42 protein-coding genes, 5 tRNA genes and 1 riboswitch (1 of these 48 running past the window's edge) are annotated in these 57,671 nt (G+C 70.3%); of the genes, 23 read left to right on the forward strand and 24 right to left on the reverse strand.

Annotated features, from left to right (window positions below):
• Nucleotides 1-60: 60 nt before the first annotated feature.
• Nucleotides 61-1,824, reverse strand: a complete 1,764-nt coding sequence (locus ABZ956_RS24460; protein WP_361897508.1) for a SpoIIE family protein phosphatase — start codon at nt 1,822-1,824, stop codon at nt 61-63.
• A gap of 265 nt (nt 1,825-2,089) precedes the next feature.
• A complete protein-coding gene (locus tag ABZ956_RS24465; protein WP_361897735.1) occupies nt 2,090-3,385 on the reverse strand; it encodes an FAD-dependent oxidoreductase in 1,296 nt (431 codons plus the stop codon).
• 638 nt (nt 3,386-4,023) lie between these two features.
• Between ABZ956_RS24465 and ABZ956_RS24470 the strand changes: the two genes are divergently transcribed.
• The gene (locus tag ABZ956_RS24470; protein WP_361897511.1) at nt 4,024-4,785 is read left to right on the forward strand and encodes a helix-turn-helix domain-containing protein; all 762 of its coding nucleotides are present in this window, start codon (nt 4,024-4,026) and stop codon (nt 4,783-4,785) included.
• A gap of 210 nt (nt 4,786-4,995) precedes the next feature.
• Nucleotides 4,996-7,212 (forward strand): sigma-70 family RNA polymerase sigma factor, encoded by a 2,217-nt coding sequence (locus ABZ956_RS24475; RefSeq protein WP_361897514.1) that lies wholly within the window; start codon nt 4,996-4,998, stop codon nt 7,210-7,212.
• Nucleotides 7,213-7,294: 82 nt separating this feature from the next.
• Here the strand turns inward: ABZ956_RS24475 and ABZ956_RS24480 are convergent, their stop codons facing one another.
• Nucleotides 7,295-9,568 carry an asparagine synthase-related protein gene (locus tag ABZ956_RS24480; RefSeq protein WP_361897517.1) on the reverse strand — a complete coding sequence of 758 codons (2,274 nt, stop codon included), beginning with the start codon at nt 9,566-9,568 and terminating at the stop codon, nt 7,295-7,297.
• A 713-nt stretch (nt 9,569-10,281) separates the two neighbouring features.
• Here ABZ956_RS24480 and ABZ956_RS24485 point away from each other — a divergent pair.
• Nucleotides 10,282-11,847, forward strand: coding sequence for an MFS transporter (locus tag ABZ956_RS24485; protein ID WP_361897519.1), 1,566 nt, complete (start codon nt 10,282-10,284; stop codon nt 11,845-11,847).
• A gap of 145 nt (nt 11,848-11,992) precedes the next feature.
• Nucleotides 11,993-13,201, forward strand: coding sequence for an L-2-hydroxyglutarate oxidase (gene lhgO, locus ABZ956_RS24490; protein ID WP_361897522.1), 1,209 nt, complete (start codon nt 11,993-11,995; stop codon nt 13,199-13,201).
• A gap of 73 nt (nt 13,202-13,274) precedes the next feature.
• Here the strand turns inward: lhgO and ABZ956_RS24495 are convergent, their stop codons facing one another.
• Complete coding sequence (locus tag ABZ956_RS24495) at nt 13,275-14,150, reverse strand: glycoside hydrolase family 16 protein (protein WP_361897525.1); 876 nt, start codon at nt 14,148-14,150, stop codon at nt 13,275-13,277.
• Nucleotides 14,151-14,478: 328 nt separating this feature from the next.
• On the opposite strand from ABZ956_RS24495, the gene trmB reads away from it, so the two are divergent.
• Nucleotides 14,479-15,303, forward strand: a complete 825-nt coding sequence (gene trmB, locus ABZ956_RS24500) for a tRNA (guanosine(46)-N7)-methyltransferase TrmB (RefSeq protein ID WP_361897528.1) — start codon at nt 14,479-14,481, stop codon at nt 15,301-15,303.
• A gap of 93 nt (nt 15,304-15,396) precedes the next feature.
• Entirely contained in the window at nt 15,397-16,755 is a 1,359-nt protein-coding gene (locus ABZ956_RS24505) for a PrsW family intramembrane metalloprotease (RefSeq protein WP_361897531.1), read from the forward strand.
• Between the two features lie 59 nt (nt 16,756-16,814).
• On the opposite strand, the gene dcm is transcribed toward ABZ956_RS24505, so the two are convergent.
• Nucleotides 16,815-17,993 carry a DNA (cytosine-5-)-methyltransferase gene (gene dcm, locus ABZ956_RS24510; RefSeq protein WP_361897533.1) on the reverse strand — a complete coding sequence of 393 codons (1,179 nt, stop codon included), beginning with the start codon at nt 17,991-17,993 and terminating at the stop codon, nt 16,815-16,817.
• Nucleotides 17,994-18,173: 180 nt separating this feature from the next.
• Between dcm and ABZ956_RS24515 the strand changes: the two genes are divergently transcribed.
• The 6 genes from ABZ956_RS24515 (at nt 18,174) to ABZ956_RS24540 (ending at nt 26,567) form a co-directional block, all read left to right on the forward strand.
• Nucleotides 18,174-18,560 (forward strand): very short patch repair endonuclease, encoded by a 387-nt coding sequence (locus tag ABZ956_RS24515; RefSeq protein WP_361897738.1) that lies wholly within the window; start codon nt 18,174-18,176, stop codon nt 18,558-18,560.
• Nucleotides 18,561-18,704: 144 nt separating this feature from the next.
• Nucleotides 18,705-20,243, forward strand: coding sequence for an ATP-binding protein (locus tag ABZ956_RS24520; protein WP_361897536.1), 1,539 nt, complete (start codon nt 18,705-18,707; stop codon nt 20,241-20,243).
• The gene (locus ABZ956_RS24525; RefSeq protein ID WP_361897539.1) at nt 20,233-21,210 is read left to right on the forward strand and encodes a PD-(D/E)XK motif protein; all 978 of its coding nucleotides are present in this window, start codon (nt 20,233-20,235) and stop codon (nt 21,208-21,210) included. The genes ABZ956_RS24520 and ABZ956_RS24525 overlap by 11 nt, the downstream gene beginning before the upstream one ends.
• 46 nt (nt 21,211-21,256) lie before the next feature.
• On the forward strand, nt 21,257-24,229 hold the full coding sequence (locus ABZ956_RS24530) for a Z1 domain-containing protein (protein ID WP_361897542.1): 2,973 nt from the start codon (nt 21,257-21,259) through the stop codon (nt 24,227-24,229).
• Nucleotides 24,230-24,279: 50 nt separating this feature from the next.
• Nucleotides 24,280-25,287: a DNA cytosine methyltransferase gene (locus ABZ956_RS24535; RefSeq protein ID WP_361897545.1), complete on the forward strand. Its 1,008-nt coding sequence runs from the start codon at nt 24,280-24,282 to the stop codon at nt 25,285-25,287.
• Between the two features lie 71 nt (nt 25,288-25,358).
• The gene (locus ABZ956_RS24540) at nt 25,359-26,567 is read left to right on the forward strand and encodes a DNA cytosine methyltransferase (protein ID WP_361897548.1); all 1,209 of its coding nucleotides are present in this window, start codon (nt 25,359-25,361) and stop codon (nt 26,565-26,567) included.
• Here the strand turns inward: ABZ956_RS24540 and ABZ956_RS24545 are convergent.
• The 3 genes from ABZ956_RS24545 to ABZ956_RS24555 are packed head-to-tail and all read right to left on the reverse strand — an operon-like array spanning nt 26,557 to nt 30,535.
• Nucleotides 26,557-27,495 (reverse strand): DUF6339 family protein, encoded by a 939-nt coding sequence (locus tag ABZ956_RS24545; protein WP_361897551.1) that lies wholly within the window; start codon nt 27,493-27,495, stop codon nt 26,557-26,559. The genes ABZ956_RS24540 and ABZ956_RS24545 overlap by 11 nt on opposite strands.
• The gene (locus ABZ956_RS24550) at nt 27,492-28,463 is read right to left on the reverse strand and encodes a hypothetical protein (protein ID WP_361897553.1); all 972 of its coding nucleotides are present in this window, start codon (nt 28,461-28,463) and stop codon (nt 27,492-27,494) included. The genes ABZ956_RS24545 and ABZ956_RS24550 overlap by 4 nt, the downstream gene beginning before the upstream one ends.
• Nucleotides 28,460-30,535, reverse strand: a complete 2,076-nt coding sequence (locus ABZ956_RS24555) for a helix-turn-helix transcriptional regulator (protein WP_361897556.1) — start codon at nt 30,533-30,535, stop codon at nt 28,460-28,462. Before ABZ956_RS24555 ends, ABZ956_RS24550 begins: the two co-directional genes overlap by 4 nt.
• A gap of 356 nt (nt 30,536-30,891) precedes the next feature.
• Between ABZ956_RS24555 and ABZ956_RS24560 the strand changes: the two genes are divergently transcribed.
• Nucleotides 30,892-31,056, forward strand: coding sequence for a hypothetical protein (locus ABZ956_RS24560; RefSeq protein WP_361897559.1), 165 nt, complete (start codon nt 30,892-30,894; stop codon nt 31,054-31,056).
• Between the two features lie 632 nt (nt 31,057-31,688).
• On the opposite strand, the gene ABZ956_RS24565 is transcribed toward ABZ956_RS24560, so the two are convergent.
• Nucleotides 31,689-32,744, reverse strand: a complete 1,056-nt coding sequence (locus ABZ956_RS24565) for a methyltransferase (protein ID WP_361897562.1) — start codon at nt 32,742-32,744, stop codon at nt 31,689-31,691.
• A gap of 168 nt (nt 32,745-32,912) precedes the next feature.
• Between ABZ956_RS24565 and ABZ956_RS24570 the strand changes: the two genes are divergently transcribed.
• Nucleotides 32,913-33,224: a hypothetical protein gene (locus tag ABZ956_RS24570; protein WP_361897565.1), complete on the forward strand. Its 312-nt coding sequence runs from the start codon at nt 32,913-32,915 to the stop codon at nt 33,222-33,224.
• A 20-nt stretch (nt 33,225-33,244) separates the two neighbouring features.
• Here the strand turns inward: ABZ956_RS24570 and ABZ956_RS24575 are convergent, their stop codons facing one another.
• The 7 genes from ABZ956_RS24575 to ABZ956_RS24605 all read right to left on the reverse strand — a co-directional run bounded on the left by ABZ956_RS24575 (nt 33,245) and on the right by ABZ956_RS24605 (nt 41,972).
• Nucleotides 33,245-34,189, reverse strand: a complete 945-nt coding sequence (locus tag ABZ956_RS24575; protein ID WP_361897567.1) for an aldo/keto reductase — start codon at nt 34,187-34,189, stop codon at nt 33,245-33,247.
• Nucleotides 34,190-34,218: 29 nt separating this feature from the next.
• Nucleotides 34,219-35,700 carry an MFS transporter gene (locus ABZ956_RS24580; protein WP_361897570.1) on the reverse strand — a complete coding sequence of 494 codons (1,482 nt, stop codon included), beginning with the start codon at nt 35,698-35,700 and terminating at the stop codon, nt 34,219-34,221.
• 129 nt (nt 35,701-35,829) lie between these two features.
• Entirely contained in the window at nt 35,830-36,999 is a 1,170-nt protein-coding gene (locus tag ABZ956_RS24585) for a M23 family metallopeptidase (RefSeq protein WP_361897573.1), read from the reverse strand.
• A 122-nt stretch (nt 37,000-37,121) separates the two neighbouring features.
• Nucleotides 37,122-37,259: riboswitch (cyclic di-AMP (ydaO/yuaA leader) on the reverse strand.
• 139 nt (nt 37,260-37,398) lie between these two features.
• Nucleotides 37,399-38,601 (reverse strand): PP2C family protein-serine/threonine phosphatase, encoded by a 1,203-nt coding sequence (locus ABZ956_RS24590; protein ID WP_361897741.1) that lies wholly within the window; start codon nt 38,599-38,601, stop codon nt 37,399-37,401.
• Nucleotides 38,602-38,819: 218 nt separating this feature from the next.
• Nucleotides 38,820-40,511: a DEAD/DEAH box helicase gene (locus ABZ956_RS24595; protein ID WP_361897576.1), complete on the reverse strand. Its 1,692-nt coding sequence runs from the start codon at nt 40,509-40,511 to the stop codon at nt 38,820-38,822.
• Nucleotides 40,512-40,708: 197 nt separating this feature from the next.
• A complete protein-coding gene (locus tag ABZ956_RS24600; RefSeq protein WP_361897579.1) occupies nt 40,709-40,912 on the reverse strand; it encodes a cold-shock protein in 204 nt (67 codons plus the stop codon).
• A gap of 223 nt (nt 40,913-41,135) precedes the next feature.
• Entirely contained in the window at nt 41,136-41,972 is an 837-nt protein-coding gene (locus ABZ956_RS24605) for a DUF6227 family protein (RefSeq protein ID WP_361897582.1), read from the reverse strand.
• 179 nt (nt 41,973-42,151) lie between these two features.
• On the opposite strand from ABZ956_RS24605, the gene ABZ956_RS24610 reads away from it, so the two are divergent.
• On the forward strand, nt 42,152-42,874 hold the full coding sequence (locus tag ABZ956_RS24610; RefSeq protein WP_361897584.1) for an SDR family oxidoreductase: 723 nt from the start codon (nt 42,152-42,154) through the stop codon (nt 42,872-42,874).
• A gap of 105 nt (nt 42,875-42,979) precedes the next feature.
• Here the strand turns inward: ABZ956_RS24610 and ABZ956_RS24615 are convergent.
• The 4 genes from ABZ956_RS24615 to ABZ956_RS24630 form a co-directional block, all read right to left on the reverse strand.
• Nucleotides 42,980-43,052: transfer RNA gene (locus ABZ956_RS24615), tRNA-Lys, on the reverse strand.
• Nucleotides 43,053-43,183: 131 nt separating this feature from the next.
• Nucleotides 43,184-45,424, reverse strand: coding sequence for a DEAD/DEAH box helicase (locus ABZ956_RS24620; RefSeq protein ID WP_361897587.1), 2,241 nt, complete (start codon nt 45,422-45,424; stop codon nt 43,184-43,186).
• Nucleotides 45,425-45,706: 282 nt separating this feature from the next.
• On the reverse strand, nt 45,707-46,159 hold the full coding sequence (locus tag ABZ956_RS24625) for a hypothetical protein (RefSeq protein WP_361897590.1): 453 nt from the start codon (nt 46,157-46,159) through the stop codon (nt 45,707-45,709).
• Nucleotides 46,160-46,445: 286 nt separating this feature from the next.
• Nucleotides 46,446-46,796, reverse strand: a complete 351-nt coding sequence (locus ABZ956_RS24630) for a metallopeptidase family protein (RefSeq protein ID WP_361897593.1) — start codon at nt 46,794-46,796, stop codon at nt 46,446-46,448.
• 184 nt (nt 46,797-46,980) lie between these two features.
• On the opposite strand from ABZ956_RS24630, the gene ABZ956_RS24635 reads away from it, so the two are divergent.
• The 6 genes from ABZ956_RS24635 to ABZ956_RS24660 all read left to right on the forward strand — a co-directional run bounded on the left by ABZ956_RS24635 (nt 46,981) and on the right by ABZ956_RS24660 (nt 51,856).
• Nucleotides 46,981-47,053 (forward strand) — tRNA-Glu (locus ABZ956_RS24635).
• A gap of 39 nt (nt 47,054-47,092) precedes the next feature.
• Nucleotides 47,093-47,167: transfer RNA gene (locus ABZ956_RS24640), tRNA-Asp, on the forward strand.
• Nucleotides 47,168-47,190: 23 nt separating this feature from the next.
• A tRNA-Phe gene (locus ABZ956_RS24645) sits at nt 47,191-47,264 on the forward strand.
• A gap of 124 nt (nt 47,265-47,388) precedes the next feature.
• On the forward strand, nt 47,389-51,339 hold the full coding sequence (hrpA, locus tag ABZ956_RS24650) for an ATP-dependent RNA helicase HrpA (protein WP_361897596.1): 3,951 nt from the start codon (nt 47,389-47,391) through the stop codon (nt 51,337-51,339).
• A gap of 113 nt (nt 51,340-51,452) precedes the next feature.
• Nucleotides 51,453-51,527, forward strand: a tRNA-Asp gene (locus tag ABZ956_RS24655).
• A gap of 107 nt (nt 51,528-51,634) precedes the next feature.
• Nucleotides 51,635-51,856, forward strand: a complete 222-nt coding sequence (locus ABZ956_RS24660; protein ID WP_361897598.1) for a DUF6274 family protein — start codon at nt 51,635-51,637, stop codon at nt 51,854-51,856.
• Nucleotides 51,857-52,330: 474 nt separating this feature from the next.
• Here the strand turns inward: ABZ956_RS24660 and bldC are convergent, their stop codons facing one another.
• Together bldC and ABZ956_RS24670 are read right to left on the reverse strand one after the other, a co-directional pair.
• Entirely contained in the window at nt 52,331-52,537 is a 207-nt protein-coding gene (gene bldC, locus ABZ956_RS24665; protein WP_003949541.1) for a developmental transcriptional regulator BldC, read from the reverse strand.
• Nucleotides 52,538-53,018: 481 nt separating this feature from the next.
• On the reverse strand, nt 53,019-53,873 hold the full coding sequence (locus ABZ956_RS24670) for a hypothetical protein (RefSeq protein WP_361897601.1): 855 nt from the start codon (nt 53,871-53,873) through the stop codon (nt 53,019-53,021).
• A gap of 206 nt (nt 53,874-54,079) precedes the next feature.
• Between ABZ956_RS24670 and ABZ956_RS24675 the strand changes: the two genes are divergently transcribed.
• Together ABZ956_RS24675 and ABZ956_RS24680 are read left to right on the forward strand one after the other, a co-directional pair.
• Entirely contained in the window at nt 54,080-55,201 is a 1,122-nt protein-coding gene (locus ABZ956_RS24675) for a Glu/Leu/Phe/Val dehydrogenase dimerization domain-containing protein (protein WP_361897604.1), read from the forward strand.
• Between the two features lie 411 nt (nt 55,202-55,612).
• A complete protein-coding gene (locus tag ABZ956_RS24680; RefSeq protein WP_071965792.1) occupies nt 55,613-55,876 on the forward strand; it encodes a DUF3073 domain-containing protein in 264 nt (87 codons plus the stop codon).
• Between the two features lie 104 nt (nt 55,877-55,980).
• Here ABZ956_RS24680 and purM read toward each other — a convergent pair whose 3' ends face one another.
• Both purM and purF read right to left on the reverse strand, forming a co-directional pair.
• The gene (gene purM / locus ABZ956_RS24685) at nt 55,981-57,048 is read right to left on the reverse strand and encodes a phosphoribosylformylglycinamidine cyclo-ligase (protein WP_361897607.1); all 1,068 of its coding nucleotides are present in this window, start codon (nt 57,046-57,048) and stop codon (nt 55,981-55,983) included.
• A 40-nt stretch (nt 57,049-57,088) separates the two neighbouring features.
• Nucleotides 57,089-57,671, reverse strand: partial view of an amidophosphoribosyltransferase gene (purF, locus tag ABZ956_RS24690; RefSeq protein WP_361897610.1) — the 3' end only. It continues 935 nt past the right edge of the window; only the last 583 of its 1,518 coding nucleotides appear in the window; the start codon falls outside the window, past its right edge; its stop codon occupies nt 57,089-57,091.

Here is a 57,671-nt window from a genome sequence, read left to right on the forward strand (position 1 = left end):
GGCTCGGGGCGGAAGTGGTGACTTCCGCCCCGAGCCCCTACTCCTTTTTCTCTGGGTGTCCTATCCGTGCGCTGCCGGGAGGGCGAATTCGCACCACACCGCCTTGCCGCCGCCGGGTGTGCGGCGCGAGCCCCAGGACGAGGCGATGGTGGCGATGATCGAGATGCCGCGGCCGGCCTCGTCGGCCAGTTCGGCGCGGCGGCGGCGCGGGAGGTGGTCGTCGCCGTCGGTGACCTCGATGATCAGGCGCCGGTCGGTGCGGCGCAGGCGCAGGCGCATGGGTGGTGTGCCGTGCTGCAGGGAATTGGCGACCAGCTCGCTCGTGGCCAGGACGCCCAGGTCGCGGAGTTCGGTGGGGAAGCGCCAGCTGGCGAGGACGCCCGAGGCGAAGGCGCGGGCGCGCGGTGCTGCTTCGATTCCGCCGAGGAGCTCGAGTGCGGCGTTGTGGAAGAGCTCGGCGTCGTGGCCGGTGCGGGCGGGGTGCTGGAGGACGAGGAGGGCGACGTCGTCGTCGTGTTCCTGGGTGACGCCGAGGGCGCGGATGAGGCGGTCGCACATGACCTGGGGGGAGCCGGTCGCGCCGGCGAAGGCCCGTTCGAGTGCGGCGACGCCTTCGTCGATGTCCTCGTCGCGCCGCTCGACCAGGCCGTCCGTATAGAGGACGGCGCTGGAGCCGGGGACGAGGGGCATGGTGCCGGAGGTGTGCAGCCAGCCGCCGGTGCCGAGCGGGGGGCCGGTGGGTTCGGCGGCGCGGCGGACGGTGCCGTCGGGGTCGCGGACGAGGATGGGCAGGTGGCCGGCCGAGGCGTAGACGAGGCGGCCTTCGTTGGGGTCGTGGACGGCGTAGACGCAGGTGGCGATCTGGGTGGCGTCGATTTCGGCGGCGAGGCCGTCGAGGAGTTGCAGGACTTCGTGGGGCGGCAGGTCGAGGCGGGCGTAGGCCCGTACGGCTGTGCGCAGCTGGCCCATGACGGCGGCGGCGCGGACGCCGCGGCCCATGACGTCGCCGATGACGAGGGCGGTGCGGCCGGCGCCGAGGGTGATGACGTCGTACCAGTCGCCGCCGACGGCGGTGTCCTTGCCGCCGGGTTGGTAGGTGGCGGCGACGCGTAGGTCGTCGGGTTGCTCCAGCTCTTGGGGGAGGAGGCTGCGCTGCAGGGTGACGGCGGCTTCGCGCTGGCGGCGTTCGCTGGCGCGCAGTCGCTCGGCGGCTTCGACCTGGTCGGTGACGTCGGCGGCGAAGACGAGGACGCCGCGCTGGGCTCCGGTGTTCTCGCCGACGTCGATCGGGGAGCAGGTGAAGGTGTAGTAGCCGTGCCGGCCGTGGTCGGTGGTGGGGACGGGGACGCGGCGGGACTTGACCGTGCGGGGTTTGCCGCTGCGCAGGACCTGGTCCATCAGCGGGAGGAGGCCGAGGGCTTCGAGCTCGGGGAGGGCCTCGCGGGCGGGGGCGCCGGGGGGCCGGGGGCCGAAGAGGGCGGCGTAGGCGTCGTTGACGTAGGCGATGCGGTGTTCGGGCCCGTAGACGACGGCGGCGAGTGCCGGGATCTTGCCGAGGACGTCATGGGCGGAGAGCCCGTCGAGGCTGGGGACGGGCGCGGGCTCGGCGTCGGGGGGCGGGGGGCTCTCGGCGCGGGCGGCGGGCACGGATCCGAGGCCCGGGGCGGCTCCGATGCCCGGGCCGGCTCCGGCGCTCGCACCGGCGCTTGTGCCGTCGGGGGTGGTGGGCTGGGGTGGTGGGGTTGTGGGGGAGGTGCGGCCGGCGCGCGCCGCTGCTCGGCGCTGTGTGCCGGGGAGCCGGGCGCTCCAGCGGGTGAAGTTCACTGAGGATTACCTCGCGGAGTCGTTCCGGATCAGCTCGGCGATGTGGGGTGGCTGAGCCGTGCGCCCTGCAGCGGGGCGCGATGGGCGGTGTGGGGGCCGGCCCCCGGGAGAATGCAGCAAACGTCCGAATCCTCATGATTGTTACTCTTCGCAGATACCAGCCCACTCATGGTCACACGACCAGTGTGGCCGACCGGACTGACATCCGTCAGACGCCGTGTCCGATGCGGGTGTCCCCGGCCCCGATCCGGGCCCGCGACCTGCCTCAACTCGCTTCCGGGTGACGTCCCGTACCGGCGGCGAGTTCGAATTCGGCCCGGGGGTTTTCCAGCGAGCCGAGCGAGACGATCTCGCGTTTGAACAGCCCCGCGAGGGTCCATTCGGCGAGGACGCGGGCCTTGCGGTTGAAGGTCGGCACCCGGCTGAGGTGGTAGGCGCGGTGCATGAACCATGCGGGGTAGCCCTTGAGCTTCTTGCCGTACACGTGTGCGACACCTTGGTGGAAGCCGAGCGAGGCGACCGAGCCGACGTACTTGTGCCGGTAGTCCTGCAGGGCGTGGCCGCGGAGGGAGGCGATGAGGTTCCGGGCGAGGACCTTGGCCTGGCGGACGGCGTGCTGGGCGTTGGGGGCGCATGTCGTGCCCTCTTCGCCGGCGGTGACGTCGGGGACGGCCGCGGCGTCCCCGGCCGCCCATGCGTGCTCGACGCCGTCCACGCGCAGCGCTGCCGTGCAGATGAGCCGGCCGCGCTCGTCGAGGGGCAGGTCGGTGGCGGCGAGGACGGGGTGCGGTTTGACGCCGGCTGTCCATACGAGCGTACGGGTGGGGAAGCGCGAGCCGTCGCTGAGCACGGCGACGCGGTTCTCGCAGGAGTCCAGCCGGGTGTCGAGGCGTACGTCGATGTTGCGGCCGCGCAGCTCGCGGATCGCGTACTGGCCCATTTCCTCGCCCACTTCGGGGAGGATGCGGCCGGTGGCCTCGACCAGGATGAACTTCAGATCGTCGGGCTCGATGTTGTGGTAGTAGCGGGAGGCGTAGCGGGCCATGTCCTCCAGCTCCGCGAGTGCTTCGACGCCCGCGTAGCCGCCGCCGACGAAGACGAAGGTGAGGGCGGCGTCGCGGACTTCGGGGTCGCGGGTGGAGGAGGCGATGTCCATCTGTTCGAGGACGTGGTTGCGCAGGCCGATGGCCTCCTCGACCGTCTTGAAGCCGATGCCGTAGTCGGCGAGACCGGGGACGGGGAGGGTGCGGGAGACGGAGCCGGGTGCGAGCACCAACTCGTCGTAGTGCACCTCGATGGGGCCGGCGCCCTCTTCCTCGGTGGCGAGGGTCTTCACCCTGGCGGTGCGTTTCGTGTGGTCGATGGAGGTGACTTCGCCGGTGACGACCTGGCACTCGTCCAGGGTGCGGCGCAGCGGGACGACGACGTGCCGGGGGGAGATGGAGCCGGCGGCGGCCTCGGGGAGGAAGGGCTGGTAGGTCATGTAGGGCTCGGGGGCGACGATCAGGATGTCGGCCTCGCCTCGCTTGAGCTTCCGCTGGAGGTGGAGGGCGGTGTACATCCCGACGTAGCCGCCGCCGACGATGAGGATGCGGGTGGGGGTGGGAGTGGGCTTGGGGGTGGTTTGGGGGGTGGGCGTGGGGGTGGGTTTGGGGGCGGGGTTGGGGCCGGGGGTGGGGCCGGTGCGCTCTGTGTTGCTCGGCCGCTCCTCGGCGTCCTTGCGCGGCTCGTGACCCGTGTGTTGCTCGCGATCCCCTTGTTGCTCGCGACCCTCCCGCGCCTTCTGTTCCTCCCGCCCTTCCCGCTCCGGTCGGTTCACCAAAGCCCTTTCCTCCTCGCTGTTGTCCGCGCGTCGTCCTCGCGTTGTGGCACAGCTCCTTCCCATGACGCATCGCCATCAATGGTTTGTCCACAGGCCGAGCGAAATGTATGACCGGTCGCGGAGCTGATCCGTCCGCGCTGAAGACGACCTTCCGGAGGGAAGGCGCGCAGGTCAGGCGGGATGCGCAGGGGTAGTGAGGTGGTGCAGAATCAAGGGGGATCAGGCCTGTACTCCAATCGGGGGTGGCCTGTGCGGAGCTACCCCCTTCTTTCTTGACCTGGGCTCAACTATGTTCGTACTCCGTCGGGGTGTCGAGACACGCCCCGGCAGTCAGGGCGGGGAGTCTCCGGGGGGAGACGTCATAACCGGGGGAACGTATGCACATTCAGGGCTCTCATTGGTCTGCCGCTGTCGCGACGACGTCTGACGGCGCTGGTAGCCGTAATACGCCGTTGCGCGTGGACGCTCAGCGCAATCTGGAACATGTGCTGCGGGCGGCTCGCGAAGTCTTCGGCGAGCTGGGGTACGGGGCGCCGATGGAGGATGTGGCGCGCCGGGCCCGGGTGGGTGTGGGGACGGTCTACCGCCGCTTCCCCAGCAAGGACGTGCTGGTCCGGCGGATAGCCGAGGAGGAGACGGCACGGCTGACCGAGCAGGCGCGGACGGCGCTGGGGCAGGAGGACGAGCCGTGGTCGGCGCTGTCCCGGTTCCTGCGCACGTCGGTCGCCTCGGGTGCGGGCCGGCTGCTGCCGCCCCAGGTGCTGCGCGTCGGCGTCGAGGGTGAGTCCGAGGAGCGCCGGGTCCAGGCCCAGGTGCCGGACCGGGCGCGGGTGCCGCAGCAGCGGCAGCCGGGTGCCGCCGGTGGTCAGCTGCACGAGCTGCGGCTGGTCGAACAGCGGCCGACGGCTGTCGAGGAGCGGGACGACGCGGGCGCGGCGGCCCTGCTGGAGGTCGTGGGCCGGCTGGTGGACCGGGCACGGTCCGCGGGCCAGCTGCGGGCGGACGTGACGGTCGCGGATGTGCTGCTGGTGATAGCGACGGCGGCGCCGTCGCTGCCCGACGCGGCGCAGCAGGCGGCGGCTTCCTCCCGGCTGCTCGACATCCTGCTGGAAGGTCTTCGCTCACGCCCGGTGGAGTAGGCCGCCCTGAAGGAAAAGGAACCGGACTGCGGCTGACCCGGAAGGGGGCGGGCGTTCGGTAAGTCTCATCCGTTCGGGTGACCACCCGAGCTCCAGCCTGCGAACGGAACCCGGACGAGTGGTTGCGGTTCGTGGAGTGATCCTGGCGCATTCCTGTGTGCGACGCTGGCCAGTATTCGAGTGTGCCGGCGTGTACGGGGAGCCTGCGCTATGGGTGTTGACGGGCGGGAAGAACCGCGCGGGAGCGATGAGACGGACGAACCTCCGCCGCTGCACAGGGTGCCCGGCCAGGGAGGACCATCCGGTGTTCCCGCCGCCGGCTCGTCGGCGGGGGCAGCGGCAGGAGGAGCGGGCGGTTCTTCTGACCCCTTCGAGTCCTTCGATTCCTTCGAGTCCGACCCGCTGGAGCTTTGGAGCGGCGCCTTCGACACGGAGGTGCCGCAACAGCGGGACGGTGGGCGGGCGGGCGGCCCGGGTACTGCGGAATCCGGCGTTCCGGGCGGCTCCGACCCCTGGACCGGTGCGGGTGAGGCGATTGATGATGCCGATGTGCAGGACGACCCGGACGCGCCGCCTTCCGACCTCGAGCTGGTCACCCGGCTGCGCGGGGGCGAGAGCAGTGAGGCGTACGAGGAGCTGTACCGGCGGCATGCCGACGCCGTGCGTCGGTACGCCCGTACGTGCTGCCGTGACGACCACACCGCCGAGGACCTGACCAACGAGGTCTTCACCAGCACCCTGCAAGCGGTACGCCGAGGCGCGGGGCCGGACTCGGCGGTACGGGCGTATCTGCTGACCACCGTGCGGCGGGTCGCGGCGGCCTGGGGCAAGACGGCCAGGCGTGAACAGCTGGTCGAGGACTTCGCGGTCTTCGCCACGTCCGCGGCGGCTTCTTCCCTGTCGGCGGATGACGACACGCTCGGCTTGGGCGCGGACGTGCGGGCGATGCAGGAGGCCGAGGAGTCACTGGCGGTGCAGGCGTTCCGGAGCCTGCCCGAGCGGTGGCAGACGGTTCTGTGGCACACGACAGTGGAGGAGGAGTCACCGAGCGAGGTCGCACCACTGCTCGGGCTGAGCGCCAATGCCACCGCGGTACTGGCGCACCGGGCGCGGGAAGGGCTGAAGCAGGCCTATCTGCAGGCGCATGTCAGCAGCTCGCTGACGTCCGGCGGGGACTGCGCGCGGTACGCGGACCGGCTGGGCGCCTACGCGCGCGGCAGGCTGCGCACGCGGGCCGAGCGCGGGATGCGCAAGCACCTGGAGACATGCGCGAGGTGCCGGTCGGCGGCGCTCGAGGTCGCCGACGTCAACGAGCGGCTGCGCGCGCTGCTGCCGGTGGCGGTCATCGGCTGGTTCGCGGCCGGCTGGTCGGTCAAGGCGGTGGCGGGGCTGGCCGCGGGAGCGGCGGGGGCCGGAGCGGGGACTGTAGCGGGAGGGGTGGGGGGCGGGGGGGCGGGGGCGGCCCCCGGGTCTGCTGCCGCTTCCGGTTCCGCCGGCTCCGCAGGTTCCGCATCCGCCGGCTCCGCATCCGCAGGTTCCGGTTCCAGTGCCGCTTCGGTGGTGGGCGAGGGGCTGGGGGCGCCGGCGAAGGTCGGGCTCGCGGCGGGGGCACTGGCCGCGGCGGCGGCGGTCATCGCGTACGCCTTGGCCGCCGGTGCGCCCGCATCCCACGAGAAACCGCGGGCGGCCAGGACCACGGCGGCCCCGGTCGTACCGGCACCCACCCCGAAGCCGCGCACGAGCCTGACCGCGTCACCCGCCCCCACCGTGGCACCGGCGCTGGCCGCGAAGCCGGCACCCCCGAAGCCGAGGCCCAGCCCGACGCCGAGCGCCGGCGCATCGCCCATGTCAGGGTCCCCGGAGCCCGAACCGTCGGCAAGCCGGGCCGCCACGCCCACCGCCCCTCCCCCGCCCACGCCGAGCCCGGCACCCACCCCGCCGGGGCCCACTCCCCCGCCTCCGCCCCGGACGTCGACGGTCTACCAGGTCAACGAGCTGGAGTACGGCCGCATCGGCGACGGCAAGGAGCCGGAGGTGCGGCTGGGCGGCAGCAGCTGGCTGTGGCAGCGGTACGGGCTCCGGGTGGGCGGTACGACGTACCGCCACGGCGTCAGCGCTCATGCCTCGTCGTCGGTGACGATCGACCTGAACCGTTCCTGCACGTCCTACGACGCGGTGGTCGGCGTGGACGACATGTCCCTCGGCCTCGGCGCCGTCACGTTCTCCGTCTACGCGGACGGCAGCCGCGTGTGGAGCTCGGGCCTGGTGCACGGCGGCCGGCCCGCGGTCCCGGTCCACGCGCCCCTGTCGGGCCGCAAGACGCTCCGTCTGGTCGTGGAGCCGCGGTCCCCCGCCGATCGTGTGGCGGTGGCGGACTGGGCGATGGCCCGCATCAGCTGCGACGGAGGGCGGTCGGCGGGCTCGTAGGGCCTCTGGACGCCGGCCGTTCTCCGTTCTCCGTTCATTCGCCCGATCACCAGGCGACCGGCGACCTCATCCGACCACCAGCTCACAGGCTGGGCCATGCCGGTGCCCCGCCTGCCACCGCCCACTGCCGTGAGGCCGCGGCCGTGCCTGCCCCCGCGCCCGCCCCCGTACCCGTCCAGCACGTGCCGCGCCGGGCGAGCAGGCGGCGCAGCCAGATCTCGGTCGAGACGAGCTCGGCGAGTCCGTCCAGGGGCAGGGGCGCTCCGTCGGCGGCGGCGCGCAGGGCGTCCCGTACGACGCCGGCCTCGATCAGGCCGGCGTCCGCGAGGAGCGGTGCGTCGAAGAGGTCCACCAGCGTCGGCAGGGCGGCCCTGAGCCCTGCTCGTGCTTCCGCGGCGTGCGAGGCGTGGGAGGGGGCGCCCCAGCCGGGTGGCAGTTCGCGGATGCCTGCGCCGGTCAGGACGGCGCGCAGGACGGATGCGCGCGCCCCCGGCTGGACGCGGAGCGTCTCGGGGAGGGCGCGGCAGGCCCGTACGACTTGGTTGTCGAGGAAGGGGGCGTGCAGGCGCTGGCCGCGGATCTCCGCCGCTTGTTCGAAGACGCGGTGGTCCGCCGCGTGCCGGCTGAGTGCGGCGGCCGCACGCCGTTCGCCCGGGCGACGCAGCAGCCCGGTCGGCCGGACGGCCGCGCCTTGCAGGCGAACCGATACTTCAGCGAGCGCCTCGCCCGTGAGCCACCGCGCGGCGGGCCCGGGCCGGCACCAGGTGAGCGCCGCCAGGGAGGCGTCCACGGCCCCGGCCTCCGCCGCGCTGAACCCGGGCCCCAGCAGCCTTGCCGCGGTCTCCTCCAGCCCCTCCCGGTAGGTCGTGCGGGCCAGCCGGCGCGCTGCCCGGTAGACCGTGAAGGGGACGAACAGCGAGTGCGCCGAGGGGCCGTCCGCGCGGGCCAGTGCGGAGACGGGCCGCAGCAGGAACCGGCGTCGACGGTCCATCAGCAGGTCGGCCAAGCGGGCCGGGTGGGCGTCCAGGACCTGGCGGGCGCCGTGTCCGACGAAGTGGTCGGCGCTGCCGGCGGCCAGCCGTCGCCGGTGGCGGGCGGCGGCGACGATGGCGGGGCCGGGCTCGTCGGTGAGCGGCCCGTCGTACAGGTCGGCGTACGGCAGTGCTTCCGCTCCGGCCGCGACGATGACGTGGTGCAGCCGGGGGTTGGCGGCGATCGCGCGGGCCCGTTCGAGTTCGGATTCACGGGCGCGGCCGCCGCCGGCCGCGAGGTCGTTGAAGGTGACGGCGAGCAGCCGTTCGCCCGCCGCCGTGCCGAGCCCGACGGGTGTGCCCGGCATGCCCGGCAGCCCGGCCGCCAGGAGTGCCAGGGTGCCGGAGGCGCTCCCTCCGGAGAGGTCGGCCCCGACTCCGGGTGCGGGGCCGCCGGGCGCGGTGCGCCGCTGGTACGGGCCGGTGCCGGGTACGGGGCCGGGCTCGCGCTGCGGCGGCCCGTACCGCGTCACGTGGCGGGGGGCGGCGAGGCGGGTGCGTACGGCCTCGACCAGGGCGTCGCGTACGCCCTCCACGGCTTGTGCCACGTCGAGTTGGGGTGCGGCGACGGCGAGCGAGGCCATGGGTTCGTAGCCGGTGATGTCGCGCGCGCCGTCGCGCAGTACCAGCGCGTGGCCGGGCGGTACGCGTCGGACTCCCTTGTACGGGGTGCCGTCGGCGAGCGCTTCGGGTGAGTCGGGGCAGGCGAGCAGTGCGGCGAGGTATCCGATGTCGAGCTGGGCCTCGACGAGGTCGGCGAGGGGCAGTGCGGCCGTGGCGTAGGCGGTGCCGCCGGACCAGGCCGTGTGGAAGACGGGCCGGGCGCCGGCGAGGTCCCCGGCGATGGTCAGGCGGCGGCCGACCTGGGCGACGGCGGTGTAGCTGCCGGGCCAGGCGGTGAGGTGGCGCAGCGCTCCGCCGCGGGCGGCGAGCAGGCCGGCGCGCAGTGCTTCGTCGCTCGCGCCGCAGCGGCCGAGTACGGCGAGGCGGGTGGTGGGGTCGGTGCGGGAGTCGGTGCGCGAATCGGCACGCGAATCGGCGCGGGAGCCGGTACGGGAATCGCTGTAGAAGTCGGTGCTGGGGCCGGGGCCGGTGTGGGAGTCGGCGTCGATGACGCGTACTTCGTCGGGTCGCCAGTCGCCGACGGCCCACAGGGGTGCGGGGCCGCCCCACAGGAGCCGGGCGCCGACGGGGTGGACGGCGGGGGTCCCGTGGCCTCTCGCGTCTGCCCCACCCGCCCCACCAGCGCCTCCCGCCCCGCCCGCGCCTCCCGTGTCGGGGCGGGTTGCGGCGGCGGTGCAGCTCCACCCCACCAACCAGCGCATCGCCGCCTCCACAGGCTGTGGACAACCAACAGGTAGCCGTCATCAGGTAGCAGTCATCATGCACAGCGAGACGGCGTTGCGACATCCGGCGGCAGCACATGATTGCGGCGCTGAGGCCGCCAACTCACTCCACAACTGCGGAAGGTGGCGTTTCGTCACGGTTCATCCGCGACCTCGGCAGTGGGCCCGCGACGCACGTCGAGCGAGGACGGAATGGGCTCGACCGCCCCGCCCATCACCCTCGGCGCGTGTCCCGGCCCGGGGCCTACGGCCGAATCTGGCCAATTTACGAGCGTCTTTACGCGCGTCCGCTCATGGCGGAACGATTGATGGTTGAAGGCGTCGGAGCGACTGAAGGAGGAACCCCGCGCGCCCCGCGATGTCACAGTCCGGGAGGCGCGAGCCACCTCCCGGACCGTTCCGCCGCCCGCGGGGAATGAGGCGGCGGCTTCCCCCAGCCCACTGGATCCAGTACAGCGGGCCGACCCACGCTCCTCCATGGAACCGTCCGCCGGGTTGGCGCGGACAGAGCGCACAGTGGGCGCACGGCCACACTCAACCGGAGCACGTGCCCCTCAATGCACGCACATACGGACCAGAATCTCGCCATCCGGGACATCGCCTCTTAACGGTCGGGATGCGGCGAACTACGCTGGGTTTACGAATGCCTCGTGCCTATGCCGGGGCGGGCGTCGTGTTGTCGAGGGGTGCTCATGTCCAGGGAGCCACGCGGGCCTAACGAGAAGCTGGGCACTGTCCTCGCCCTCGCAGGGATCAGCAACGCCGGTCTCGCGCGCAGGGTCAACGACCTCGGTGCGCAGCGGGGATTGACCCTTCGCTATGACAAGACCTCGGTCGCCCGGTGGGTGTCCAAGGGCATGGTGCCGCAGGGTGCCGCCCCGCATCTGATCGCGGCGGCCATAGCGGCGAAGCTGGGCCGCCCGGTGCCGTTGCACGAGATCGGGCTGGCGGACGCCGATCCGGCGCCGGAGGTGGGGCTCTCCTTTCCGCGCGATGTCGGCCAGGCGGTGCGGTCCGCGACGGAGCTCTACCGGCTGGATCTGGCTGGTCGGCGTGGGGGCGGGGGCATCTGGCAGAGCCTGGCCGGATCCTTTTCCGTCAGCGCGTACTCCACGCCGGCGTCGCGTTGGCTGATAACGCCTGCTGACAGTTCGGTGGCGCGTGAACCGCTCCAGGCGGTCAGGGAGACCTCGGGTTCCTCCGGGGCGGGGGCGAACGGCTCGGGGGCGGCTCACGGCCCGGGGGCGGCCAACGGCGGCGGCACGACCGGCGGAACGGCCGGTGGTGGATCAGGCGTTTGCGGATCAGGCGGTGGCGGCGGCACGGACGCGGGCTTAGCGCAGCGTGTCGGCCACAGCGATGTGACCAAGCTGCGGGAGGCCGCCGACGACGCCCGCCGCTGGGACTCCAAGTACGGTGGCGGCGACTGGCGTTCGTCCATGGTGCCCGAGTGTCTGCGTGTCGACGCGGCGCCCCTGCTGCTGGGTTCGTACAGCGACGAGGTGGGACGCGCGCTGTTCGGCGCGACGGCCGAACTGACGCGACTGGCCGGGTGGATGGCTTTCGACACCGGTCAGCAGGAGGCGGCGCAGCGGTACTACATCCAGGCGTTGCGGCTGGCCCGGGCGGCGGCGGACGTCCCGCTGGGCGGGTACGTGCTGGCGTCGATGAGCCTGCAGGCCACCTACCGGGGCTACGCGGACGAGGGCGTGGACCTCGCCCAGGCCGCTCTGGAGCGTAATCGTGGTCTGGCGACGGCCCGCACGATGAGTTTCTTCCGGCTGGTCGAGGCGCGTGCGCAGGCGAAGGCGGGGGACGCGCCGGCCTGTGGTGCGGCGCTCAAGGCGGCCGAGGGGTGGCTGGAGCGGGCCCGCCCGGGCGACGCGGACCCGTCGTGGCTGGATTTCTACAGCCATGAGCGGTTCGCGGCCGACGCGGCCGAGTGTTACCGCGACCTGCGGATGCCACGGCAGGTACAGCGGTTCACGGAGCAGGCACTGGCCCGGCCGACGGAGGAGTTCGTACGCTCGCACGGCCTGCGGCTGGTGGTGTCGGCGGTGGCCGAGCTGGAGTCGGGGAACCTGGACGCGGCGTGCGCGGCGGGTGCGCGGGCGGTGGAGGTCGCGGGGCGGATCTCGTCGGCCCGTACGACCGAGTACGTGCGTGATCTGCTGCACCGGCTGGAGCCGTACGGGAACGAGCCCCGGGTGGTGGAGCTGCGCGAGCGGGCCCGCCCGTTGCTCGTGGCCCCGGCGTGAGCGATCTCATCAACTGATCAGGCATGATCCGATCCGGCATCCCGTTGTCAGTGGTACAGGTCATGATGGGATCCGTGGGTGAGGCGCTGAGGGTGAGTCCGCCGAGGGGCGGGGCGCGGCTGCGTGTGCGCGGGGAGGTGACGTGATGGCGACGTACGACTGCGATGTGCTGGTGGTCGGGGGCGGGATCGTGGGCCTGTCGACGGCGTACGCCCTCACGCGCGCGGCGCCGGGGACGCGCGTGGTCGTGCTGGAGAAGGAGGCCGGTCCGGCGCGTCACCAGACCGGTCGGAACAGCGGTGTGATCCACAGCGGGATCTACTACCGGCCCGGGTCGCTCAAGGCGCGGTTCGCGGTGCGGGGCGCGGCGGAGATGGTGAAGTTCTGCGCCGAGTACGGGCTTGCGCACGAGGTGACCGGCAAGCTGATCGTCGCCACCGACCGCACGGAGCTGCCCCGGCTGCACGCGCTGGTCCAGCGCGGCCGGGAGAACGGCATTCCGGTGCGGGAGCTGGGCCCGGCGCAGATAGCGGAGTACGAGCCGGAGGTGCGGGGCGTCGGCGCCATCCATGTCGGTACGACGGGGGTGTGCGACTACGGGGCGGTGGCGGCGCGCCTGGCGCGGCTGGCGGAGGACGCCGGGGCCTCGGTTCGGTACGGCGCGGAGGTGCGGACCGTCGGGCAGCGGGGCGCGGCTGTCGCGGTGCGTACGGCGCGGGGCGAGGTGGTGCGGGGCCGGGCTCTGGTCAACTGCGCGGGGCTGTACAGCGATCATGTGGCGCGGCTGGCCGGTGACGACCCGGGCATGCGGATCGTGCCCTTCCGGGGTGAGTACTTCGAGCTGGCGGCCGATCGTGCGGATCTGGTGCGCGGGCTGGTCTATCCGGTGCCCGACCCGGCGTTTCCCTTCCTCGGGGTCCATCTCACCCGGGGCATCGACGGCTCGGTCCACGTGGGTCCCAACGCGGTGCCGGCGCTGGCGCGGGAGGGGTACGACTGGGGCACCGTGCGTCCGGGAGAGCTGGCGGGGACGGTGGCGTTCCCGGGCTCCTGGCGGATAGCCCGGCGCCACTGGCGGTACGGGGCGGGCGAGGTGCGGCGTTCGCTGTCCAAGAGGGCGTTCACGGCGGCGGTGCGGCGGCTGTTGCCGCAGGTGCGGGAGGAGGACCTGATACCCGCGCCCTCGGGGGTGCGGGCGCAGGCGGTGCTGCGGGACGGGACGCTGGTGGACGACTTTCTGTTCGTCCAGTCGCCGCGGATGGTGCATGTGCTCAACGCGCCCTCGCCGGCCGCGACGGCATCGCTGCCGATCGGCCGGGAGGTGGCGCGCAGGGTGCTGGCGGGCCTGTCGTAGAGCGGCCTCGGGGGCCGTTTTTTCCCCCCCCCGTCGGTGTCCCGGGCGTATCAGCGTCCGCGTCCTGGGCGTATCAGTGTCCTGGGGCGTAGACGCGCACGTAGTCGACCAGCATGCGTGAGGGGAAGGGGGTGGAGGCGTCGGGCGGGCCGGGCCAGTCGCCGCCTACCGCGAGGTTGAGCAGCAGGTAGTGCGGGTGGTCGAACACCCACTTCTGCCCGGGCTTGAGCTGCGCGGAGCAGGCGGTGCCGTAGGGCTTGCCGTCGAGGTACCAGGTGACTTTGCCGGGCAGCCAGTCGACGCGGTAGGTGTGGAAGCCGTCGGAGAGGCTTCTGCCGCGGGGCAGGGTGGTGTGTGTCTCGATGCCCTGTGCGACGTAGCCGGGGCCGTGGATGGTGCCGTGCACCATGCCGGGCTGTCGGCCGAGGGCCTCCATGACGTCGATCTCGCCGTTGGCCGGCCATTTGACCTTGTCGGAGTTGGCACCGAGCATCCAGAAGGCGGGCCACAGCCCCTTGCCCCGTGGAATTTTGATGCGCGCCTCGAAGCGCCCGTAGGCCCGGGCGAACTTCCCCTTGGTCTTGATCCGCGCGGAGGTGATGGTGCAGGGCCCGAATCTGCAGGCTTTGCTGCGTACCTTCTCGTGGCGGGCGGTGAGGGCGAGGTGGCCGTGGCCGTCGAGGGAGACGTTGCGGGGCCGGTCGGTGTAGTACTGCCACTCGTGGTTGCCCCACTGGGGTTCCCCGCCCCGGTCGTAGACCCATTTGGCCCGGTCGGGGCGGCGGTGGGCGGGCCCGCGGAATTCATCGGCCCAGATCAGGCGCCATGCGGCGGGCGTGGTGGGGGCCGGGGCGGCCCGCTTGCGCGGGGCCGCGTCGTCTGCGGTGTGCTGGCGGGCGGGGGAGCAGCCCGCGATCAGCACGGCGGCGGCCGTTGAGAGGGCCGCCACCCGCAGGGTGAGGATGAAGAGCCGGGGACGGGGGCGGCGAAGCGATCGAGGGGGAGGGCTGGAGGTGGGGCGGGGGTTTGGGCTGGAGCTTGAGGTTGACCTTGGGCTTGGGCTTGGGCGCAGTCGCATAAGAGGTTCCGTCTGAGGGGTTCCGTCTAAGGGTTCCGTCGCACGGAAAGAGGTTTTCCGCCCTGGCGGACCGGGCCACGAAAATCGTATGAGCGGTGATCTTCACTGGGTGGGCTCACCACGCCCACAGGTCACACCGTCGGCCCACCGGATTTCCGGCCTCCTGCTTCGCGGCGGGCGCCCGTAGACTTGAGGAACTGTGTCCGAGAATCACGCCCCCACCACGCCCGTCACCGGCCCGGCGCCGGTACCGGCGCCTGCCGCCCCTGTCGCTCCTGCCCGTAACCGGCGGGAGCCGATGTTCCCCGACGGCCCCGCGCCGGATCCGGCCGGCTCGCACCATGAGCGCCGCATCCGTTCGTTCCAGCCGCGCCGCAGCCGGGTCACGACCGGGCAGGGCGACGCGCTGCGCCGCCTGTGGCCCACGTGGGGCCTGGACATCGACGGCCTGAGCCGCCTGGACCTCGGTGAGCTGTTCGGCGACCCGGAGCTGCCGGTCGTCCTGGAGATCGGCTTCGGCATGGGCGAGGCGACGGCGCAGATGGCCGCGGCCGACCCCGGCACGGGGATCCTGGCCTGTGACGTCCACACCCCCGGCCAGGGCAATCTGCTCAATCTCGCCGAGCAGAACGGCCTGACCAACGTCCGTGTGGCGAACGGCGACGCGATCATCCTGCTCCGCGAGATGCTCGCCCCCGACTCCCTCGCCGGGATACGCGTCTACTTCCCGGACCCCTGGCCCAAGAAGCGGCACCACAAGCGCCGTCTGATCCAGCCGGAGTTCCTGGCGCTGGCCGCGACCCGCGTCGCGCCGGGCGGTCTGCTGCACTGCGCCACGGACTGGGAGCCCTACGCCGAGCAGATGCTCGAGGTGCTCTCGGCCAGCCCGGACTTCGAGAACACCCAGCCCGACGGCGGCTACGCCCCGCGCCCGGAGTTCCGCCCGCTGACGCGGTTCGAGGGCCAGGGCCTGGACAAGGGCCACGTGGTCCACGACCTGCTCTTCCGCCGCCGCGCGGCGTAGGGCGCGGAACGCGGGGCCGGGCGGGAGCGGGTCGGGGCCGGCCGGGCCGGAAAACGGTCCCGGGTCGGTCCGCGCCTTGGTTAGGGTCATCGCGTGCATGAGCCCCCGCCCTACCAGCAGCCGCAGCACCCGCTTCCGCCGACGTTCGGGCATTACAAGCCCCGTCGGGCCCTGTGGGACACCCTCTGGGACAACAAGGCGGTGCGCGTCGGCGGCCTTGTCCTGCTGCTCGCCCTCTGCGGCCTGATCATCCTCGCGCTCGTACGGGAGCAGACCGGTACCGAGGGCTTCCTGGTGGGCCTGGGGCTGGCCGTGCTGCCCGTACCGCTGCTCATAGCCGCGTTCCGCTGGATGGACCGCGTCGAGCCGAAGCCATGGCGGAACCTGGCCTTCGCCTTCGCCTGGGGCTCCTGCGCGGCGACCCTGGTGTCCCTGCTGGCCAACGGCTACGCCACGAAGTGGCTCTTGACCACCGTCGATGTCGCGCAGGGCGCCGACGCGTCCACGTGGGGTGCGACGTTCGTGGCGCCGGTGGTCGAGGAGAGCGGCAAGGCCGCGGCGGTGTTGCTGCTCTATCTCTTCCGACGGCGCGACTTCAACGGCATCGTCGACGGCGTGGTGATCGCCGGCATCACGGCCACGGGCTTCGCCTTCACGGAGAACATCCTCTACCTCGGCAATGCCTTCGCCTCCGACCAGAGCTTCGGCTACTCGGGCCTGCGGTCGACGACGGCGGCGACGTTCTTCGTGCGGGTGCTGATGTCGCCGTTCGCGCACCCGCTCTTCACGTCGATGACGGGCCTGGGCTTCGGCATAGCGGCGGCCCTCCCCCAGCGGCGCCGCGTGCTGCGCGTACTGATCCCGGTGCTGGCCCTGCTGACCGCGATGCTCCTGCACGGCGTGTGGAACGGCTCCGCGAGCCTGCCGGGCGCCGGCTTCCTGGTCGTCTACGCGCTGTTCATGGTCCCGGTCTTCGGGGTTCTGACCTGGCTGACGATCTGGTCGCGCCAGAACGAACTGCGCACCCTGCGCGCCCACCTCCCGGCCTACCAGGCCGCCGGCTGGCTCACCCCGCCCGAACCCCTGGCCCTGTCCTCGATGCGCGCCCGCGGCATAGCCCGCGACCTGGCCCGCCGCACCGGCGGCCCGGCCGCGGCCCGCACCGTGGCGGAGTACATATCCTTCGCCACGTCCCTGGCCTTCCTCCGCCACCGCGCCTACCGCGGCACCCCCGCCCCCGACTTCACCGCCCGCGAACAGGAACTCCTCCACCACCTATGGCACCGCAAGTCAGTGGCCCAGCCCGCCCTGGCCCAGGCAACAGCGGCGGTACCGGTGCCCTTCGCGGCGGGGGCACCCATCCCGCCGACGGGGGTACCGGTGCGGGGGTGGGGGGCACCGGTACCGCCCGGAGCAGGGCCGGGATACGGACCGGCTGGGCAGTATCGCTAGCGGCCCCAGCGGAATCGCGTCCGGCCGTGCTCGTTCCCTGGGCGGCTCAGATGCTCGTCTCAGACACCTGCCGCCTCCAGATCATCGAAGCTGACCTGGCCCACCAAGGCCGGTTCGGCTTCCTGTCGAGCGGTCGGGAGCAGGCCGACCCTCTTCGGGGCGTGATCGAGAGGTGAATTCCGACCGGTGCCGGGACGCAGGACAGCCGCGATGGCCCTGCCCAGCGCTTCGGCAACCGGTGGCGGGAAGGCGTTCCCCACCTGCCGATAACGCGCAGTCTTGCGGCCCTGGAAATTCCAGTGACGAGGAAACCCCTGGATGATTGCCGCCTGCTCCACCGTGAGCATCGGGCCGTCGCTCCGGAACAGATCCCGCTGAGGGGCGCAATCCTCAGGATCGTTCGCGACGCCCATCGGATCGACGCCGAGCTCCCTCCACGCCTTCTTGGCTCGACTCGGACCGAGGTCGGCGCCTCCGTGCTTCTTCGAACCGCCGACAAGAGTGGGAGCCTCGCCGCCGTGCCGGGTGGCTGCCGCCAACCACTTGTCGAACACAGCCCTTCCCTCCGGACCGTGCGCCTCGCATCGCTCCCACATCGTCTCTTTCAGGGCCTCTGCCACGGTGAGGACTGTCTCGTCACCGACCGGCCACTGGAACTGAGCCCCCTTCAGGTACTTCCGGTCGACCATCACGAGGATGGCCCGGGGACGCAACTGAGGAACTCCGTAGGATCGGGCTTCGACGAGTCTCCAGCCGCAGAACCCGTAACCGAAGGATTCGATCTCCGCCACTATTCGATGGCGATAATCTTCGAACTTCGCATCAAGGATCCCGCGGACGTTCTCGATCATGACCGCCTTGGGCCGGAGCTGACTCACGAGCTCGAGCATGCTCGGGAAGAGGTCCCGCTCGTCATCCTCACCGAGCTGCTTGCCCGCCACCGAGAAGGGCGGACAGGGCACGCCACCGGCAAGAAGATCGAGATCGCCGGGCTCGAGCCCGAACTTCTCCAGCTGGGGATGCTTGAAGGGGTGGACCTCCTTCAGATCGCCCTCGACGACCTCGCAACCACTCCAATCGGGGTGGTTCGCCACGTTGAACCGCAAGGTCGCGCAAGCGTGCTTGTCGATCTCCAGGAGGGCGAGATGTCGGAAGCCGGCAGCGTGCAGACCGAGCGCCTGCCCTCCGGCACCGGCACAGATCTCTATCGAGGTCAGCGGGTTCCCACTGGAGCTCATCGGCCCTCCTGAGTACGACCTGGAAAAGTGGCCCCAGTGTCGCACCAAGGAGTGACAGTCCGATCAGATATTCGACTCGGATCGGGCTGTCGCCACCCCACACCGACCCATTGTGGTGTCCTGTGGCGGCAGAATGGACACGTGCCTGCTCTGCCATCCTCGCCCGGCGTCTCCGCCCGCATGAGTCGCCAAGCCAGCCGGGACACCACACCCGAAGTGACGGTGCGGCGCCTGCTCCACCGTTCGGGGCAGCGCTTCCGATTGCACCGCTCCGTCCCCGGCATGCCGCGACGGACCATCGACATCGCGTTTCCGGGCGTCCGCATCGCCGTGTTCCTCGACGGGTGCTTCTGGCACGGATGTCCGCAGCACGCCACGAGCCCCAAGGCCAACGCCGAATGGTGGCGCCAGAAGCTCGACCGCAACATCGCACGTGACCTGGAGACCACCCAACAGCTGGTCAGCGCCGGTTGGACAGTTCTGCGTTTCTGGGAGCACGAAGACCCGGCCACGGTCGCCGCCGACATCGCCGCTGCCGTCAACGCGGCACGAGAAAACCGACTCTGACCTCTGCCGCTGTTCGCCCGGCGTACATCTTTCCCTCGTGGATCGCGCTCCGCTGTCGCACCTGTGCACTACGGTCATATCGATCGCACCGATCTCGTGACAGCGAGTGACCCGCACCTGCACCCCTGGACACCAAGGCTGAAGATGAGCGACTGGCAGTTCGACGTCCCCGTCACCGGCAGCAAGCTTCTCCCGCCGGACCCCCGTTACGTGGAGGCGCTGAGCAGCCAGGGGTACGGCTTCGAAGTGGCCATAGCCGACCTGGTCGACAACTCCATCGACGCCGGCGCGAAGGATGTGGTCATCCACTTCCTCCGGGACGGCGACCGGTTGGTCTCGCTGTTGGTGGTCGACGACGGCCGCGGTATGGACGAGGAGGCACTGGACGTCGCCATGACCGTCGGCGGCCGCCGGGATTACGCGCCCGGCGCCCTCGGTATGTTCGGCACGGGACTGAAGTCCGCCTCGCTCTCCCACGCCGACGCCGTCACCGTTGTCAGCACCACCAAGCGGACCCGGACGGTGGGCCGACGCTGGCTGATGGAACACGCGCGGGCGGGCTTCCAGTGCGACATCGTCGATCCCGCCTATGCACAGAGCCTGATCGACCGGTACGACAACAACCGACCCATCCAGTGGCAGGGCACCGTCATTCGCTGGGACGGGGTCAAGGACTTCCCGAAGCATGGAGGTAGCGGTCAGACCGACCGCTACCTCCAGCGGACGATCAACAAGCTGGGCCTTCACCTCGGCCTGTACCTGCACCGGTTCCTGGCCCGGGACGACTTCAACATCACGATCGCCGTCGAGGACGTCCGTACCGGCACCGTGTACCTGGACTTCGGCGTGGAACCGCTCGACCCGTTCGGCTACCCGGTGACGGGGAGTGCGGACTACCCACGCCGGTTCACCACCGGCCTGCCGGGGACCACGGCTGACCTCACGTTCGAGGCCCACATATGGCCTCCCAAGTCCAACCTCGACGAGTACCGGGCCGTGGGAACCGTGCTCGATCGCCAGGGTTTCTACTTCTACCGCAACGACCGTCTGGTGCAGGCCGGTGGGTGGAACAACTTCCGCCAGCCCGAACAGCATCTCTCACTCGCACGGGTCGCCATTGACCTGCCCACGATGCCCAATGACATCTTCCGACTCACTGTGAAGAAGTCGGGGGTCGACACATCACCCGAGTTCGTCGAGGGGCTCGAAAAGGCCACGGATGCAGGGGGCCGCCCGTTCGCCGAGTACCTCGCGGACGCGGACACCGTCTACCGGGAGGCGCGCAAGCGGTCCGGCACAGTGCGCAAGCCGGTGATCGGGCCCGGTCGAGGTGTCGCTCCCGAGGTCAGGGCCGCCATCGAGGAGGAATTGCCTCTTCTCCCCCTCGAGGAGCCGATCTCGTTCGTGTGGCAGAAGCTGGAGACGGATCTCTTCTTCGAGCTCGATCGGGACGAACGTGTCGTCGCCCTCAATCAGCACTACCGTCGGGCCATCCTGGGCGGGCGGAGCGGCAGTCTCAACGACGCCCCACTGCTCAAGTCCTTGATGTACCTGATGCTGCACCGTGTCTTCGAGAAGGAGTACAGCGGCTCCCGCGAGAAGGACAATTTGCAGCTGTGGCAGTCGATCCTGGTGTCGGCCGCCCGCAGCGAGCTCGACCGGGTGGCCGACCATGACGGCTGACAGCCGGGCGAGCTGGTCCGAGGTGGAGGCGTACTTGGCCTCGGGACGAGGTGTCTGCATCCCCCTGGCCGGCCCGCAATCGCCCCGCGTCGACTACGTGGTTTCCGACGACCACGACATAGCGCTGCACCTGCAGTTGGGGCCGAGGCAGCGACTGCCCAAGTCCCCGCACCCCCTCATCCGCGTGGAGGAGGTGGCCCATGAGGGTCTACGCATGGCTCGGCTGCGCACGACTCGACGGACGTTGCTGCGTGACTTCCACGATCTCCTGTGCGGTGTCGCCGACCGGGTGACCGACGGTGGCCGGACACCCGAGCAGGCCTTCGGCGAAACCGTTCGCGCATGGCGTGCACTGCTCGAACGACCTCGGGAACTGACCACGGAGAGGCGCATCGGTCTGATGGGCGAGCTGACGGTTCTCGGCAACCTCGCGCGAGCCCACGGTTGGGGCAGCGCGATCGAATCGTGGAAGGGCCCGTTCGGTGAGGAGCACGACTTCGGCGCCGACGGATACGACGTGGAGGTGAAGACCACCGCCTCCGAGGAACGCCTGCACTCCGTCCACGGATTCGATCAGCTGACCCCCACCCCGGGGTGCCCTCTGTGGGTCGTATCCATACAGGTCACCCGGGGCGGGGCAGAAGGGCGAACCCTCACCGAGTGTGTGGCGGCCGTGCGCGCCGAGGTCGCCGACCGGGCACCCGCTGCCCTCGACCGGCTCGACCATCTCCTGAATCGGATCGGTCTGCCGCGCGGCGAGGACGACGAGCGGTGGAGGATACGCAGCGCTCCGCTCGTTCTCCTGGTCGGCGACCGGTTCCCTTCTCTGGACCGCTCGGCCCTGGGAAGCCTTCCTCATGAGGTCGCCGCCCGGATCAAGGACATCAATTACCACATCGACCTCACCGGCATGCAGCCCTCGCCGGATCCGCCGCCGGCTCTGCGCGACCGGTTCGCGCTCGCGTAGTGATCGACCAGCACCCCTGCGCCCCACCACGTCGAGGAATGGACAGATGACGCCCACCGAGCACGACAGCACCCAGGCACTCCTGGAGCTGCACCGGACCGCCCTGGCAGCCATGCGGGCCGGGCGCCCCATGCCTCTGTCCACCAGCATCACCTTCTATGCCGGGGCACAAGGTATGGCCGTGGACTCGTCCGAAGACGCCTTCCGGGACGTCCTCGTCCATGACGGAGAGGCATCGGGCGCCCTGCTGCGACTGTGGCGCAAGCACCTCACAGACTGGGACTACGCGACCGCCGACGACTGGTGCGCAGGCACCGAGGCCCGTACGGACGGGCGCCGCACGAGGGTCTTCGACCTCCTCGGCCTGGAGCCCGCGACCCGCAAGCTGCTGGAGTCCGAGATCCCGGTCAACAAACAGGCGGGCCCGGTCGTCATCAGCCAGGAGTACATCCCATGGCGCGGGATCGGGTCTCCGCGGGGCGTCGACTGGTACTGGCCCGCATACGAGAGCTACCTGCGGGAGACCAAGGGATGGTCGGACGAGACCGTGGCGGACCTGGGCGAGGCCGCCGAACGAGTCGTGGAACGGCTGGCCGACCCGACATCCGTCGAGGCGTACCAGTCGAAGGGCCTCGTCGTCGGTTACGTCCAGTCGGGCAAGACCGCCAACTTCACGGGCGTCATAGCCAAAGCCGTCGATGCAGGCTACCGACTGGTCATCGTGCTCGGCGGAACACTCAACCTGCTGCGCGGCCAGACCCAGCGACGGCTCGACATGGAGCTCGTCGGTCGGGACAACATCCTGCGCGGAACGGTGGAGACCGAGTCCGACTACGCGGACGACCGCGACTGGCTGCGCAGCCGGTTCATCGACCACTCGGGGTTGCCGTCGGAGCGCGGCGGCTTCGACATCGAGCGCCTGACCACGCGGGAGAACGACTACAAGTCCCTCGCCCAGGGCATCCGCGCCCTCGAGATCGAGAAGCGGGAGAAGTCGCTCCCGCTGTACGACCCCCGGAACCTGGACCACGCCGCGGCCCGGCTGATGGTGGTCAAGAAGAACAAGACCGTGCTGGCCAAGCTCGTCAAGGATCTGAAGAAGATCAGCGGACTGCTCGGCGAGATACCCACGCTGATCATCGACGACGAGTCCGACGAGGCCTCCGTCAACACTGTCAACCCCCGTCGCAACGGCCACACGGAGCGCACCGCGATCAACGAGAAGCTCTCGGAACTGTTGAGCCTGCTCCCCCGTGCCCAGTACGTCGGCTACACCGCCACCCCGTTCGCCAACGTGTTCATCGATCCCAGTGACACCGCCGACATCTTCCCCAAGGACTTCCTGATCTCCCTTCCGCGCCCGAAGGGCTACATGGGTGTCCAGGACTTCCACGACCTCGATCCGCAGGTCCCGGAGGACGAGCGCACCTTCGCCAATTCCAACGAACTGGCGTACATCCGCTCCATCGACGCCGCCGAGGAAGAGGACGACGACCTCTCCCTGCGGCGGGCCATGGACATGTTCGTGCTCACCGCAGCGGTCAAAATCTTCCGGGAGGACCGGGACCCGCTGGTCCCGCGGGAGACCTACCGGCACCACACCATGCTGGTGCACGAGTCCCGACTCACCGCCGACCACCGGGAGCTCAAGGCCCGCATTCTCAAACTGTGGGACGAGTCCGGCTACACGAGCGCGACCGGCCACGCCCGCCTGCGCGAGCTCTTCGAGTCCGACCTGCTCCCGGTGTCCCGAGTGCGCGCGGACGGCTACGCCGTCCCGGAATCCTTCGAGCAGCTGGCCTCCTACATCGGTGCCGCGACAGCTCGCATCGGCGGCGATCTCAACCCCGTCATCGTCGTCAACGGCGACAAGGACATCGAGAGCGGGGAGGCCGACTTCGAGCGCCGGTCCATCTGGAAGATCCTGCTGGGCGGGCAGAAGCTGTCCCGCGGATTCACCGTGGAAGGACTGACCGTCTCGTACTACCGCCGCCGCGCGGGCAATGCCTCCAGCATGATGCAGATGGGCCGCTGGTTCGGTTTCCGCGAGGGCTATCGCGACCTGGTCCGTCTCTGGATCGGCCGGAACGAGTCGGCAGGCAGCAAGGAGCTCGACCTCTACGAGGGATTCGAGGCCATCTGCCGGGACGAGGAGTCCTTCCGGGCCCAGCTCGCCCAGTACTCGGTCCTCGTCGACGGCCGCCCCCAGGTCACCCCTGCTCAGGTGCCTCCCCTGGTCTCCCAGCACTTGCCCTGGCTGAAGCCGACCAGCCCGAACAAGATGTACAACGCGCGGCTGGTGGAGGTCCGGTCCCCGGGCGAATGGCAGGAGCCCACGGCCTACCCGACTCAGCCCGCAGCGCTCCGACACAACGTCGGACTCTGGACAGAGGTCCTGGAGCAGCTGTCCACCGTCCCGACCACCTTCAGCTACGAGTTCGACGACATCGCGAGGCCCCACCATGTCGACGCCTTCGCCGGCACCGTGCCCGCGGACACGGTGCTCGATGTCCTGTCCGCCCTGAAGTGGCACTCCGGCGAGCAGTTCGCACCCCATCTGGCCTACCTGGAGGAGATCACCAAGCACTCCCGACAGATCGACGACTGGCTGGTCGTCGCCCCGCAGCACACGGCCCGCCGGCAGCAGATCGTCCTGGGCGATTCCTCCCGGCCCTTCTCGTGGTTCGGCGTGGAGCGACGACGCGACCCCCTCTTCGGCGCGATCAGCAATCCACGCCATCGCGCCGCCCTGCTCCGGGTCGCAGGAGCACTGCCTTCCTGCGGGGACGCCGCGACCGAGCAGTACGCCACGGAGCGGCGGGGAGCACTGGCGCTGTACCCGATCGTGGAAAAACGGAACGCCGAGTCGATCGCTTCGGACGGGCACATCGACCCCGGCAGGGTGGTGATGGCTTTCGCCTTCGTCGCCCCCTCCGCAGCGCGCGGACGGAGCAACCAGGTGGTCCGGTTCACCACGATCGACTCGTCCCGGGCGAACCAGGCGATCATCTCGCAGTGAATCCGAGTGCCCTCCCGTCTGTTCCACCCGAGCCCTTGAGGAGATCCGCAGTGCCGACGCCCCGATTCACGTCTCTCGAGGTCTGCGCCGGCGCGGGAGGACAGGTCCTCGGGCTGGAACAGGCCGGATTCGCTCCGCTGGCCCTGATCGAGAACGACCCGGATTCGTGTGCGACCCTCCGTGCGAACCGGGTGGGGTGGAACGTGATCGAAGCCGATCTGCGCACCTTCGATCCCGCGGACCATCCGTACCTCTACGACGTGGACCTCATGGCGGCCGGTCCGCCCCGGGTGAAGCCCTTGATCGGCAAGAAGCAGCTTCCCCAGGACCTCGAAGCGCATGAGCTCCTGAGGGCGACGGTCTACCTGGTCCACGCAGTGCGGCCCAGCGCGCTCCTGATAGAGAACGTCGCGGGTCTGGTCGAATCCGGGCCACTCGCTGATCTTCGTTCCTTCGTCCGTGACGAACTCGAGCACTTGGGCTACGAGCTGCATCGAACCGTCCTCGACGCGGCGGACTTCGGCGTCCCGCAGGAACGGAAACAGGGGTTCTTCGTGGCACTGCGAAAGGAGTACGCCGGCCGGTTCCGGTGGCCTGAACCCGGTGTGGATCGGGCCCCCACGGTGGGCGAGGTGCTCGGGGCTTCCATGGCGGAGCGGGGCTGGCCTCACGCATCGGACTGGGCGAGGTGGGCGGCCCGGCCTGCTCCCACGATCGTCGGCGGATCAAGGAACCGGGGCGGACCCGACCTCGGGCAGAGCGGCAGCAAGGCGGCATGGGAGAGGTTGGGGGTCAACGGCAATTCACTCGGGGACGCAGTGCCTGCGCAGGACTTCCCCTGGCCGCCGGAAACAGAGGACCGGAAGCTCCTCCCGAAACTCACCATCCCGCAGGTCGCCGTTCTGCAGGCATTCCCTCCGCACTGGGAGCTGAAGGGAAACAAGACCTCCCGATACTGTCAGATCGGTCACGCGTCACCGCCGCCCGTCGCCGCAGCCGTGGGGCAAGCCATAGCCGCCGCGCTCGGGAACGGTCCGGGCGTGGCACCTGAGCCGTAGTCGACAGAGGGGTGGACGGGACTCCCGGCTACCCCCCGTGCATACTGCTCCGCAGACTAGACTTCCCCACCATGACCAGCCCTGCCTCCGGCCCCTCCCGTGACGAACCGATCAAGGTGATCGATCTGTTCGCGGGTGCCGGGGGATTCTCGACCGGTTTCCACGAGTATGTGCCCGAGGGCCGGACGTCGTCGCCGTTCGTCTCGGTGGCGGCCGTCGAGTTCGACCCCTCGGCGGCATCCACCTACGCGGCGAACTTTCCGGAAGCGCAAGTACACGCCGGGGACATCAGTGCCTGGGAACCCGGTGAATTCATCGGCTCCGACGTGATCCTGGGCGGACCTCCGTGCCAGGGCTTCTCGGGCCTCGGCAAGGAAAAGGCGGACGACCCGCGCAACCAGCTCTGGCAGGAATACATCGACGTGGTGAAGAAGGTCTCCCCCAAGATCTTCATCATGGAGAATGTGGACAGATTCCTTCGATCCGGCCAATTCGCAGAGCTCAAGAAGATCACGGACCGCGGCGAGCTGCTCGACGAGTACGAACTTCGCGTAAAAATCCTGAACTCGGCGGACTACGGCGTTCCACAGGCCCGCAAGCGTGCCATCGTCATCGGCACCCACAAGGATCTGCCGGTCACGGAGCACCCTCGTCCGACACATGACCGGAAGGCGGACGCGTGGCAGCCGTCGCTGGCCGACCAAGGCAACACCGAATCGCCACTGCCTTGGGTCGCCGTGGGACCCGCAGTATTCGAGCGGACACGATTCGTGGAACTGCGGGACATGCCCGAAAGGCCGGGAAATGAAGACTCCCCACTGGGCCTCGGACGGCCGGGTTTTTTCTACACCCACGAGCTCCATATTCGGCGCACACCGGAACCGCTTTCCCTTGCCCGTTACCGCGCCATTCCGCCGGGTGGAAATCGACACAATCTGCGCGGGAAGTGGGCGGAGCTCGAGGACAGGTGCATCTATCTCTCCACCCCGAGCTGGGACGGCCACAACGCCGGCTCGGGTGATGTCATGGGGCGCATGCACGCGGACCGCCCGTCCGTGACCATCCGCACCGAGGCATACAAACCGGAGAAGGGCCGGTATCTCCACCCTACGGAGCACCGACCGATCACTCAGTACGAAATGGCGCTGATCCAGGGCTTCCCGGACGACTTCAAGTGGTACGGGACCAAGATCGAGATCGCTCGGCAGATCGGCAATGCCGTACCCATCGGCCTGGCCAAGGCACTGGCCTCGGTCGTCCACAAGGCGCTCACGGGCTGACACCCGGCTTGTCCAGGCTGACGCCGTGCCGGGGTACGTCCGTCCCTTCGTCCAGCAGCTTCCTTCCCCTGACGGGAGCCACTTCAGCAAGACGCTCGAACCACTTCACCAACGCCGCTGTGGACCGTTCGGCCACCCGACCGTCGTCCGGCCCCACCGGCAGACGGTCATCGGGAGCCGGCAGAGCCTCGTCGAATGCGTCGATCCAGTCCTGGAGGGAGTCGGCGTCCTGCGGCTCGTCGGGAGCCAAAACCTCGTAGATCATTGTTCCGGACGCGGCGTAGGCAAGTTTCGCCAGACCGTTGACCTGCCGCCCTGTGACCGTCACCCCGCTCCCGAGAAGTCGGACGAGCGCCTGCGCCGCAGGACGATGCAGGACGAGGTCCTGCCGGAGAACGGTGTTCAGAATGTCCTGGTTCCGACAGGCGATCTCAACCGGCTTGTAGTCGGCACCGTCCCGAAAGAGCTCCGCCGCCCACCAGAGCCGGGAAAAGCACTGCGAGTGCCACGGGCCGCAGTAGCGGGCCGCCTGCCCCACTTCCCGACGGTCACCCTCCTGTGGCCTACCCCACCGCCATCGCACGAACTCGGGCGCCACACACATCGCGAGGAAATTCCACAGCCCTGAGTCCGCGGCCTCGACTCTTGTGATCCGCAGGGCGTAGTGCAGCCTGGGCGCGAGCCAGGCGTCGGAGGCTGTGGGCGTCTCGTCCCGGAACCGCCGCATGGCTTCATGACACAGCAGGCGTATGGGCTCCGCTTCTCGGGACCTGGCCCCTTCCGGGGGAAATTCGGTGCTCCGCCGAAGGCGAGGTTCAGGCATCGGTTCAAAGCCGGCCAGAACCCCGGAAGTCAGCGTCTTGAGGGCGACCGACGAAGGCAACCGCCCGATCCTGTCGTGAGCCGTTCCCGGCTCGGCGCTGTTCACACCGGCTCCCTTGTGCTGGCCATCCGTCCCAGCGACTTGAGCGCGCCGGCCACGGCCTTGGGTTTACGCGACTGGAGAGTAGCCGCATGCATCACGCGCCTCTGCAGATCCCCACCGTTCTGCCCCTCGGTCCGCCTCTCCACAAGCTCCGTGAGCCCCTCGTCCGGAGCTCGGTCCGTGAAGAGGTCCGGCAGCATGCGCCGCAGGACGTCCTCGTGCCAGCCTCCGGGCCACTGCACCTGTCCGTCCTCCATTCCGCTCGCGTAGAGCGCGGCGTTGAACATCGAGGCCCACGACTCGGAGGCTATTTGGGCAGCCATCACCTCTCTGACGATCTTCTGCTCGGGAGTGGCCGCGTTCTCCAGGACGCCGCGCAACCCCTCCACCGCGGAATTCAGGTAGAGGACGGGCTCGTCGGCCTGCGCGTCGAGAAGCCACGGGTCGTCCCGGAACTCGGCGAACTCCGGATTGGACTCGTCCGTGAAATCCTTCCAGACCATCTTGATGGAGCGCTGCTGCGTGGGCAGCTTCGCTTCGAAGTCCGCGCGCCACCGGTCCCTCGCGGTCCCGATCAGACGGCCTGCCTCGCCCCCGACCTCCGCCACGATCGAGGCGTCGATCTCACAGGCGTCGAGTTGCTCCCCCTGCCTGAGCTCGACTTCCCCTCGCCACTTTCCTGGCTCCGCCGACCGGAGTGGGAACGTGTGGCGGATCCGGGTTCTTCTGTTGCGCACGACGGCGATGCAGACCGGAGCAATCCACGGGCCTGTCGCCAGCTCTCCGGCATCCGCAGTGACGGAGACCTTGATCCTTATCTCGTTCCACCGCCCCTTCACCTCGTGCAGGGCGATCACGTGCTCCCGGTCGGAGATCAGGCCCAGCCGTCGGGGCGTGTTGTCGACCACGACCTCGTCGGCGACCAGAGTGATCTCACCGGTCAGGACAGGGTAGGGAAAGACCGCCTTCACGCCCTCGCCTCCTTCGCACGCGGAACGTCGACCTCGATGCACGACATGATCGCCGGTATGGGATGACTGGCGGGATCGGTCACGCCGATGAACACACCCCTGCGCCCGTGGAACTCGAGGTTGCCGCCCTGGGTGAGCTTGCAATTCTTCACCGGGATCAGCTTGCCGGCCCACTGAACGGGCATCCCGCCCCCGTCACGTCCCATGAACCGGACCACAGGAGCGAGCACCCACGGCTCCTCGCGGTCGGGGCACTTCACGGTCACCGTCACCCGCCATGCCGACTGTCCGTCGACCTCGCCCTCGACCGCGTGGACCGTGGGAAAGCCCTGCGTCCGCGGCACCTTGGGCGGATCGAGCCGGAGCAGCTCCCTGAGCACCTCCGGCCCCTCGTCCTCACTCCGGTCGGAATCCGCGGTCCGGAGTGCCTCACGGACGCTCTGCTCCGCGTCCCGCTTGAAGTTCAGGACGCACTGCCGCGCACCACGCACGTACATGGCAGTGAGGTCTTCGGTCCCCGTCCAGTCGTTGTGATCCGGAGGCTCCGAGGCCCGGAGGAGACGCTCGGCCGCCACCGCGTCCGCGGTTTCCCTCCGTGTGGCGGCACCGGCGAGCAGGACGGCCTGGAAGCTCCGGTGCCCGAGCGGGAGGTCGCTGATCTTCTTGCTCTTCACCACCATGCGTGTGGCCCGCATGTACGAGATGTGATCGGGTCGAGGCTCGTCGCCGTCGGCAGGCGTGATCAGCAAAACCGCATCATGCGTCGCGGGAGTGTCTGGGCCCACCCCCGATGCGTCCTTCGGCCGGGGGAGCTTGAGGGGCACCGTCGTCTCGAGTACGTCCTCCCTCGCCGTCAGTTCATGGACGGTGTTGCCATCGAGGAATGCCTTGACGGCCCTGGACCGTGCCGGCTCGTGCCGGTGGGGGTCGATGCGTTCCTCGGGCCTGACGGCCCGGCCGTTCCGCCACGACGCCACGGACGCCCGAAGCAGCGGGCCCGCATTTTCTCCACCCACCATCGAGGCCCAGAAGTTGCGGGCGACGCCCGTCACAATGCGCTCGTGCATCTCCTCCAGCTGTTCGGTGTCGCCGGAACCGTCGTACGCCCCGACCACCAGGAACGAGGTGCCCGGCGCCGAGTCGTCACGCTCCAGGTACAGGCTTTGTGCCGTGGCACGATCGCCCCACCACGAGCGGGCGGAGTCGGCCCGATCCGGATCCTTCACACCGAACCATGCCGGGCCCGCGAACTCGTCCGAGCCCAGGGCATGCCACGGCAGTTCGAGCCTTCCGGCCATACGCCGCTCGTGCCGCCCGTCCTGGTTCTCGGACAGAGTGCTGTTCACCAGCACCAGGCCGAAGCGGCTCGCCGCCCAGAGAGCAGCCTTGCCCAGCCCGTAGGACCCGCCCTGCGCGCCGGCCTTACCGCTGTCGAGCGTTCTGCGCACCACCCGGGCGAAGCGTCCGTCGGCATAATCCGGACCCGTCAGACCGGTGGCGTTGAAGTCGTCCACCCTCAACAGGACCAGGCGTTGGGTGCGCTGCAGCTCCTGAAGGCCGTCGACCAGTACGCGTCCCACCTTCTGGCCGGGGTCCGCAGCTGCATGGAGATGCTTCTCGATCTCGCTCCAGCGAAGCGCCTCCAGGAAGTCGTCGAGGTGCTGCCCCGTGAGCTCGTGCAGGACGAAGCGGGACGTCACCGGCCCCCCGTCGGGCAGGCGTTCGTCGAGGCTGTTCTGAGTCGCCTCGCGGGCCAGCACCTCCAGGTTGGCCGCGAAGGCGAACGCCGCCGCGTTGCCGCCCTCCCGACCTCCGTCGGCAGGCGCCTTCCGGAAGATCCAGGAGAGTTCGGACGATGAGGCACCTGGGGAGCGCCGGCTCACGGCGTCCTCGACGGCGACACCAAGGGCCTCGGCGATGGCGGAGATCTTCTCGTAACGCGGCTCGGACCGCCCCCCCACCCAGGCGTTCACCGCTGCGGGCGTCACCTCGATAGCGACAGCCAATTCCTTCTGGGACATATCGCGTTGCCGCAGCATCCCCTTGAGCCAATCCGAAAAATCCTGCGGCACGCAGCACACTCCCGATCCTCGACCCCACCCGGACGCCAGCACAGTTAATCACAGCACGTCAGATTTACTTTCATGAATCGATAACCCCCAAAAGGGATATAACGACCGCCTCGTCTCGCAAATCCGTTCCACAAAGGGCTGGACACCCGCACAAGCGTTGGATCATGATGGCACGGTCGACCCCGCCACCCAAGCCCCCGGGGCGCACAAAGAGGCACAGGCAGGATCGATGGAACCGGGGTGCAGTCAATTCGACACCCCGACCCGACACCGGGTCACCGTCGGACAGAATCAGACATATACCCAAAAAGAGCCCTTAATGCTCTTCTTGGTCCCGCAGAAAGGGCCAAACGTTCATGGGCGCAAAACGTGAGGTAGTCCTGGAGCTGGAGTGCGACGAGAACGGCGTCGGCTCGGCCACCGTGCTCTGCGGCCCCAACGGCACTGCGGTCTCCGCGCACGGAGCCGGGCTCAGGGCCGTCGTAGTGCGTGACCTCCACTCCGCACCCGAGGAGGACTGACCCCGCTCTCACCACCCGAGTTGGCCTACGAGCGGAATGAGGCTGACGATGTGGACGGTCTCGACCCGGTGAGGGTGACGAATGTTCGCCCGCCATGAACCAAGAAGCAGCCGCTGGTCGGGGTGGCGTCGGCTGTAACAAGGGGCGTTGCCGCCGACCGACCCGCCACATGGCCGCTGATCACACCTGACAGCCCGCGGCCCGAGGCTCGGTCGCGGGCTTGGGGTCAGGGAGTGCAACCCCACATCTCATGCGGCTTCCAAGGGCCACATGCCCACAACCCAAGCTTCGGGGCGGGATCCGACCGCTCTGTCCGTGCGGTGAAGCCGACGTATCAGGTCACACACTGGAGGTGTCGGGGCCCAAGCACAGCAACTCACCAGGCACGCCCCAGCTGCATCTCGAAACGCGTCTGCGCGTGGACCAGGTCCGTGTCCGGGTCGATGCCGCGGGCTTTGAACCAGTGGAGAAGATCGGCGATCAACTCCCTGGCCGTTCCTAAGAGACGACAAGATGCCACACGAGCCGACCCTGAGCGCCCCGGAGCCGGCACCGCCGCTCCGCCGCATCATGGAATGCACGGGTTACGGCGTCCCCGGCCACCCTGAAGCGCTCCCCGGAGGACCCGGTCGTTACGGAGCCTCCTCCGCCACCCCCTCCACCACCGACAGCACCGTCCCCGTAGGAACCACCCGGGTCAGCCTCAGCCCCGCCTCCTCAAACAGGCGGGCGAAGTCGGCTTCCGTGCGTTCGCGCCCCACCAGGGACGCCATCATCATCAGGTCCAGCGTCTTGCCCTGGTGAGGGGCGTTGTCCCGGGGGAGGACCGCGTCGATGACCAGGATGCGGCCGTTCGGTCGCATCGCGCGGCGGCAGTTGTGGAGGATCTTCACGCACTGGGTGTCGTTCCAGTCGTGGAGGATGCGCTTGAGGAGGTAGACGTCGCCGGGTGGGGCCGTCGTGAAGAAGTCGCCTTCCTGCACGGACCAGCGGCCTTTTGTTTCCGGGGTGTCCAGGCGGTGGCCCGCCAGGACGTGGGGCTGGTCGTAGAGGATGCCGTGAAGGTCGGGGTGGGTGCGCAGGGCGGACAGGAGGAGGCCGCCGTGGCCGCCGCCCACGTCCACGGCTGTGGCCTTCTCCGGGAAGGGGCAGCTTTTGGCGATGGGCTGGTTCTCCGCGTCGGACATGGACGCCATGCCCTCGTGGAAGATCGCGGCGGTCTGCGCGTCCTGGGTGAAGTAGTCGAAGAACGGCATGCCGAAGATGCGGTCGAACGCCGAGGTGCCCTCCTTCAGGCAGCGCGTCATCTCCCCCGCCGGCAGCCACATCGTCCGGTCCGTGATCATCAGGATCGCCGGGCGGACGGACACGGGCGCGTCGGACCGTAGTGCGTCGCCGGCCCGCGTCAGCCGGAACCGGCCCTGGTCGTCCTCCTCGAACAGGCCCCGGGTGGCCAGCAGGCGAAGGACACGGTGGAGGCTGTCCGCGTCGGTGCCCGTCGCCTTCGCCAGGTCCGCCGGCGTGCGCGGGCCGGCGGTCAGGTGGTCGGCGACCCCCACCTCGGCCGCCGCGCGCAGAGCGGCGGGATACAGGAAGCCCAGGGCCTCCTCGATGAGGCGGGCGGCACTGCGCCGTCCTGCCGCCTCGTCGGTCTCGTTGCTCTCGTCGGTTCCACGGGCGTCGTTCACCGGACCACCTCCGCGCGGTAAGGGCATGCGTTCCAGCATGTCGGTCACCGGGGTGTCGCTACCAGGGCGCATCGGGCCCTCCAGGCGGACCGGGTTAGCCTCGGAGGTCAGATGAGACAGACGGTCTTGATGGTCTCGATGGTCTCTTGATGCGGAGGTTGCCCGGCTATGGCAGCAGCAGTCAGCGGAATCCCGGCGTCCGTTGTGGCGGCGAGCGGGCTCGTCGGCGGGTACGGCGTCGCCCGGTGGACCAAGCAGCGGCCGCTCGGAGGGGCGGTGCTGGCCGCGGCCGGTGCTGTGGCCGCCAAGGAGTGGAACCGGAAGGCCGGTGCCGGGGCCGCCGCCGCGCTCAGCGGTCTGTACGTCGCCGCGTTCGCCGGGTCCCATCCCCTGGCCAGGAAGGTGGGCGCCTGGCCTTCCGTCTTCGCCGTCGCCGGGGCCGTCGCGCTGGCGTCCTGGGCTGTGGAGCGGCGCGCCTGAGGGGAGCGCCGCTCCCGCGCTTACGCCGACGCCTCCGTCAGGAGCGCCAGCTCCGCCTCCGTCAGCTTCAGGTCGGCGACCGCCAGCAGCGGCGGAAGCTGCTCCACCGTACGGGCGCTCGCCAGCGGTGTGGCCACCGTCGGCTGGGCCGCGAGCCAGGCCAGGGCCACCGTGGCGACCTCGGCGTTGTGGGCGGCGGCCACCTCGTCCAGGGCGGCGAGGACCTTAAGGCCCCGCTCCGAGCGCAAGTACTTGGCCGCGCCCTCCGAGCGGGCGCTGTCGACCGTCGTGCCCGGGCGGTACTTGCCGGTCAGGAAGCCCGAGGCCAGGGCGAAGTACGGGATGGCCGCCAGGCCGTACTCGGCGGCCACGGCCTGCAGTTCGCCCTCGTAGGTGTCGCGGGAGACCAGGCTGTAGTGGGGCTGGATGGCCACGTACTTCGCGAGGCCGGAACGGTCCGAGAAGTCCAGGGACTGCCGCAGCCGGTCCGCCGTGATGTTGGAGGCGGCGATCTCGCGGACCTTGCCCTCCTTCACCAGCCCGTCCAGCGTCGCGATGATGTCCTCCACCGGCTGGGACGTGTCGTCGACGTGCGTGTAGTAGAGGTCGATGTAATCCGTGCGGAGGCGGCGCAGCGATGCCTCGACGTCCGTCTTGATGGTGTCCGCCGCCAGGCCGCGGTATTCGGGGACGCCGTTTCCGACCTTGGTGGCGATGACGATGTCGTCGCGGTTGCCGCGCGCGGTGAGCCAGTCGCCGATGATGGTCTCGGACTCGCCGCCCTCGTTGCCGGGCGCCCAGGCGGAGTAGACGTCCGCGGTGTCGATGAAATTGCCGCCCGCTTCCGCGTAGGCGTCGAGGACGGCGAAGGACTGCTTTTCGTCCGCGGTCCAGCCGAAGACGTTGCCGCCGAGGGCCAGCGGGTGGACGGAGAGTGTGCCGATCTTCCGGTGAATGTCAGCCATGCGGTATGTCAACGCCCCTGCCGGAACGGTTATTCCGCGGGCGCGGGCGCCGGGGACGGCAGGGGCTCCGGAGGGTGGACGGACAGGGGTGTGGCGATGTCCTCGAGGGAGCGGCCTTCCGCCCGTACGGCCAGGAACGCGGCCACGACGCCGCCCATGCACATCAGGGCCGCGCCGATGTCGAAGGCCAGCACGGTGTCGCCGATGACGCCGCTCTGCGTCAGTGCCGAGAAGAGCAGCGGGCCGCTGATGCCGCCCGCTGCCGTGCCCACCGCGTAGAAGAAGGCGATGGCCATGGCCCGGGTCTCCATCGGGAAGATCTCGGACACCGTGAGGTAGGCGCTGCTGGCGCCCGCCGAGGCGAAGAAGAGGACGACGGCCCAACAGGCGGTGAGCGTCACGGCGTTCAGGTGGCCGGCGCCGAAGAGCCAGGCCGTGCCGAAGAGCAGCAGTCCGGCCAGCAGATACGTCGAGGTGATCATGATGCGCCGGCCGACGGTGTCGAAGAGCTTGCCCAGGAGCAGCGGGCCGAGGAAGTTGCCGACTGCTATGACGGCGAAGAAATAGCCGGTGTGCGAGGTGGAGACGCCGAAGAACCGCGTGATGATGGCGCCGAAGCCGAAGGTGATCGCGTTGTAGAGAAACGCCTGGCCGATGAAGAGGGCGAGGCCGAGGACGGCCCTGCTGCGGTAGTCGGAGAAGACCGTGCGGGCGATGTCGCGGAAGCCGAAGCTCTTCCGCTGACGGATGACGAGCCTGCCTTTGGCGGGTGGCAGCGGGGTGCCCTTCTCCGCCTCGATGCGTTTTTCGATCGCCGTCACCAGGGATTCGGCTTCTTCGCCCCTGCCGTGGATGAACAGCCAGCGTGGACTTTCGGGCACATGGCGGCGTACGAGCAGGATGACCAGGCCCAGCACGACCCCGAGCCCGAACGTCAGCCGCCAGCCGACGTCCTTGGCGAAGATGCTGGTGTCGAGCATGAGTATCGACAGCAGGGAGCCGGCGATCGCACCGAGCCAGAAGCTGCCGTTGATGATCAGGTCGACGCGGCCCCGGTAGACGGCGGGGATCAGCTCGTCGATGGCGGAGTTGATGGCCGCGTACTCACCGCCGATGCCGAAGCCCGTCAGGAAGCGGAAGAGGAAGAACCACCAGGAGTGGTACGACAGCGCGGTCAGCGCGGTCGCGCCCAGATAGACCGCGAGCGTGACCATGAAGAGCCTTTTGCGGCCGAAGAGATCGGTCAGCCGGCCGAAGAACAGCGCGCCGGAGCAGGCTCCCGCGACATAGAGGGCGGCCGCCAGGCCCGTCACCCCGCCCGAGGTGATCGGCAGGCCGCTGCCCTGTTCGGAGAGGCGGCCGGCGATGTTCCCGACGACCGTCACCTCCAGGCCGTCCAGGATCCAGACGGTCCCGAGGCCGATCACCACGGTCCAGTGCCACCGGGACCAGGGCAGCCGGTCCAGGCGGGAGGGCACTGACGTGCTGATCGTCGTCGCGGTCGTCGTCACATGCTCTGATTTCCCGATCGCACGCAGAACATTCCCGGCAAATCAGATCCGGGCCGCCTGTAACCCGGCTGCCTCTCTGCGGTTGCGGCGGCCGCCCGTCTCCGTCCGTCCGCCGGCCACCGCCGTCGGTTACGGCCGCAGTCCCTTCGCGCGCAGCCACGACAGCGGGTCCACCGGTGAGCCGCCTCCCGGCCGTACCTCCAGATGCAGGTGGGGGCCGGTGACGTTGCCGGTCGCGCCGACGCGGGCGATGACCGTGCCCGTACCGACCTTCCCGGACGTGACCACCATCGACGACAGGTGGCAGTACCAGATCTCGGTGCCGTCGCCGAGCGTCAGCACGATGCGGTAGCCGTACGCGCCGGCCCACCCGGCCTGCGTGACCGTACCGCCGCTCACAGCCTTGACGGGGGTGCCGGTGGGGGCGGCGAAGTCCTCGCCGGTGTGGTTCGCGGACCACATGCTGCCGGCCTGGCCGAAGCCGGCGGTGAGGGTGTACGAGCCCACGGGCAGGGTGTACGAGCCGGCGGCGACGGAACCGCGCTTTCCGGCGGCAGCCGGGGAGCGCTTCGCCGGCGCGGCGGGCCGTTCGGCCTCGCCCGGACCGGCCCCCTGTGGCTCCGCCTCGGCGGCACGCGCCGCCGCCCGCGCCTCCTGGGCCTCTTGCGCTTGCTGGGCTTCCTGCGCTTCCCGTGCCTCGTGCGCCTGGGCCTTCTCCGCCGCGGCCTTGCGCTGCTGCTCGGCGGCGGCCCGCGCCTCGCTCTCCCGCGCGGCTTCGTCGGCGGCGTCCTGCTGGCGCTCGGCCTGCTGCAGGATGCGGGCGCGCAGCGCCTCGCCGGCGTCCGCGGTGCTGCGCGTGGCCGCCACGACGGCCGGGGCCTCGGCGGCCGGCCCGGCCTCCGCGTGGTCGGCCTCGGAGTTCGCGGCCTGCTTCTCCTCGCCGCCGGCTATGAGGGAGCCGACGCCCGGGAGCTTCTGCGCCAGGTCGGGCACGGATATCGGCGTCGGCGGGCGGTCCTGCGCGCTCGCCATACCGCCCGCGCCGACCGCCGCGATGACGCCGACGCCCAGCACCGCGCCGCTGCGGGCCATCGTGCCGCCGCGCTGCTTGACGACACGGTGCCTGCCGCGGACGGGCGCCGCCGTGGTGCCCTCGGCCGGATTCCACTCGCTCCAGGTCTCCTCGGTCTCGGAGCCGGAGCCGGCGTCGAAGCCCTCGCCGGCGTCGAAGCCGGCGAAGGCGGTGTCGTCAGGGGCGAAGGCTGGACCGGCCGGGGCCTCACCCGGAGCGCCGTTCACAGGGTCGGAGTCATACAGCGAGTCGTACGCGGAGTCATACGCAGAGTCGTACGCGGAATCGTACGAAGAGTCATGCGAACCGTCGTCGAGAGCAGGCCTGTTGGACGCCACGGAGGCGCACTCCTTTCCTTCCTACTCGCCTACCGGGTTAGCTGACGGGTTCGGAGCAGGAAGGTCTCCTACGGGCCGGCGCGCGGTCCGATTCACCCCAGAGTTGATGGTTCCCCGGTTCCGCCCACGGGATTCGGCGAAGGCGCGCGGCGCCGCCTCTTGCGGCGGCTGCAACGACCGCGCTGCGTTATCGAACGTTAATAGACATCGCCACCGGATTCCAAGCCGAATGCACGAAATGGCACGCCTCTTGGGCGGATCGCGCGGAGCGCGTCCGCTGACCGTTCGTCAGTTGTTATCCGTCCGAACGCGGACGGTACGGGTGGTGGTCCGGGTGAGTGTGTGGGTGATGACGGCGGGGCGGTGGCGGCCGTCACCGCGCCGGATGGCGAGCAGGGCCATGTCGTCGTCGGCCGGGCCGCCCGCGTGCCGGACGACATCCGCCGTGAGGGCGTCGAGCAGCGCCTCCGGGTTCCTGAACTGCTTGCCGTTGAGGCGCTCCCGCGGGTTGTAGAAGTTGCCTTCCGCATCCCGCGCCTCGGTGACCCCGTCCGTAAACAGCAGCAGCGTGGACCCCGCCGGGAACTCCCACTCCTCCACGCGGTCGGGCCACATCCCCAGCTCCCCCATGCCGAGCGGCAGCGCCGGAGCGCCCGGGTACGCCTCGCCGACCGTGCCGTCGGCGTGGAGCAGGAGCGGCGGCGGATGGCCGCGGTTGACCAGGCGCAGCGCGGTGGTGCCGGGCGGGACCTCGGCGAGTACGGCGGTGGTGAAGCCCTCGCTCTCATCGAGGTTCGCGCGCCGGGCGCCCTCCCTCTGCAACGCGCGCTCCAATCGCACGGCGAGCCCCTCCAGCGTGCGCTCGTGCTCCGCCGCTTCCCGGAACGCGCCGATCACGACGGCGACCGCCTCCACCGCGCCGAGCCCCTTGCCGCGTACGTCGCCCACGATGGCGCGCACGCCGTACGGGGTCTCCTGCACGGCGAAGAGGTCACCGCCGATCCGGGCGTCGGCCTGCGCCGCCAGGTAGCGCGCGGCCACGCGCAGTCCGCCGATGCGGGCGGGAGGCGCGGGCAGCACGGCTCGCTGGGCCGCCTCCGCGATGCACCGGGCGGAGGCCAGCTTGCGGTCGCCGTGGCGTACGACGCGGTTGATGCCGAGGGCGAGGGCGGCGACGGCCAGCACGGTCACGACCTCGGTGACGGCCTCGCCCGTCTCGGGCACCCGGCGGGTGATCGTGAGGGTGGTCATGGCGGTCAGGGCCGTGACGGCGGTGACGAGCGTGGCGCCATGGGACAGCATCGCTGCCGCGATGAGGGGTGAGCAGGCGAAGAAGGGGGCGGAGGAGTAGTGGGAGGGGGTCAGGACGTCGAAGACGACGCCCGAGAGGATCAGGGCCGCGGGCAGCCGACGCGCCACGGACTGCCGCAGACGGGCCCGGTGGCCGTGCGCGACGGGTGGCTCCGACCGGGGCTCGCGCGCCTCTGACATCCCCACCGTGCGTTCTCCTGACCGGCCGCCGTCCCTGGGCATCGCGTTCCACCCTTGCGCAGCGGGCGCGCCGTCGCGAACGGTGTTGCGCCGGACGGGGCCTTTTCCGCGAAGGGCGGAGCAGCACAGAGGCGGGGCCCGGAAAACCGGACCCCGCCTCTGTGCTGCACGTCAGAACGTCACAACGTCTGCGTCACACCGTCAGCGTGACGCAAGCGTCAGGAAGCCGCCGACCGGCGACCGCCACCGCCGCCGCCACCGCGGCGCGGGCGGCCGACGGCGTTGCCCGGGCGGGTGCCGCCCGAGCGGCGCGAACCCTCGCCGCCGCCGTTGCCGCCGAAGCCGCGGAAGGGACGCCCGCCGCCGTTGCCGCTGCCGGAACCGCCCGCGGCGGGAGCGCCCGCGGCGTCGGTACGGGTGCGGCCGCGGCCGCCCCGGCTGCCGCGCGAGCCGCCGGACGTACCGGCGCCCCCGCCGGAACCGGAACCGCGCGAGCGGGACTTGCCGGCGCCCTGCGGCTGGGCCGGGGCCGGGGCCGCGATGACGACCGGGACGCCACTGGGCTCGCGGGCACCGGTGATGCGGGCGAGCTCCGGGTCGGTCGGGTAGGTCTTCATGACGTTCGGGGTGATCTGCGCCGTGGTCATCATGCGGCTCATCTCGCGCCGCTGCTCGGGCAGCACGAAGGTGACGACCGTGCCGGACTCGCCCGCGCGGGCGGTGCGGCCGCCGCGGTGGAGGTAGTCCTTGTGGTCGACCGGCGGGTCGATGTTCACGACGAGGTCGAGGCCCTCGATGTGGATGCCGCGTGCCGCGACGTTCGTCGCGATCAGGGCGGTGACCTGGTCGGTGCGGAACTGGTCCAGGACCCGGTTGCGCTGCGGCTGGCTCTTGCCACCGTGCAGCGCGGCGGCGCGCACGCCCTCGGACAGCAGCTTCTTCACCAGGCGGTCGGCGCCGCGCTTGGTGTCCACGAACATGATCACGCGGCCGGAGCGGGCGGCGACCCGCGTGACGGCGTCCTTCTTGTCCTGGTCGGTGACGTGCAGCAGGTGGTGGTCCATGGTCGCGACCGCGCCCACCGACGCGTCGACGGAGTGCGTCACCGGGTCGGAGAGGAAGCGGCGGACGAGCCGGTCGACGTTGCGGTCCAGGGTGGCGGAGAACAGCATCCGCTGGCCGTCCGGGCGCACCTGGTCGAGCAGCTTCGTGACCTGCGGCAGGAAGCCCATGTCGGCCATCTGGTCGGCCTCGTCGAGCACCGTGATCGCCACGTCGCCGAGCTTGCAGTCGCCGCGCTGGATGAGGTCCGCGAGCCGTCCCGGGGTCGCGACAAGCACCTCCGCGCCGCGCGCGAGGGTCTGGGCCTGGCGCCCGATGGACATGCCGCCGACGACCGTGGCCATCCGCAGGTTGACGGCGGTCGCGTACGGGCTGAGCGAGTCGGTGACCTGCTGCGCCAGCTCGCGGGTGGGGACGAGGACGAGCGCCAGCGGGCGCTTGGCCTCGGCGCGCCGGCCGGCGGTGCGGGCGAGGAGCGCGAGGCCGAAGGCGAGGGTCTTGCCGGAGCCCGTGCGGCCGCGGCCGAGGACGTCGCGGCCGGCCAGCGAGTTGGGGAGCGTCGCGGCCTGGATCGGAAAGGGCTCGGTGACGCCCTCGCGGGTCAGGGTGGCCAGCAGGCCCGCGGGCATGTCCAGCGAGGCGAACGCGTCGACGGGCGGGAGCGCGGGGGTCGTGCTGACCGGCATCTCGAAGTCACCCTGCGGCGCGGCGGGGCGCCGGCGCGCGGCCGGCTGGGACTCGTCCGTGCGACGCGGTCGCGAGGAGCGGGCCGGGCCCGAGGTGCGAGCGGAACGAGCGGGTCGGGCGGGCCGATCGGAGCGATCGGTGCGTGCGGCGGAACGAGTCATGCGGGGACCTTCCCTCAATGGGGTGCCAAGCCCCCTGTGTGGCCATTCTGGCGGGCGCCGAGTGGCGCCTTCGGCCTGTTTGACGAGCGCGACAATGGGGCCCGCACCCAGTGGTGCGGGCCCCATCGCGAGGTTCAGCGAACTCCAGAACGTTCGGAATGCTCCTGATCGTTCGAAAAGCTCCTGATCGTCGATCGTCAGATGCTGACGATGTTCTCCGCCTGCAGGCCCTTCTGGCCCTGCGTGACGTCGAACGAAACCTTCTGGCCCTCGAGGAGCTCACGGAAGCCGTTCGAGGCGATGTTCGAGTAGTGGGCGAAGACGTCGGGGCCGCCGCCGTCCTGCTCGATGAAGCCGAAGCCCTTTTCGGAGTTGAACCACTTCACGGTACCGGTCGCCATTTTTGTCTCCTAAGCGATGGGATGGGCCCCAAGGCCGGAAACAAGACCGGCGAAAACAAAAATGCGCCTTCGGCTACATAACCGTCAGGCGCACACGAGTTCATGGGTACCACAACTGCAACTCGAACTAGTGTAGCACAACCTGGCAGAGCCCTGCTGACCTGGGCAAACTCTCTTCTCGATACCCGTCCCGACACCCCTCCCCACACCCGCCCCGGCGGCGCTATAACTCCACCCCCTGAGCCCGGGCGTGCCGGTCGGCCGCCACTTCCGCCTCCGCCTCGTCGAGGTAGACCTCGCAGACCAGCCGGCCGTCGGCCGTCATGTTGTGCTCGAGCTCCCAGAGGCTGACCTCGCCGCCGCCCTCCAGCAGGAAGGCGTGCTCGTAGAACCGGCACCAGGTGGCGTCCCGCCCGGCCGTACGGCGCCTCGGCTTGGTGATCAGCGCGATGTGGTGGCCGAGCGCCCCCTGGAGCAGCTCCCGCACCACCTCCCCGGGCCCGTCCGCGTTCTCCGCGCGCCGCAGCAGCCGACGGGCGTGATCGGGCGAGGCCTCGGCGACGTACTCCCGGCGGGGCCGCGTCGGCCCCATGGCCAGCAGCAGCTCCTCCGCCAGCCAGGCGGGCAGCTCCTCGTCCTCGCTGCCGGGGCCGATGCCCCCGCCGCCGATGCGGTCGTGCACCCGGCGCTCGGCGGCGTCGAGCGCGCTCTCGTGCACGTACAGCTCGTACAGGAAGCCCTCCTGCGCCCCCGTGTCGTGCTCCAGCTCGTACAGCACCAGGCTGCTGCCGTCCGCGAGCAGGAAGATGTGCCGGTAGGTGTTGCAGCGCAGGGGGCGCGGCTCGTCGTTGCGCTGGCGGTACGAACGGAGCTCGGTCTGGTGCATCAGCGCGGTGCGCAGCCGGTCCAGGACCGGCTCACCGATCTCGAAGCCGTTCTGGGCGCGTTTCAGCAGCTCCTCCACCTGCTCGGCAGGCGTCGGTTCGCAGCCGGCCGGGCCGCCCGGCTCGCCGCAGCCCCTGCCTTCGCCCTCGCCCCCGCCCGCTCGCGTCTTCGCCATGCCGTCGACCTCCCGACCTTCGCCGCACCCACCCCGCGCCACTTACCGTAGCGGCGCGAACACGGGACGGGGGCGGGGTTTTCAGCAACTGGCGGCGGGGCCGGACGCTTCCGCCCGGCCGGTCCCCCGAACGCCTGCCCGCCGGGCGTACCGCCCCGGGCCCGCCTAGCGTGCTGGGCATGACCCTTGGACTCGTCGTCATCACCGGCGCCAGCTCCGGTTTCGGCGCCGCCTGTGCCCGGCTGTTCGCCGAGGACGGTCATCCCCTGCTCCTGCTGGCCCGGCGCACGGACCGGCTGGCGGCGCTGGGGCTGCCGCGGGCCATGCAGCGGGCCGTCGACGTGACCGACCGCGCCGCCTTCGCGGCGGCGGTGGCGGAGGCCGAGGCGGAGTACGGGCCCACCGACCTGATCGTCAACAACGCCGGCGTGATGCTCACCGGCGATCCCCTCGCCCAGGACCCGGCCGAATGGGACCGGATGATCGACGTCAACATCCGGGGCGTCCTCAACGGCGTCCACGCCGTCCTGCCGGGCATGGCGGAGCGCGGCCGGGGCACGGTCATCAACGTCAGTTCGATCGCGGGGCGCAAGACCTTCGGGTCCAACGCGGTCTACTGCGCCACGAAGTTCGCGGTGCACGCGGCGTCCGAGGCCATCCGCGAGCAGGCCGCCCAGCACGGCGTGCGCGTGAGCGTCATCGCCCCGGGCTACGCGGCGACCGAGCTCAGCTCGCACATCACCGACCCGGACACGCGGGCGGCCTACCAGGCGGCCGAGGCGTCCCTGGAGGGCGGGCTGACGGCCGACGACGTCGCCCAGGCCATCGCGTACGTGTACCGGCAGCCGCAGAACGTCTGCATCCGCGAGATCGTCCTGGCGGACACCAACCAGGTGGCTTAGCGCGGCCTTTTCAGCGAAACCACCGGACATGACTCCGCCCCGGCCGGGCTTCCCGGTCGGGGCGGAGGTGTGCGGGTCACAGGCGCTGCCTGGCCCACCTCGCGGTAGGCCGTGTGGGACTCGAACCCACAACCAATGGATTAAAAGTCCACTGCTCTGCCAATTGAGCTAACGGCCCGCACACCGCAGCATAGCCCGGACAAGGCCCGGAGCCCGAGTCGTTATGGCTCACTGTCGTGGCGAAGGCCAACGGGTGAGGGCCCGTACGGCACCGGTGTGCCGTACGGGCCCTCAGTTCAGCTGGTGTGATCAGCCGTTGCGCTTCCAGCGCGGCTTGTCGTCGCGGCGGCCGAAGGAGCCGGTGCCGGTGCCACCGCGGTGGTCGTCACGACGGCCGGCCGGGCGGTCGCCGCCGGAGCGGTAGCCACCGGTGGAGGGGCGGTCGTCGCGGCGGTCGCGGTTGAACGGACGGTCGCCGCCGCCGGAGCGGTAGCCGCCACCGGTCGCCGGGCGGTCGTCACGGCGGAAACCACCGGAGGGACGGTCGTCGCGGCGGAAGCCACCACCCTGCGGACGGTCGTCACGGCGGAAACCACCGGACGGGCGGTCGTCGCGGCGGAAGCCACCGGACTGGGGACGGTCGTCACGACGGAAACCACCGGAGGGACGGTCGTCGCGACGGAAGCCACCACCCTGCGGACGGTCGTCACGACGGTCGTCGCGGCGGAAACCACCCGAGGGGCGGTCGTCGCGACGGAAGCCGCCACGGTCGTCACGGCGGTCATCGCGGCGGTCGTCACGACGGAAGCCACCCGAGGGGCGGTCGTCGCGGCGGAAGCCGCCGGCGCGGTCGTCGCGACGGTCGTCCCGGCGGAAGCCGCCACGGTCGTCACGGCGGTTGTCGTCGCGACGGTCGTCACGACGGAAGCCACCACGGTCGCCACCACGGCGCTCGAAGTTGCCCCGCTCGTCACGGCGCTCGTACGCGGGCGCGGACTGGGCCGGCACGGAGGCGGCGGGCGCCTCCTCCGCCTTGGCGGTCTCCGCGGCCTCGGCAGCGGCGGCCTCGGCGGCAGCGGCGACCGCGGCCTCCGGGTCCTCACCGCGCTCGCGGGCGGCGCGCGCCAGCAGGCGGTCGGCCTCCTCGCGCAGCTCGGAGGCGCGGCGCTGGACGCGCTCGACCTGGCGGTTGAGGTCCGCCAGCTCGCGCTCGGCCTGCTTGGCGGCGTTGGCCGCCGAGTCGGCCTGGACCTCGGTCAGCGAACGGGCACCCGTGATCTTGGCGACGTCCTCGTCGAAGGCGCCGGCACCGCCGACGATGTGGCGCGAGGCGTCGACGCCCGCGTCCTCCATCAGGCGGAAGATCTGCTTGCGCTGGTGCGGCAGGGCCAGGGAGACGACCGTGCCGGACTGGCCGGCGCGGGCCGTACGGCCGGAGCGGTGCAGGTAGTCCTTGTGGTCGCCGGCGGGGTCGACGTTCAGGACCAGGTCGATGCCGTCGACGTGGATGCCGCGGGCGGCGACGTCGGTGGCGACCAGGCAGTTGACGTAACCGGCCTTGAAGTCCTCCAGGACGCGGGTACGGGCGCCCTGGGTCATGCCGCCGTGCAGCGCGTCCGCGCGCACACCGGAGTCGAGCAGCTGCTCGGCGACGCGGTCGGCGCCCATCTGGGTGCGGACGAAGATGATCGTGCGGCCCTTGCGGGCGGCGATGGCGGCCGTGACCGGCGCCTTGTCCTTCGGCTTCACGACGAGGACGTGGTGGGTCATGGTGGTGACCGCGCCCTGCGCCGCGTCGACCTCGTGCGTGACGGGGTTGACCAGGTAGCGCTTGACGAGGGTGTCGATCTCGTTCTCCAGCGTCGCGGAGAACAGCAGGCGCTGGCCGCCGGCCGGAACCTGGTCGAGGATCTCGGTGACCTCGGGCAGGAAGCCCATGTCGGCCATCTGGTCGGCCTCGTCGAGGACGGTGACCTGGACCTTGTCGAGGGAGGCGGCGCCGCGGTTGAGGATGTCGCGCAGTCGGCCCGGGGTGGCGACGAGGATGTCGACGCCGCGCTCCAGGGCGTAGATCTGGTTGCCCATGGACGTACCGCCGCAGACGACCTTCATCTTCAGGCCGAGGACGTCGCCGTAGGGCTGGAGGGCGTCGGCGACCTGCATCGCCAGCTCGCGGGTCGGGGTGAGGATCAGGCCGCGGGGGCGCTTCTTCTCGGTGTGGCCACCGGCCAGCGTCGACAGCAGCGGCAGACCGAAGGAGAGGGTCTTGCCGGAGCCGGTGCGGCCGCGGCCGAGGATGTCCTTGCCGGCCAGGGCGTCCGGGATGGTCGCGGCCTGGATCGGGAAGGGCGTGGTCACGCCGTTCTGCGCGAGCTTGCGGACGATCGAGTCGTCCAGGCCCAGGTCGGCGAAGGTGACCTGCGGCTCGGTGGGCTCCTGAGCGGCCTCGGCGGCCTCGGCTACGACGTCGGCGGCCTCGAGGACCGTCTCGGCCTCGACGACCGTCTCGACGGCCTCGGGCATGGTGGTGGTGTCAGTGGAAATGGACATGCGAAATGCGAAACCTTCCGGAGTTTCGGCACGCGCCCAAGCTCCGTGTCGGCTTCACAAATGACCGCCTCGATGCGGTCAGCCACGGCAAGGTAAGGAACGCGCCACACGGCGCGCTTCTGTCAGGCGCCGGGCAAATGGGATCAAACGATCTACCACCATACGCACCTACAGCCCAGCAGCGCAACCTGGCGCCCGAATGGCTTACGCCACATCCCGTACGCGACCCCCGCGGGCCTGCCCCGGTCCCCCTGCGGAACGGCCCCCGCGCCCGTGCGGCGCCTAGGAGGGGCCGGGCTGCGGCGACGACGGCGAGCTGGGGGCCGGGGGCTGCGAGGGAGGCGTGGGAGGGGCCTGGGTGGGGGGCGCCTGGGTGGGGGGCTGCGAGGGCGCCGGCGGCTTGCCGGGCGCCGGAGAGGTGCCCGGGCCCGGGCCGCCCGGCGGCTTCGGCTGGGCTCCGGGCTTGCCCGGCCGCCCGGCGGGAGGCGAGGCGCCCGGCGCGGTCGAGGGCGAGGCCGACGCCGATCCGGACCGGCCGCCCTTGGCCGCGGGGCTGCCGCTGGACTCGCCCTTCACCGATTTCGCGTCCGTACGGCCCGGACGGCCGCCCGGGATCCGCAGGCCGCCGTCGGGCTGCGTCCCCGTCTCGCGCTGTTTGCCCGACCCCGCCGGGGCGGGGCGTCCCGGGTCGCTCACGCTCATGCACCCGCCCAGGGTCAGGGTCGCGACGGCCACGGCCGCGATTCGGGTGAACGTTGCTGCGTGCGCTGACATTGCGCGCATGGGACGGACCGCCTTCGGGTACAGGGGGACAGGCCCCCTGACCAACTGGCACCGCACCGCGCAGGACACGCCGGGCGCCCGGGCGTCAGCCATCGATCATCCGTAGCCCTGCACCGGTCCCGCCCGGTCCGGGCCGGTCCCATCCGCCTCAGGCCCGGTCACTGTCCGGTCCGCCCCGATCGCGCCGGGGCCCGATCGCGCCGCGGCCGTGCCGCGTGTCGCCGCCCGCCGGCCCCGCTCAGCCGTAGCCCAGCGCGTGCAGCCGCTCGTCGTCGATGCCGAAGTGGTGGGCGACCTCGTGAACGACCGTCACCTCGACCTCCGCCACGACCTCTTCCCGCGAGCCGCACATCCGCAGCGTCGGGCCCCGGTAGATCGTGATCCGGTCCGGCAGCACCCCGGCGTACCACTCGCCGCGCTCGGTCAGCGGCGTGCCCTCGTACAGCCCGAGCAGCTCAGGATCATCGGACTCCGGCTCGTCCTCCACGAACACGGCGACGTTGTCCATCAGCCGTGTCAGCTCCGGGGGGATCCGGTCCAGCCCCTCGGCGACCAGTTCCTCGAACTCCTCGCGCGTCATCTCCAGCACCCGGCCATTGTCCGCCACGGAGGCCGCCAGGGGCATGGGGGCGCCGCGCCCGGCCCCCCGGGCGGAGGCCGCTTCCGGGCCCCCTCCGGCAGGTGCTCGGCAAACCGTTTTGGCGATACCTCCCTGCATCCCATATGCTTCTCACGTCCCCGAGGCGCTGCGAAGCGCCCAGGTGGGCCATTCAGCCCTCATCGTCTAGTGGCCCAGGACGCCGCCCTTTCAAGGCGGTAGCACGGGTTCGAATCCCGTTGGGGGCACGCTGTAACGTGTGCGAGACTAGTTCTCGCACATAGCATGGTCCTGTGGAGCAGTTTGGAGTGCTCGCCACCCTGTCAAGGTGGAGGCCGCGGGTTCAAATCCCGTCAGGACCGCTGCGATCCCTTGTGGGTCGCGTGGCTGGGTAGCTCAGTTGGTACGAGCGTCCGCCTGAAAAGCGGAAGGTCGCCGGTTCGACCCCGGCCCCAGCCACAGTGAGCCCCTCATCCCCGGATGAGGGGCTCAGTGCTTTTCCCCCTTTGCCAGGCTTCCCCCGGCTTTCCCCCGCGAAATGCGTTCGCCGCTTCGCGGCGGCTGGTGCGATCCTGGACTTCGTATGTCTACGCAGCCTGCCCCCGCCACGTTCGCCGCCCTCGCCGCCCGCCTGCCCGAGCTGATGCTGCGCGACGCGCAGCGGCTGGGCCGCCGGCTCGACGGGGCGCGCCGCATCCGCAAGCCCGAGGCCCACGCGGCCGTTCTCACCGAGATCGCGGCGGAGGTCGAATCGGCCGAGCTGCGCGTCGCCGCCCGCAGGGCCGCGGTGCCGGCCGTCAGCTATCCCGAGCAGCTGCCGGTCAGCCAGAAGAAGGACGTGATCCTGGAGGCGATACGCGACCACCAGGTCGTGATCGTCGCGGGTGAGACGGGCTCCGGCAAGACCACCCAGATCCCCAAGATCTGTCTGGAGCTCGGCCGCGGGGTCAAGGGCCTGATCGCGCACACCCAGCCCCGCCGCATCGCCGCGCGTACGGTCGCGGAGCGGGTCGCCGAGGAGCTGCGGACGCCGCTGGGCGAGGCGGTCGGCTGGAAGGTCCGCTTCACCGACCAGGTCGGCCCCTCGACCATGGTCAAGCTGATGACGGACGGCATCCTGCTCGCCGAGATCCAGACGGACCGCGAGCTGCGCCAGTACGACACGATCATCATCGACGAGGCGCACGAGCGCAGCCTCAACATCGACTTCCTGCTCGGCTATCTCGCGCAGCTGCTGCCCCGTCGCCCCGACCTCAAGGTCGTGATCACCTCCGCGACGATCGACCCCGAGCGCTTCTCCCGCCACTTCGGCGACGCGCCCATCGTCGAGGTCTCGGGCCGTACGTACCCGGTCGAGGTCCGCTACCGGCCGCTGCTCGAGGAGGACTCGGGCGACACGGACCGCGACCAGGTCACCGCGATCTGTGACGCGGTGGAGGAGCTGCAGAAGGAGGGGCCGGGCGACATCCTGGTCTTCCTCTCCGGCGAGCGGGAGATCCGGGACACGGCGGACGCGCTCGAGAAGAAGAAACTGCGCCACACGGAGATCCTGCCGCTGTACGCGCGGCTGTCGCACGCCGAGCAGCACCGCGTCTTCCAGCGGCATACGGGCCGCCGCGTGGTCCTGGCGACCAACGTGGCCGAGACGTCGCTGACCGTGCCGGGCATCAAGTACGTCATCGACCCCGGCTTCGCCCGGATCTCCCGTTACAGCCACCGCACGAAGGTGCAGCGGCTGCCGATCGAGCCCGTCTCGCAGGCCAGCGCCAATCAGCGCAAGGGCCGCTGCGGCCGTACGAGCGACGGCATCTGCATCCGGCTGTACTCCGAGGACGACTTCCTCGCCCGCCCCGAGTTCACCGACGCGGAGATCCTGCGGACGAACCTGGCCTCCGTCATCCTGCAGATGACCGCGGCCGGCCTGGGTGACATCGAGAAGTTCCCTTTCATCGACCCGCCGGATCGGCGCAACATCAAGGACGGCGTCGATCTGCTGCAGGAGCTGGGGGCGCTCGATCCGCAGCAGAAGGATCCCCGGAAGCGGCTCACGCCGGTGGGCCGCAAGCTCTCGCAGCTCCCCGTGGATCCGCGCCTGGCCCGCATGGTCCTGGAGGCCGACCGCAACGGCTGCGCCCGCGAGGTCATGGTCATCGCGGCCGCCCTGTCGATCCAGGACCCGCGCGAGCGGCCCTCGGAGAAGCAGGCGCAGGCCGATCAGCAGCACGCCCGGTTCAAGGACGAGACGAGCGACTTCCTCGCCTTCCTGAACCTGTGGCGGTACGTGCGCGAGCAGCAGAAGACGCTGTCGTCGTCCGCCTTCCGCCGCATGTGCAAGTCGGAGTACCTGAACTACCTGCGCATACGTGAGTGGCAGGACATCTACTACCAGCTGCGCACGGTCGCCAAGGGCATGGAGATCCACCTCGCGGAGGAGGAGGCGGCGCCGGAGCGGGTGCACCAGTCGCTGCTGGCGGGTTTGCTGTCGCACATCGGGTTGAAAGACACCGAGAAGAACAATGAGTACGTCGGTGCCCGGTCCGCCAAGTTCGCGGTCTTCCCCGGTTCGGCGCTGTTCAAGAAGCCGCCGCGCTGGGTGATGTCGGCGGAGCTGGTGGAGACCTCCCGGCTCTGGGCGCGGGTCAACGCGAAGATCGAACCGGAGTGGATCGAGCCGCTCGCGCAGCACCTGGTCAAGCGCACGTACAGCGAGCCGCACTGGGAGCAGAAGCAGGCCGCGGTGATGGCGTACGAGCGGGTGACGCTCTACGGCGTGCCGATCGTGACGCAGCGGAAGGTCAACTACGGGCGTATCGACCCGGAGACCAGCCGTGAGCTGTTCATCCGCAACGCGCTGGTGGAGGGCGACTGGCGTACGCATCACCAGTTCTTCCACGACAACCGCAAACTTCTCGGCGAGGTCGAGGAGTTGGAGCACCGGGCGCGTCGCCGCGACATCCTCGTGGACGACGAGACGCTGTTCGACTTCTACGATCAGCGGCTGCCCGAACACGTCGTTTCCGGGGCGCACTTCGACTCCTGGTGGAAGCACAAGCGGCGGGACGAGCCGGAATTGCTCAATTTCGAGCACTCCATGCTCATCAACGAGAACGCCGAGGCGGTCACCAAGGACGACTACCCGGACTCCTGGCGGCAGGGCCGGCTGAAGTTCAAGGTGACGTATCAGTTCGAGCCGGGTGCGGACGCGGACGGCGTGACCGTGCACATTCCGCTGCAGGTCCTCAACCAGGTCGCGGCCGAGGGCTTCGACTGGCAGATCCCGGGGCTGCGCGAGGACCTGGTGACGGAGCTGATCCGCTCGCTGCCGAAGCCGATCCGCCGCAACTGCGTACCGGCGCCGAACTTCGCCCAGCGGTTCCTGGACTCCGCGGTACCCCTGCAGGAGCCGCTCACGACGGCGCTGGCCCGCGGGCTGCACCGGATGACGGCGGTGCGCGTGGAGGCGGAGGACTTCGACCTCGCCAAGGTGCCGGACCATCTGAAGATCACCTTCCGGGTGATCGACGAGCGCAAGCGCAAGATCGCCGAGGACAAGGACCTGGAAGCCCTGCGCCTGCGGCTCAAGCCGAAGACGCGGGCGGCGATCACCAAGGCCTTCGAGAAGGCCGCCGAGTCCACCGGGGGCGCGGGCCCCGAGCAGCGCTCGGGCCTGACCCAGTGGACGGTCGGCACGCTTCCGCGGACCTTCGAGACCCGCCGCGCGGGCCAGCCCGTCAAGGCGTACCCGGCGCTCGTCGACGAGGGCGCCTCGGTGGCCGTACGGCTCTTCGACACCGAGCCGGAGCAGCGTGAGGCGATGTGGCGCGGCACCCGCCGCCTCATCCTGCTCAACCTGCCCTCGAACCCCGCGAAATTCGCCCAGGACAAGCTCGGCAACCAGCAGAAGCTCGCCCTGTCGCGGAATCCGCACGGCTCGATCCAGGCCCTGTTCGACGACTGCGTCTCGGGGGCGGCGGACAAGCTCATGGCGGCCCACGGCGGGCCGGCGTGGGACGAGGAGTCGTTCCGCAAGCTCTTCGACGCGGTACGGGCCGACATCGTGGACGCGACACTCGACACGATCCGCAAGGTGCAGGAGGTGCTGGCGGCCTGGCAGGCGTGTGAGCGGCGGCTGAAGGCCCCTCCCCTGTCGACGTCCCTGGCGCTGGTCCCGTCCCTCACGGACGTCAAGGAGCAGCTGGCCGAGCTGATCAGGCCCGGCTTCGTGACCGCCCACGGCGTCCGCCGGCTCCAGGACCTCCTGCGCTACCTGGTGGCCGTCGACCGGCGCCTGACGCAGCTGCCGGCCAACGCCGACCGGGACCGCGCCCGGATGGCCAAGGTGAAGGAGATGCGGGACGAGTACGCGTGGCTGCTGGAGCAGTTCCCGCGGGGGCGTCCCGTGCCGCAGGAGGCCCGGGACATCCGCTGGATGATCGAGGAGCTGCGGGTGAGCTATTTCGCGCACGCGCTCGGGACCGCCTATCCGGTCTCCGACAAGCGGATCGTGAAGGCCATCGACCAGTTCGCTCCCTGATCGCGTCCGCGCGGGGACTGTGCCCCACGTCTCGTCGACGTGGTTCGACCGCACCCCCTGACCTGCTGTAGAGTCTTGTTTCGCAGCCCCGCGGAAGCGGGAAAGCGAAGCAAGGTCCTGTGGAGCAGTTTGGAGTGCTCGCCACCCTGTCAAGGTGGAGGCCGCGGGTTCAAATCCCGTCAGGACCGCACGAATCGAAGGCCCGGATCCATTCACTGGATCCGGGCCTTCTTGCGTCCGACCTTGACTGCGACACGTGCCAGGGGTACCCAGTCAGTGGGAGGTGCTGCGGCCCATGACGACCACCCGGACCGGGAACCAGCGGACCGAGAGAATCCGGCATGAGACCCGGGCGCTGCTGCGCGCTCACCTCTCCGCCGCCGTCGGCTACCGCCACCTGACCAGACACTGCCCTGTCTGCCATCGGCTCCTGCGGCTCGCCCAGGAGGCCGGGAGCGATCCACAGGCCCCTCAGGAGGCCGTGGAGGCGGTGGGGGAAAGTCCCTCTTCCCGGTGACGGGCGAAACGGCCCCCGGGCTGACGTCCGGCCGCCGGGGCCCGCGCCACGCCGGTGCGCACAAGTTCTTTACCCCAGCGGGAGGATGAGGGACAAGCGCGGGATGCTGTGACGGGTGTCACCGAAAGAGTTCCGAGAGTGAGGGAACTTACCCCCCTCCTACACCGGGTCAATTTAATATGTGCAATTGCACCGACCTCGAGACCGCTCCCGGGAGCCGGCCGGACCCGCCCCCGGGCAGGGGGCGACCGGTGGAGCGAGGGCGCGTCGGCGCCGCAGCACCCGCGTCCGGGCATAAAAAGATCGCGCTGGACCCGGCGGAGTCCAGCGCGATCGACGACCAGCCCAAGTCGGTGGGCACGGATGCTGTTGGGGCAGGCATCCCGTCGTTTGTTGCTTGGTGGAGCTTCAGATGGAGCTCAAGCGGGCGGCAGCCGGGTTGGGGGCCCCGGATTCACCCGGTCATTCAGTTGTTCAGGCCTCGCTACGCTGCTGCGGAATGCCCGCCAGCAGTGCACGGACCTCCGCTTCGCGGTATCGCCGGTGTCCTCCGAGCGTGCGGATGGACGTGAGCTTGCCAGCCTTGGCCCAGCGGGTGACCGTCTTCGGGTCCACGCGGAACATCGTGGCAACCTCAGCCGGGGTCAGCAGCGGCTCGGCATCAGGGGTGCGAGCGGTCATGAGCGGCCTCCTCGGGAGAACCGAACCATCACGTCGGTTCTTTCCTCTAAATTCTGCACCTTGACCCGCGTTGCCCGAAATGGCGGACGCGGGCCGAGTCGGTTATAGGACGAACGGCTTGTCCTCGGCACTACAACTACACCATCTGTCCAGCCACGTCGGCCAAACCGATGGAATTGCCCTCTCAGGTGTTCAACCTCGACGGAAGCCGATGGACCATGCCATAGCGGACAGTCACGCCACCGTGACGATCAGTCACAACGGGATCAGGAGCCCCCAGACCCGTCAAGGAGTGCAATACCGATCTATCCGCCCGTACTTGGACGGAAGGAGCCCTTCCTGGACTCCTTGTCCTATTTTGCCACGAGGGTGGGCGATCGGCGCAAGACCTTACGTAAGTGCGTTAGATCACGGTTGCCGCTAATGGCCCGGATCGGGACCTAGGTCCTGACCCGCCCTCACGGCCGGCCGTCACCGCCGGTCAGTTCGCGAACTGACGGTCACGGACCGCCCTCCAACGCTCCGTCAGCCGCTCGTACGCCTCACCGGCCCGCACTCCGTCTCCCGCCCGCAGCGCCGCCAGCCCCTCCGCCGTGTCGGCGGCGGAGTGATCCTCGGCCAGCTGTGCCTCGGGAACCATATGCACAAGTCCGCCATAGTCGAGCTCCACCAGGGAGCGCGGATGAAACTCTTCCAGCCATCGCCCCACATCGACGAGCCCGTCGATGAGCGGCCCCTCCTCGATAGCGTCCCGCAGCGTACGCAGCGCCCGCGCCACCCGCCGCCGGGCCTGCACCATGGGCGTGCGGTAGCGCAGCAGCAGTCCCTCCGTCCCGCCCGCGCCGGGCTCGCCCTTGCCGTACTCGCGCTCCTCGTCGGAGAAGAGCACGAACCAGCGCAACGGCACCTGCCACGTGGCCGTCCGGATCCACGGCCGGGCGTCCGGATTGCGCTCCGCCCAGCGCTCGTGGTCCGCCTGCGCCTGGCGCCGTACGACGGGGGGCAGCACCGCGTCCAGGAAGGGCGCCGGAAACCGCTCGGTCAGCTCCTCCAGCGCCAGCCAGCCCCGCAGCCTCGTGCGCCACGGACAGACGCACACGACGCCGTCCACGACCGCGATGAAGGCGTCGGCGCTCTCGTGCACCGGCACCGGAACCGGCGGGGTGGGCAGCAGGTCCGCCAGCGACCTGCGCAGCTCGTCCTGGGCGCCGGGCAGCACCGGGCGGCGCGCGTAGCGCACCCAGTGGGAGCGCTCCGGTTCGGGGAACGCGCCCAGCGGCTCGTAGACCCGCAGGTACGCCGCGTACGGGACGGTCACCGATGACGCCACGCCCACGCTCGCTCCCTCAAGCCGTAGGTCACCCCCAGGGAGTTGCGGGCGCCCCTCCCCATACTGTCCAAATCGTCCCATGGCGCCGGAGCCCGGGAGGGTGATCCTCGGCACGGGACGGATACGGCGGGACGGCAGGTCTTACCCTCTTGGGCAACCGGCCCTCCACCACCCCTCGGAGGGCGACCTCCGCGACATATGGAGTCACCACCGTGACTGACGTACGTCCCACCACCGACGCCGACGGCGGCGTGCTGCACACCCTGTTCCGATCGGATCAGGGGGGCCACGAGCAGGTCGTGCTCTGCCAGGACCAGGAGAGCGGCCTCAAGGCCGTCATCGCCATCCATTCCACGGCCCTGGGCCCGGCCCTCGGCGGCACCCGGTTCTACCCCTACGCCTCCGACGAGGAGGCGGTGCGGGACGCGCTGAACCTCTCGCGGGGCATGTCGTACAAGAACGCCCTGGCGGGGCTCGATCACGGCGGCGGAAAAGCGGTGATCATCGGCGATCCCGATCTGATCAAGACCGAAGAACTGCTGCTCGCGTACGGCCGGTTCGTGGCCTCCCTCGGCGGGCGTTATGTCACCGCGTGCGACGTCGGCACGTACGTACAGGACATGGACGTCGTCGCCCGCGAGAACCCCTGGACCACGGGCCGCTCGCCCGAGCAGGGCGGCGCCGGCGACTCCTCGGTGCTCACCGCCTTCGGCGTCTTCCAGGGCATGCGGGCGGCCGCGCAGACCCAGTGGGGCTCGCCGACGCTGCGCGGCCGCCGGGTCGGTGTCGCGGGGGTCGGCAAGGTCGGTCACCACCTGGTGGACCATCTCGTGGCGGACGGCGCCGAGGTGGTCGTCACCGACGTCCGGGCCGAGCCGGTCGAGCGGATCATCGCCCGCCACCCGCAGGTCACCGCCGTGACCGACGCCGAGGTGCTCATCCGCACCCCGCTCGACGTCTACGCCCCCTGCGCTCTCGGCGGCGCCCTGAACGACGAGTCGGTGGCCGCCCTGACCGCGACCGTGGTCTGCGGCGCGGCCAACAACCAGCTCGCCCACCCGGGCGTGGAGAAGGACCTGGCGGACCGCGGCATCCTCTACGCCCCGGACTATGTGGTGAACGCCGGTGGAGTGATCCAGGTCGCCGATGAACTGCACGGTTTTGATTTCGACCGGGCGAAGGCCAAGGCGGCCACCATCTTCGACACGACTTTGGCCATATTCGATCGGGCCAAGGCGGACGGCATCCCGCCGGCCGCGGCGGCCGACCGCCTCGCCGAGCAGCGCATGGCCGAGGCACGCGCCGCCGCTGCCGCGGACCGGCAGGACCAGTAGAACCAGCAGGACCAGCAGGACCGGTAAAAGGGGCCGCCACTGCCCGTCACGTTCCGTATCCCCTTCACCCGACCGGGTGATACCCCTCGCCCGGTCGGGTGGCGCGGCGGGGCCCCGGCGGGTCCCCACAGAAGCACCGCCGTGAGGTGGTGAACGAGAGATCTCTCACCACCCCTCGGCGGGTCGGCGCCCAGGACACGTTAAAATCGCAGCTGACCAGCGAGTACAGGGTTCCTCGTCGGTTCTGCTGCGTGGCACGTCATGCGGGCGACGTACCGTATGGCCGCGGAAGCAGGTACCGTTGAAGCTCTACAGGCCGGACACCTCCACAGGGGTCCGCTCTGACTCATGAACGTGAACGCGTGTCAAGACTCTGGGGCCGTCGAGCCCCGTCAATGAGGGGGTCGAGCCATGGGGCGCGGCCGGGCCAAGGCCAAGCAGACAAAGGTCGCCCGCCAGCTGAAGTACAACAGCGGCGGGACCGACCTCTCACGTCTGGCCAATGAGCTGGGCGCATCGCCGACGAAGCAGCCGCCGAACAGCGAGCCGCTCGACAAGGACGATGAGCTGGACGACGACCCGTACGCTCAGTACGCGAGTCGTTACAACGACGACGAGGACGAGGACGAGCAGTCGTCCGAGCAGCCCCAGTCTTCCTACCGTCGCCGCGCTTGACGCCATAGCTTTCACCGACCCGGTTCGGGGCCTCGCCCCGGACCGGGTTCTGTGCTGCCCGGAGCCGTGCCTCCGATCGGCCCCGGGCAGTCACTTTCCGCAGGTCAGCTGCCGTAGTCACCGGTCAGGGTCACGGCCTCGGCGCGGTCGCCGCGCTCGGTGATCTCACCCGCGACCCAGGACTCCACGCCCCGGTCCGCGAAGGTCGCCAGCGCCACGTCCACCGACTCCTGGGGCACGACGGCGATCATGCCGACGCCCATGTTCAGGGTCTTCTCCAGCTCGTGACGCTCGACCGAGCCGACCTGGCCGACCAGGTCGAAGACCGCGCCGGGCGCCCACGTCGTGCGGTCCACGCTCGCGTGCAGGTGGTCCGGGACGACCCGGGCCAGGTTGTTGGCGAGGCCGCCGCCGGTGATGTGCGAGAAGGCGTGCACATCCGCCGTACGGGTGAGGGCCAGACAGTCCAGCGAGTAGATCTTCGTGGGCTCCAGCAGCTCCTCGCCGAGCGTACGGCCGAACTCCGGCACCTCCCGGTCCAGCTCCCAGCCGGCCCGCTCGAAGAGCACATGGCGGACCAGTGAGTACCCGTTCGAGTGAAGTCCGGACGAGGCCATCGCGATGACGGCGTCACCCGTACGGATACGATCCGCGCCCAGCAGCCGGTCCGCCTCGACCACGCCCGTACCGGCGCCGGCCACGTCGAACTCGTCCGCACCGAGCAGTCCCGGGTGCTCGGCGGTCTCGCCGCCGACCAGGGCGCAGCCGGCGAGGACACAGCCCTCGGCGATGCCCTTGACGATGGCGGCGACGCGCTCGGGGTAGACCTTGCCGACGCAGATGTAGTCGGTCATGAACAGCGGCTCGGCGCCGCAGACGACCAGGTCGTCCACGACCATGCCGACCAGGTCGTGGCCGATGGTGTCGTAGACACCCATGCGGCGGGCGATGTCGACCTTCGTGCCGACGCCGTCGGTGGCGGAGGCCAGGAGGGGGCGCTCGTACCGCTTGAGGGCACTGGCGTCGAAGAGGCCGGCGAAGCCGCCCAGGCCGCCGACGGCCTCGGGGCGGGTGGCCTTCTTCACCCATTGCTTCATCAGCTCGACGGCACGGTCGCCGGCCTCGATGTCGACGCCCGCGCTTGCGTAGCTGGCACCGGTGGTCTCAGACATCAGTGTGAGATCTTTCGTGTCGTTCGGTACTACGGAGGCGTTACGGGCGACGGAGCGCGTCGGCGGCGTCCGTGCCACCGGCCAGCTCGGTCTCCAGCAGCTGCTTGCCCAGCAGCTCGGGGTCGGGCAGCGCCATCGGGTACTCGCCGTCGAAGCACGCGCGGCACAGGTTCGGCTTGGCGATGGTGGTCGCCTCGACCATGCCTTCGAGGGAGATGTACGCCAGCGAGTCCGCGCCCAGCGACTTGCCGATCTCCTCGACCGTCATGCCGTTGGCGATCAGCTCGGCCCGGGTGGCGAAGTCGATGCCGAAGAAGCACGGCCACTTCACCGGCGGGGACGAGATGCGCACGTGCACCTCGGCGGCCCCGGCCTCGCGGAGCATCCGTACCAGGGCCCGCTGGGTGTTGCCGCGGACGATGGAGTCGTCGACGACCACCAGGCGCTTGCCGCGGATGACTTCCTTGAGCGGGTTGAGCTTGAGCCGGATGCCGAGCTGGCGGATGGTCTGGCTCGGCTGGATGAAGGTCCGGCCGACGTAGGAGTTCTTGACCAGGCCCGTGCCGTACGGGATGCCGCTGGCCTCCGCGTAGCCGACCGCGGCCGGGATGCCCGACTCGGGG

The organism is Streptomyces sp. NPDC046261 (assembly GCF_040646235.1).
GTDB lineage: Bacteria > Actinomycetota > Actinomycetes > Streptomycetales > Streptomycetaceae > Streptomyces.

Excerpts from the sequence above, each read along its gene's own strand:
- ABZ956_RS24465 (WP_361897735.1), bottom strand. The coding sequence starts at position 3,385 with ATGTACACCGCCCTCCACCTCCAGCGGAAGCTCAAGCGAGGCGAGGCC.
- ABZ956_RS24470 (WP_361897511.1), top strand. The coding sequence starts at position 4,024 with ATGCACATTCAGGGCTCTCATTGGTCTGCCGCTGTCGCGACGACGTCT.
- ABZ956_RS24475 (WP_361897514.1), top strand. The coding sequence starts at position 4,996 with ATGGGTGTTGACGGGCGGGAAGAACCGCGCGGGAGCGATGAGACGGAC.
- ABZ956_RS24480 (WP_361897517.1), bottom strand. The coding sequence starts at position 9,568 with ATGCGCTGGTTGGTGGGGTGGAGCTGCACCGCCGCCGCAACCCGCCCC.
- ABZ956_RS24485 (WP_361897519.1), top strand. The coding sequence starts at position 10,282 with ATGTCCAGGGAGCCACGCGGGCCTAACGAGAAGCTGGGCACTGTCCTC.
- lhgO (WP_361897522.1), top strand. The coding sequence starts at position 11,993 with ATGGCGACGTACGACTGCGATGTGCTGGTGGTCGGGGGCGGGATCGTG.
- dcm (WP_361897533.1), bottom strand. The coding sequence starts at position 17,993 with ATGAGCTCCAGTGGGAACCCGCTGACCTCGATAGAGATCTGTGCCGGT.
- ABZ956_RS24515 (WP_361897738.1), top strand. The coding sequence starts at position 18,174 with ATGAGTCGCCAAGCCAGCCGGGACACCACACCCGAAGTGACGGTGCGG.
- ABZ956_RS24520 (WP_361897536.1), top strand. The coding sequence starts at position 18,705 with ATGAGCGACTGGCAGTTCGACGTCCCCGTCACCGGCAGCAAGCTTCTC.
- ABZ956_RS24525 (WP_361897539.1), top strand. The coding sequence starts at position 20,233 with ATGACGGCTGACAGCCGGGCGAGCTGGTCCGAGGTGGAGGCGTACTTG.
- ABZ956_RS24530 (WP_361897542.1), top strand. The coding sequence starts at position 21,257 with ATGACGCCCACCGAGCACGACAGCACCCAGGCACTCCTGGAGCTGCAC.
- ABZ956_RS24540 (WP_361897548.1), top strand. The coding sequence starts at position 25,359 with ATGACCAGCCCTGCCTCCGGCCCCTCCCGTGACGAACCGATCAAGGTG.
- ABZ956_RS24560 (WP_361897559.1), top strand. The coding sequence starts at position 30,892 with ATGGGCGCAAAACGTGAGGTAGTCCTGGAGCTGGAGTGCGACGAGAAC.
- ABZ956_RS24570 (WP_361897565.1), top strand. The coding sequence starts at position 32,913 with ATGGCAGCAGCAGTCAGCGGAATCCCGGCGTCCGTTGTGGCGGCGAGC.
- ABZ956_RS24575 (WP_361897567.1), bottom strand. The coding sequence starts at position 34,189 with ATGGCTGACATTCACCGGAAGATCGGCACACTCTCCGTCCACCCGCTG.
- ABZ956_RS24590 (WP_361897741.1), bottom strand. The coding sequence starts at position 38,601 with ATGTCAGAGGCGCGCGAGCCCCGGTCGGAGCCACCCGTCGCGCACGGC.
- ABZ956_RS24595 (WP_361897576.1), bottom strand. The coding sequence starts at position 40,511 with ATGACTCGTTCCGCCGCACGCACCGATCGCTCCGATCGGCCCGCCCGA.
- ABZ956_RS24600 (WP_361897579.1), bottom strand. The coding sequence starts at position 40,912 with ATGGCGACCGGTACCGTGAAGTGGTTCAACTCCGAAAAGGGCTTCGGC.
- ABZ956_RS24605 (WP_361897582.1), bottom strand. The coding sequence starts at position 41,972 with ATGGCGAAGACGCGAGCGGGCGGGGGCGAGGGCGAAGGCAGGGGCTGC.
- ABZ956_RS24610 (WP_361897584.1), top strand. The coding sequence starts at position 42,152 with ATGACCCTTGGACTCGTCGTCATCACCGGCGCCAGCTCCGGTTTCGGC.
- ABZ956_RS24620 (WP_361897587.1), bottom strand. The coding sequence starts at position 45,424 with ATGTCCATTTCCACTGACACCACCACCATGCCCGAGGCCGTCGAGACG.
- hrpA (WP_361897596.1), top strand. The coding sequence starts at position 47,389 with ATGTCTACGCAGCCTGCCCCCGCCACGTTCGCCGCCCTCGCCGCCCGC.
- ABZ956_RS24660 (WP_361897598.1), top strand. The coding sequence starts at position 51,635 with ATGACGACCACCCGGACCGGGAACCAGCGGACCGAGAGAATCCGGCAT.
- bldC (WP_003949541.1), bottom strand. The coding sequence starts at position 52,537 with ATGACCGCTCGCACCCCTGATGCCGAGCCGCTGCTGACCCCGGCTGAG.
- ABZ956_RS24680 (WP_071965792.1), top strand. The coding sequence starts at position 55,613 with ATGGGGCGCGGCCGGGCCAAGGCCAAGCAGACAAAGGTCGCCCGCCAG.
- purM (WP_361897607.1), bottom strand. The coding sequence starts at position 57,048 with ATGTCTGAGACCACCGGTGCCAGCTACGCAAGCGCGGGCGTCGACATC.